Below are 55,600 nucleotides of genomic sequence, written 5' to 3'. Positions count from 1 at the left end.
TCTAGCCGGACCGGCAGGCGCTACACGCAAGCGCTTGCCACACGCCGGAGCAATGTGTCGTTTTTGTGCCGCACATTTGCGGCCATAGCACAGCCGGCACGGGGCTTTCGCCTGCCCCCGCCGCCGGCGGGCTATGCTTGGCATCGGCCAATCGCTACACTTGGCGCACGATTCAGAACCATTCGAGTATCCCCCGTCATGAATCAGGAGATCGCCTACCTCCACCCCGTCAAGACCGCCCGCGCGCTGGTGCTGGTCTACTTGTGCTTCTCGCTGCCGATCGTGTCGCTGGGCCTGTTTGTCACCTTCGTCCGCTACGGTGACCTGCCCGCCATCACGGTCTTCAGCGCAATCATCCTGAATGCGCTGATCGGCTTTGGCCTGCTGTGGCTGGCCTGCAAGGCCTACAACTGGGTGGCCGCCCGCTTCGGCGGCATTGAAGTCCACGTGCGCGAACTGGCGCCCGAAGACGAGCGCTGAGCAGCGCGCCGGCGCCCAGGCCGGCAGCAATCCGCAAGCCCCGCGGGGGCTTGCCCTGACCCTTCCCTGCCGCGCGTTCAGCCGCCGTTGTCTTCGGCGGCCTCCGGCGCGTCCGCCGCTGCTGCCGCATTGAGGCCAAGCACCTGCTGCGCGGCCTCGCCCGGCAGCGCTTCCACCGTGCGCAGCTTGCGCGCCATCTGGCGCGTGCGCACTTCGGCCTGCTCGATATTGCGCGCGGCGCGCTCCAGCGTATCGCGGGTCTTGGCCAGCACGTCGCCGAACTTGCCGAACTCGGTCTTGACCGCGCCCAGCACCTCCCACACCTCGCTTGAGCGCTTTTCCAGCGCCAGCGTGCGGAAACCCATCTGCAGGCTGTTCAGCAACGCGGTCAGCGTGGTCGGCCCGGCCACGGTCACACGGTAGTCGCGCTGCATCAGGTCGGTCAGGCCCGGGCGCCGCAGCACCTCGGCGTACAACCCCTCGGTCGGCAGGAACAGGATGGCGAAATCCGTGGTCTGGGGCGGCGACAGGTATTTCTCGGCGATGGTCTGGGCCTCGCGCCGCAGCGCCACTTCCAGTTCGCGGCCAAAAGCGAGCACGCCATCCGGGTCGCCCCGCTCCTGCGCGTCCACCAGGCGCTCGTACTGTTCCTTGGGAAACTTGGCGTCGACCGGCAGCCAGACCGGCGCATTGTCGCCACCCGCGGCCTTGCCCGGCAGCCGGATCGCGAACTCCACCCGCGCGCCCGAGTTGCGCACGGTCTCGACATTCTTGCCGTACTGCTCCGGCGTCAGCATCTGCTCCAGCAGCATTTCCAGCTGGACTTCGCCCCAGGTGCCGCGCGACTTCACATTGGTCAGCACCTTTTTCAGGTCGCCCACGCCCTGCGCCAGCACCTGCATCTCGCCCAGCCCGCGGTGCACCTGCTCGAGCCGCTCCGACACCAGCCGGAAGGACTCGCCCAGGCGCTGCTCCAGCGTGGCATGCAGCTTCTCGTCGACAGTGCGGCGCATTTCCTCCAGCTTGGCGGCGTTGTTGGCCTCGATGTCCTGCAGCTTCTTCTCCAGCGTGGCGCGCACTTCGGCCAGGCGCCGCTCGTTGGCTTCGGACATCTGCGCCAGCTGCTGCTGCAGCCCGTCGCCGAAGCGGCGCAGCGTGCCGGCCTGCTCGTCGCGCGCCTGCTGGCCCTGCAGCATCAGGTGCTGGCGCACCTGCTCGAGCTGCTGGGTGTTGGTCTCGGTCAGCTTGGCCAGTTGCTGCGCGAAGGTGTCGATCTGGTTGTTCTGCAGCGTGGCGATGCCCGTCAGCTGCGACGACAGCGCCTGCTGGAAGCGCAGCATCTGCTGGGCCGACTCGTCGCGGCTGCCGCGCGCGGCGTCGGCCACGTCGGTGCGCAACTCCCGCTCCAGCCGCTCCATGCCGCGCGCGCTTTCCGCGCGCATGTCGGCCAGTTGCCGGCCAAGCTCGGCCCCCGGCGAGGCAGCCTGCTGGCGCAGCAGGACGATGACCAGCAGGACGACCGCGAGCAGCGCCACGGCCAGCGTCAGGAACGGAATCAGGGTCATGCAGCAGGAAACAGGTAAATGGCAGGCTTAGCGGCGCCGCGACATGACGTCGGGGTTGATCACGGTGGGTGGATGGCCGGCCTGCGGGCCCTGGTCGAGCGCGGCGATCAGGTTGTCGGCGGCCAGCATCGCCATCGCACGGCGGGTCTTCTCGGAGGCGCTGGCGATATGCGGCGTGAGCACGACGTTGGGCACCGTCAGCAGGTCCGGATTGACGCTGGGCTCGCCCTCGAACACATCCAGGCCGGCGCCGAAGATGCGCTTGTCGCGCAGCGCCTGCGCCAGCGCGGCATCGTCGACGATGCCGCCGCGCGCCAGGTTCACCAGCGTCGCGGTCGGCTTCATCAGCGCCAGCTCGGCCGCGCCGATGGCGTGGTGGCTCTGCGGGCCATAGGGCAGCACCAGCAGCAGGTGGTCGGACTGGCGCAGCAGGTCTTCCTTGCTGACATAGCGCGCGCTCAGCGCGCGCTCGGTGTCCGCCGGCAGCTGGCTGCGGTTGTGGTACAGCACGCTCATGCCAAACCCGCTCGCGCGGCGCGCCAGCGCCTGCCCGATGCGGCCCATGCCGAGGATGCCGAGCGTGCTGCCGTACAGGTCCATGCCTACCAGCATGTCATAGCTCCAGCGCTGCCACTTGCCGGCGCGCAGGTAGTGCTCGGCCTCGGTCACGCGGCGCGCGGTGGCCATCAGCAGGGCCCAGCCGAAGTCGGCGGTGGTCTCGGTCAGCACGTCCGGCGTATTGGTGGCGACAATGCCGGCGGCCGTCAGCGCCGGCACGTCCAGGTTGTTGTAGCCGACCGCCATGTTGCACACCGCGCGCAGCGCCGGCAGCCCGGCGACCACGTCGCCGTCGATGCGGTCGGCGGCGTTGGCCAGCACGCCGGCCTTGCCCGCCAGGCGCGCCTTCAGTGCGGCGGCATCCAGCACCGCGTCCTGCTGGTTGTCGTCGACATCGAAGTACTGCGCCAGGTGCGCGATGACTTCGGGATAGATGGCGCGGGTGACAAGGACAGACGGCTTCATGGCATCAAACGTGGAAGAAGAGGAAGGTCATGATGACGAACAGCGGCACCAGGAAGGTGCCCGAGTACAGCATGTAGCCGAAGAAGCTCGGCATGCGCACGCCGCGGTTCTCGGCAATGGCTTTGATCATCAGGTTGGGGGCATTGCCGATATAGGTATTGGCGCCCATGAACACGGCCCCGGCCGAGATCGCGGCCAGCGTCGAGGCATCGCGCGTCATCAGCGTGGCCGCGTCGCCACCGGCGGTGTTGAAGAACACCAGGTAGGTCGGCGCGTTGTCCAGGAACGAGGACAGCAGGCCGGTGGCCCAGAAGTACATGCCGTCGACCGGCTGGCCGTTGCTGTCGCTGACCGCGCGGATCACCCCGGAGAAAGCGCCGTCGGTGCCGGCCTTGAGCATGGCAATGACCGGGATGATGGTGAGGAAGATGCCGGCAAAGAGCTTGCCGACTTCCAGGATCGGCTCCCAGTTGAATTCATTGCCGGCACGCGCCGCCTGCGGCGTCACCAGCAGCGACACCACCGCCACCACCACCAGCAGCGCATCGCGCACCGCGGCCTGCAGCGGCACCTCGGTGCCCAGGACGTCGAATGCGATGCCCGGCTGCCACAGCCCGCTCATCAGCACCAGGCCGATCACGGCCAGCAGCAGCACGAAGTTGAACTTGCCCTCGATGGCGATGCCGCCCGAGTCCGGCGTGGGGTCGCTGCGCGGTGGCAGCTCCTCTTCCTTGTTCTGGTAGTAGTGACGGTCGACCAGGTAGAACAGCACCAGCAGCACCACGCAGATAAAGACCGTCTCCGGGAAGATGTTGCGCATGGTCCAGAAGAAGTCCACGCCTTTCAGGAAGCCCAGGAACAGCGGCGGATCGCCCAGCGGCGTCAGCGAGCCACCGGCATTGGCCACCAGGAAGATAAAGAACACCACCACGTGCGCCACGTGGCGGCGGTTGTCATTGGCGCGCAGCAGCGGCCGGATCAGCAGCATGGCCGCGCCGGTGGTGCCCATGAAGCTGGCCAGCAGCGTGCCCAGCGCCAGGATGCCGGTATTGAGCCCGGGCGTGCCGTGCAGGTTGCCGCGCACGCAGATGCCGCCGGCCACGATATACAGCGAGGCGATCAGAACGATGAACGGGATGTACTCGGCCAGCAGCGCGTGCCCCGCGCTGGCCGCGGCCGCATGCGTGCCGAACGCTGCCGCGAACGGCAGCAGGAACAGCAGCCCCCAGCCCGCGGCGATCTTGCCGTAGTGGTGGTGCCAGAACTTGGGCGCAACCAGCGGCCACACCGCGATCGACAGCAGGATGCCGGCGAACGGCAGCCCCCACAGCGGGGACAGCGACGCCCCGTCAAGGTCCGCGGCATGGCCGGCGGCGGGAAATGCGGCCAGCACGGCCAGCAGCGGCAACAGCACGGAGGCACGTCGCATCAGGCAGGATCTCCTCGGGAATGCAGCATTCATTGGCGCACCGCCGGCACGAAGCCGCGGCACGCAGGCAAGCCTGCAAGTGTAATTCAAGCACCTCTTGCCCCGGGGCTTCCGGCATGGGTGGTGCATCGCATTCCGTGCGGCAAAAGCCGCGGGTTCAGGCCTCGTCGACCAGGATCACATGCACGCGGTACGGGCCATGGGCGCCGAGCACGATGGTCTGCTCGATATCGCCCGTGCGCGAAGGCCCGCTGATGATATTGGTGGCGCGCGGCAGTTCGCCGCGCTCGCTGCGCACCAGCGCAAAGGCGTCTTCCAGGCCGGCGACGATGCGCGAGCGCGGCACTACCGCCACGTGGGTCTCGGGCAGCAGCGCGGCCGAGGCAAAGGTGGCCGGGCCCGACAGCAGCATCAGCGAGCCGGTCTCGGCAATCGCGCAGAAGCAGCCAGTGATGCCGACCAGGTCGCCATGATCGTGGTCGGCCTCGACCTCGCGCACCGGCGGGCGGCATTCCACCGCCAGCCCCGCGGCCTGCCACGGCAGCGGGCCCAGCGCGTCCCACGCCACGGCACGGTGGACCAGGTTCAGGTTGTCCAGAAAGCGCACGGTGGCGGCGGGCACCTCGTCCATCCTCGCCACGCGGTCGACGGTCGAGGCCATGCGCTGGGCCTGCGCCAGGAAGGCCTCGGCCAGGTCGACGGCCACCGCCGGGCGCGGGCCCTGCGGGTGACGCGCCAGGTAGTCGGCCACGGCCTCGCGCTCGCCCGCGCTCGGCCGGGTCGGCCTGCCCTGGGCAGCACGGATGCGGGCAAAGATGCGGTCGCGGGCGTCGTTGGTTTCCATAAGGCCTGGCTGGAGAAGCGCAAAGCGCGGCGAACGCGCGATGCGCCGATTATAGTGGCGCCCGCCGCATGCAGAGCATGCGATGGCCGGCGCAAGGTGTTGAATTTTGCTACGCCGCGGGCTGAACCGAGTACACCTGGCGCAGGTAGGACAGGTAGCCGGGATCGTCGCACATGGTCTTTTCCGGCGTGTCCGACAGCTTGGCCACCGGCTGCCCGTTGCAGCGCACCATCTTGATCACGATCTGCAGCGGGGTATAGCCGAGGTCGTTGGTCAGGTTGGTGCCGACGCCAAAGGCGAGCCGGCAGCGGCCATGGAAGCGCTCGTACAGTTCGATCACGCGCGGGATGTCGAGGCTGTCGCTGAAGATCAGCGTCTTGGTGCGCGGGTCGACGCGGTTGGCGGCATAGTGGGCGACCATGCGCTCGCCCCACAGCATCGGGTCGCCGGAATCATGGCGCACGCCATCGAAGAGCTTGCAGAAATACAGGTCGAAGTCGCGCAGGAAGGCATCGAAGCCGTAGGTATCCGACAGCGCGATGCCCAGGTCACCGCGGTACTCGCGCGCCCAGCGCTCCAGTGCGTACACCTGCGAATCGCGCAGCCGCGGGCCCAGCGCCTGGCAGGCCTGCAGGTATTCATGCGCCATCGTGCCCAGCGGCACCATATTGTGCAGACGGGCAAAGTGGACGTTGCTGGTGCCGGCCAGCTGCGGCCCGAGCAGGCGCCGCATGGTCAGCAGCACCTCTTCCTGCCATTCGCGCGAAAAGCGCCGGCGCGTGCCGTAGTCGGCGATCACGCAATCGGCCAGCTCGGGTGTCTTCAGCAAGGCCAGCTTCTGGTCCAGCCGGCGGCGGCCTTCGGCCAGGTCGGGCCTGGGCTGGGTGCGGCGGAAATAGACCTCGTTGACGATCGCCAGGACCGGCACTTCGAACAGGATGGTATGCAGCCACGGGCCGATGATCGAGATCTCGATCTCGCCATTGCCCTGCGGGGACGGCCGCACCGAGACATATTTCTCGTTCAGGTGGAACAGGCCGAGGAAGTCGACGAAATCGCTCTTGATAAAGCGCAGCCCGCGCAGGTAGGCGAGCTCGTCGTCGGTGAAGCGCAACTGGCACAGGTGTGCCACCTCGGCGCGGATCTCATCGATATAGGGCGTCAGGTCGACGCCCGCGTTGCGGCACTTGAAGCGGTATTCCACTTGCGCCTGCGGGAACTGATGCAGCACCACCTGCATCATCGTGAATTTGTACAGGTCGGTGTCGAGCAGGGACGGGATGATCATAGCGGGCCAGACGGCGATGCCGGGTCAGTACGTCATGCTAACCGAAGTCTGGCCGCACCCGGCCACTCTTGCCGCTCAACCACCATCGAGGAAGGGCTGTGGCTGCCGCGGCGCCTCCCTGCCCCGGGCCTTGCCCTGCAGGCACCACAACTGGCGGCCGTCGGTAGCGGGGCACGACACCAGCGTGGCGGCGGCGCGCGGCACCCGCTGCGGCAGCGGCTCGGCAAAGGCGCCGTCGCCGGCCATGATGCGCTCGGTGTAGACCTGGGTCCCGGCGCGCTCGAAGCGCAACACCTGGACCCGGTCGCCCGGCTGCGGCTGCAACTGCGGCCCGCACGGCATCAGGCCGGCCCGGCCGCAATGGGCGATGGCGTCGCCCGCGGGCGAATCGGTCACGCTGAAGTGGTCCCACTCGAACGCGGTCAGCGCCGGCAGCGCGACCGGCGCATCGGTGCGCGCGCGCCACGCCACCAGGCGCGATACCACGCTGTCGGCCATGCCCGGCGACTGGGCCAGGGTCTGGGCGGCAACCGACCCGATCGGCGCCAGAAATGCCGTCAGCAGCACAACAATGGGTGCGAAGATCCGGCGCATCGCGGCATCGTGCCGCAGGCTGGCAAGGCAAGGCTGGCGTGGCATACGGGTCTCCCGGCACGGATGCAAGTGACTGTTGGCGGCCTCATCATGCCCGCTGGCGGGCCGACATGCCAGCAGGCCGCCATGCGTTAAATCAAAAGTACATAAAGAAATAAGAAAACTATCTGATCCGGCTATATAGACCCGCTATTCTTGCCAGAAGCCTCGGCTACAATATCGCTTTCCGAAAGGCCTCGGCCGGCGCTCGCCCAGCCCATGCTGCCATGCGGCACCATGCGGTGGATGCGGCGTCCGCCGGCAAGAAGCGGCCCCACAGTTTCCCATTAAAAGCCGACCTGTTTTCCTGGAACCGAAATGACTCACGTTGTCACCGAATCCTGCATCCGTTGCCGCTACACAGACTGCGTTGACGTGTGTCCGGTCGATTGTTTCCGCGAAGGCCCCAACTTCCTGGCTATCGACCCGGATGAGTGCATCGACTGCGCCGTGTGCGTGGCCGAATGCCCGGTGAACGCCATTTACGCCGAGGAAGACGTGCCGGGCGACCAGCAGCAGTTCATCAACCTGAACGCCGAGCTGGCCCGCAACTGGCCCTCCATCACCAAGACCAAGGCCCCGCTGGCCGAGGCCGAGGAATGGAAGGACGCCACTGACAAGCTGCAGTACCTGCAGCGCTGACAGAACAAGAAAGCCGTCCCCACGCGCTTTCCGCAACACCGGGCACAAGCGGCCCATGCAAACGTATCAGGACGAATATGGACTTGAGCATTCCAAATCCCGTCGCCGACACGACCAAGCAGGTCGACGGCGGCAGCCCTGCAGGCGGCCAGCCGCAGGAGATCGATGCGCTGATCGTCGGTGCCGGCCCGGTGGGCCTGTTCCAGGTCTTTGAACTGGGCCTGCTCGAAATCAAGGCACATGTCATCGATTCCCTGAAGGTGGTCGGCGGCCAGTGCGTGGAGCTCTATCCGGACAAGCCCATCTACGACATCCCGGCGGTGCCCATCTGCACCGGCCAGGAACTGACCGACAACCTGCTCAAGCAGATCGAGCCGTTCGAGCCCACCTTCCACCTGGGTCAGGAAGTCGCCGTCGTGGAGCGCCGCGAGGACGGCCGCTTCTTCGTCGAGACCTCGCTCGGAACCCGCTTCATCACCAAGACCATCTTTATCGCCGCCGGCGTGGGTTCGTTCCAGCCGCGCACGCTGAAGGTCGAGGGCATCGACAAGTTCGACGGCAAGCAGCTGTTCTACCGCGTCAAGGACCCGAGCCGCTTCCATGGCCGCAACCTGGTGATCATCGGCGGCGGTGACTCGGCGCTGGACTGGACGCTGGACCTGGTCGGCAAGGCCGAGTCGGTGGTGATGATCCACCGCCGCGACGGCTTCCGCGCCGCGCCGGCCTCGGTCGCCAAGATGAAGGAACTGTGCGAGCAAATGGAAATGCAGTTCCTGGTCGGCCAGGTCGGCGGCTATGAAGAGAAGGACGGCGTGCTCACCGAGATCAAGGTGACCGGCGCCGACGGCGTGACCCGCCGCCTGCCGGTGGATGACCTGCTGGTGTTCTTCGGCCTGTCGCCCAAGCTCGGCCCGATCGCCGAGTGGGGCCTGGACCTGGAGCGCAAGCAGATCAAGGTGGACACCGAGAAGTTCGAGACCAATATCCCGGGCATCTTCGCGGTGGGCGACATCAATACCTACCCCGGCAAGAAGAAGCTGATCCTGTCGGGCTTCCACGAGGCCGCGCTGGCCGCGTTCGGTGCCGCGCCGTATATCTTCCCCGAGAAGAAAATCCACATGCAGTACACCACCACCTCGCCGAAGCTGCACAAGATCCTCGGCGTGGATTCGCCGGTGTTCGACTGAGCCGGGCGAGTGCCGCAGAAAAAAACCGCCGCGAGGCGGTTTTTTTCTGGCACAAACCAAAAACCATAGCTATAATGCGGCCTCGCTGTTCGACACGACGGCACGAAGCCAGCAGAGATGCCCTTCGCACCGTACGGCAGGCAGCAAGCCGGAAGCTTTCAGACACCTTCTGACAAGAACAAAATGTCGAAAAGGTGTTGACGAAGAAAAGAGAAACTGGCTATAATTTCTCTCTCAGCTGTTCCCCGATAGCTCAGTCGGTAGAGCGACGGACTGTTAATCCGCAGGTCCCTGGTTCGAGCCCAGGTCGGGGAGCCAACCGATACGGAAGCCCGGTGCAAACGCACCGGGCTTTTTCGTTTTGGGCTTCGGTTCGCGCAACGCGCTTCGATCTTGTCCGGCCTCGACAGCCGTCACGACAGCCTGCGGGCCGCCGCAACGCCTGCCCTCTCCCACTTATCCCTGCAGCGAACCGCCAGCGGCCTTCAGCGCCACGACAATGGCGTCGGCATTGGCCTCGATCCGATGCAGCGGCCCCGCCACGGACATGCCATAGGTCACGCCCCCGATGGCCACCGGGAAGGCGATCGCGCCGAGATCAGGAAACGACTCGCCAAAGTTCGGATACCAGCCTTGCGCCTGCCATTGCTGCATGGCGGCTTCGAAAACGCGCAGCGAGTCCACCGTGCGCCCCGTGCGCGAGGCAAACGACACGCCGGCCAGCAGTTCGGCGCGGCTGTCCGCCGGCATCGTGCCAAGGATGGCGCGGCCGATCGAGTTCACGTGCGCATCGCGCAGCTCGCCCGGCGCGGCGATATAGCGCACCGGATTGCCGGACTCCCGCACCTCCAGGTACAGCACGCGGCCGTCATCCTGAAGCTTGCCGAAGATCACGGTTTCGCCGGTGGTGTCGCGCAGCGATTCCAGCACCGGCTGCACGCGTTCGAGCAGCGGGTCGTTGCGGGCGATGCGCTGGGCAATGTCGAGCAGCCGGCGCGTCGGGTAGTAGCCCTGGCGGCGGCCGGTCTCGTACAGGTAGCCGAGCGAGGCCAGTGTGCGGATCAGCCCCAGGCAGCTCGACATCGGCGCGCCCAGCAGCCTGGCCAGCTCGGTCAGCGTCAGCGAGCGCCCTTCGCGCGCATAGATCTCCATGATCTCAATCACGCGCAGCGCGGTCTTGACGCTGGCGTGACCCGATTTTTCTGCCGGTTCCTGTTCTGCCATCGTTGGCTTCCTCGACTTCAATATCTGTTGGCCGGGATTGTACGCGGCGGAGTCGGCCGGCAAGGGTGTCAGCCGCCCTCCGCGCCGCCTGGCCCGGGCAACGCCTGCGGCCAGCTGCGGATATTGCCGGGCGTGCGCGAGAAGCGCGTCGGGATGCCCACGCCACGCAGCCGGCCTTCGCTGGGATGGTCGTATTCGAACATCATGCCGGTGGCGCGCAGGTGCGGGTCGTCGGCCAGGCTCTCGAAATGCGGCACTTCGCTGTGCGGGATATCGGCATCACGCAGCAGGTCGAGCCATTCCGCAGTGCTGCGCTGCGCGACGATCTCGGCCAGTGTGGCGTAGAGCGCGTCGATATTGGCGCTGCGCGCGGCCGGGGTGGCATAGCGCCGATCCTGCGCCAGCTCCGCATGGCCTGACACATCGAAAAAACGCAGCCATTGGGCGCTTGTATAGGGCAGCAGCGCAATATGGCCGTCGCGCGTGCGATAGGGCTTGCGGTGCGCCGACATCACGCGCGGATAGCCGGCCTGCCCGAGCGGCGGGATGAAGGTCTGCCCGGCCAATTGCTCGGTGGCCAGGAAGGACACCAGCGTCTCGAACATCGGCACCTCGATGGCCTGGCCCTGGCCGGAACGCTCGCGCTCGTACAGCGCCATCGGGATCGCGTAGGCCACGGTCAGCCCGGCCACCTTGTCGGCCAGGATGGTGTTGACGTACTGCGGGCCTTCGTTCGAGTTCGCACCCTGGAACTGCGCCATGCCGCTGCGCGCCTGGATGATGTCGTCGAAGGCCGGCGCGCCCGCGTAGGGACCCTCTTCCGAATAGCCATAAGCGCCGCAGTAGATCAGCCGCGGATGGTCCGCGCGCAGCGACGCATAGTCCAGCCCAAGCTTGCGCAGCGACTGCGGCCGCACGTTGGAGACAAAGACATCGGCCGTGGCGATCAGGGCTTTCAGCGCGGCGAGGTCATCGGGCTGCTTCACGTCCAGCACCACGAACTGCTTGTTGCGGTTCAGGTTCAGGAAGCTGGCGCCCATGGCCGCGTGCCGCGCCGGCTCGGCGTGGCGGAACACATCGCCGGCGGGCGGCTCGACCTTGATGACTTCAGCCCCCATGTCGCCGAGGATCTGGGTGGCATACGGCCCCATCGCGACCGCGGTCATGTCGATCACGCGGATGCCGGCCAGCGGCCCGGTGGCCGCGCTCGCCTGCGCTTGCTCGTCTGGCATCGTCGCTCCCTCTCAGTACGACTTGGGCAAACCCAGCACGCGCTCGGCGATAAAGCACATGATCAGCTGCGGGCTGACCGGCGCGATGCGCGGGATATAGGACTCGCGCAGCAGCCGCTCGACGCGGTACTCGCGCGAGTAGCCCATGCCGCCCAGCGTCAGGATCGCGGTCTGGCACGCGTTATGGCCGGCCTCGGCGGCGAGGTACTTTGCCGTGTTGGCCTCGGCGCCGCAGGACTGCCCGGCGTCATAGCGCGCGGCGGCCTTGAGCATCATCAGGTTGGCCGACTCCAGCTGCATCCAGGCCTGCGCCAGCGGATGCTGCACGCCCTGGTTCATGCCGATGGGGCGGCCGAACACCACGCGCTCCTTGGCGTACTGCGTGGCAATGGCCAGCGCCGCGCGGCCCAGGCCGATGGCCTCCGCCGCGATCAGGATGCGCTCCGGGTTAAGTCCGTGCAGGATGTACTCAAAGCCCCTGCCCTCTTCGCCGATGCGGTCTTCCTCCGGGATGAACAGGTCGTCGATAAACAGCATGTTGGTATCGACGGCGGCGCGGCCCATCTTGTCGATCTCGCGGATCTCGATCTTGCTGCGGTCGACTTTGGTGTAGAACAGCGACAGCCCTTCGGTCGACTTCTTCACCGACTCCAGCGGCGTGGTGCGCGCCAGCAGCAGCATGCGGTCGGCCACCTGCGCGGTCGAGATCCAGATCTTGCGCCCGCTCACCGAATAGCCGCCCGGCACCTTGCGCGCAAAGGTCTTGAGCTTGGTGGTGTCCAGGCCCGCGTCGGGCTCGGTCACGCCGAAGCAGGCCTTCTCCTGGCCGGCGATCAGCGGCGGCAGAAAGCGGCCCTTCTGTTCGTCGGTGCCGAACACCACCACCGGGTTCAGGCCGAACACATTCATATGCACTGCCGAGGCGCCGGTCATGCCAGCGCCCGACTGCGAGATGGTCTGCATCACCAGCGCCGCTTCCAGGATGCCCAGGCCCGCGCCACCGAAGGCCTCGGGCATCGCCACGCCCAGCCAGCCGCCTTCGCACAGCGTCTTGTAGAACTCGTGCGGATAGGTGCCGGACTTGTCCAGGCGATCCCAGTACTCCATGTCGAACTGCGTGCAGACCTGCTGCACGGCCTCGACGATGGATGCCTGTTCTTCGGAGAGGTCGAAATTCATAGCGTTACCTGCCTGATGTCGTTGTCTTGTTGGTTGTCTGATGGTTGCCCGAAGAGCGCCTATTCCGGCTGGATGCCAGCGTCTTTCACCAGCCGCGACCACTTCTGCAGCTCGGCCACGACAAACTGGCTGAGCTCGGCCGGCGTGCTGCCGAACGGCTCGAAGCCCAGCGCGTGGAACCGCGGCGCATGCTGCTTGCTGGTGGCGATGGCAACCAGTTCACGATTGAGCCGCTGCACCACCGGCGCCGGCACCCCGGCCGGCGCGAACACGCCGTTCCATGAGGTCACGTCGAAACCCTTCAGCTCCGGCACGCTCGCCAGCGGCGGCAGGTCGGGCAGCAGCTCGCTGCGCTGCGCGGTGGTCACCGCCAGCGCGCGCAGCTTGCCGGCGCGCACGTTGGCGATGCCTGCGGCAAAGTCGACGAACATCGCCTGCACCTGGCCACCCATCACATCGGTCATCGCCGGCGGCGTGCTCTTGTATGGCACGTGCAGCATGTTCAGCCCGGCCATCTTCGACAGCGTGGCGCCCGAGACGATGCCGGTGCTGTTGCCGCTGGCATAGCTCAGGCCCGGATGCGCCCTGGCATAGTCGATGAACTCGCGCAGCGTCTTCACCGGCAGCGCCGGGTTGACCACCAGCATGAACGGCAGGTTGCCCATGCGCGAGACCGGCGTGAAATCCTTGACCGGGTCATAGCGCAGCTGCTTCATCAGCGACGGGTTGGCCGAATGCGTGGTGTTGGTGGTCATGAACAGCGTGTAGCCATCGGCCGGGGCCTTGGCCACGAACTCGGCGGCAATGGTGCCGTTGGCGCCGGGCTTGTTGTCCACCACCACCGGCTGCTGCAGCGCCTCGCCCAGGTATTTGGCAGTCAGGCGGGCCACGGCATCGGTGCCGCTGCCGGCAGCGAACGGCACCACCAGGCGCAGCGGCCTGGACGGGAATTCATCGGCCGACAGCGCCGGGGTGGCGGCCAGCGCCGCGGTGCACCCGAGCACCAGGCTGGCAAAGGCATTGCTGAAGGACTTCACGGTAGTTGTCTCCTGTAGTTGTTCAATCCCTTGCCGTGACCAGCCGCGTCTTATGCGGGCCGTATCACGCGCTCGGGGGATTCCTCATATGGCGGGGAATAGATGACCAGAATCTTGGCCGGCTCGTCGCTGACCACGGTGAACACATGCATCTGGTCCGGCGGGAAGAAGCAGCAGTCGCCAGGGCCCAGTTCCTTTCGCTGGCCGCCGACCTCGGCCACGGCGCGGCCTTCCAGCACGTAGCAGACCTGCTCGATGCCGGGATGCGCGTGCGGCAGCGCGCCCTTGCCCTTCTCGATGGTGCCGTGGATCACTTCCAGATGCCGCGATCCGACGGTCTCTGGGCCGATCAGCCGGCGATTGAGGGTGCCGACATGGTTGGCGGGGTGGTAGCCCTCGACCTCGTCGGTCGAGATGAAATAGACGGGTTGGTCCTGCATGCGGTGCTCCTGCCTTAATTCATATCTATGAATAACAGTTTATTACCTTGAATTTATCCGTCAAACAATTTCGACATCGCTGCGGGTTTACCGGGAGTGCAAGGGGCGAGCGCCAGCCTCACGCGGCGCGTGATCGGCAAGAAAGTGTTGTGGGAGTGACCCGGCGCTCAGCCGGCGAAGCGGTAGCCCACGCCGATCTCGGTCAGCAGGTAGGCAGGCCGGGCCGGGTCGGCTTCCAGCTTGTGCCGCAGGTGCCCCATGTAGACGCGCAGGTACTGGCTGCTGTCGGCATGCGACGGCCCCCACACCTCGCGCAGCAGTTCGCGGTGGGTCATGACCTTGCCGCGATGCGCCAGCAGCACCGCCAGCAGCCGGAACTCGATCGGCGTCAGGTGCACCGGCTCCCCCGCGCGCGTGACCTGGCGGTTGGCCAGGTCCACGGCGATCTCGCCGAACGCCACCTGCGCCCGCCCCTGCGCGCCGGCACGCACATGGCGGCGCTGCAGCACGCGCAGGCGCGCCACCAGCTCGCCCACGCCGAAGGGCTTGGTCAGGTAGTCGTCGGCGCCGGCGTCGAGCGCGCGGATCTTCTCGGCCTCGCCGGTGCGCGCCGACAGCACCAGCACCGGCACTTCGGTCCAGGTGCGCAGGTCGCCGATCATCGATACGCCGTCGCCATCGGGCAGCCCCAGGTCCAGGATCACCAGGTCCGGCTGGCGCGTGCCGGCCTCGATCAGTCCGCGCTGCAGCGATTCGGCCTCGTGCACGGTGCAGCCCTCGTCCTGCAGCGCCGCGCGCACGAAGCGGCGGATATGGGGCTCGTCTTCCACCAGCAGCACCGTGGGCGAAAACTCGAATGGCATAACGCGTCAGATCCTTGAAAGGTTGTCGGGTTCAGGCCGGCAAGCCGGCCGCTTCCGGTTCCAGCACTGGAGGGTTGCCGCGCGGCAGCGTGACCACGAAGCGCGCGCCGGTGCCTTCGCCCTGCGCCCGAGCATGCACCGGCTCGACGCGGATGCTGCCGCCGTGCGCCTGCACGATGGCCTCGCACACGGCCAGCCCCAGGCCCACCCCGGTGGTGGCGGACTCGCGCTCGCCGCGGGTGAATTTCTCGAACACCTGCCGCGCCATCGCCGCCGGCACGCCGGGGCCGTCGTCCTCGACGACGAGGTGCACGGCGTCGTCGGAGAGCTCGCCGCGCACGCGGATCTCGGTACCCGGCGCGGTGTACTTGGCCGCATTCTCCAGCAGGTTGCACAGCACGCGCTCCATCAGCACGCCATCGCATTCCACCAGCGGCAGTGCCGACAGGTCGGCCACCACCACGCGGTGCCGCGCCAGCGCATCGCGCAGCGACGCCAGCGCCGCGCCGGCCAGTTCTTCGAACGACTGCCATTCCTTGCGCAGCGCCACATTGCGGCTTTGCAGCCGCGCCATGTCGAGCAGGTTGGCCACCATCGCGTGCATGCGGCGCGCCTGGTCGCGCATGGCGCCGACGGTCTCGGCCACCTCCGGCGCCAGCGGCGTCGTGCCGCGCTGCAGGGTCTCGGCCATGCCGATCAGGCTGGTCAGCGGCGTGCGCAGGTCGTGAGACACCGCCGCCAGCAGCGAGCTGCGCAGGCGCTCGGACTCCATCGCCAGCAGCGCCTGCTGCGCCACCTCGACATAGTGCAGCCGCTCGATCGCAATCGCGATCAGCGTGGCAAAGACATCGACCTGGCGCCGCAGCGCGGGCTGAGCAAATGCGCGCCAGGTGCGCGGCTCCACTGCCAGCACGCCGCGCACCTGCATCGGCGCCTTCAGCGGCAGGTACAGCACCGTGCCGGAAGGCAGCGTGTCGGTGCCGGTGCCGGCCGGCTGGCCGTAGTTGAAGACCCATTGCGCCAGCACGTGGTCGACGGCATCGCTCTGTGCCGCGCCGCCGGCCTCGGGAGCCGTGGCCGCGGGCAGCAGCCGGCCGTCCGCGCCGACCAGGAAAAACGCGGCACGCGCATCGAACGCCGCGCGCAGGAAGCGGCTGCCGATACCGACGATCTGCGCGTCGGTCAGCGCCGCCGACAGCTCGCGCGCCAGCTCGTACAGCGTGCGCGCATCGGTCTCGCGCTGCACCGATACCTTGGCCTGCTCGCGCAGTCCGGCCGTCAGCTGGCCAATCACCAGCCCGACTGCCAGCATCACCAGGAAAGTCACCAGGTATTGCACGTCGCTGACCGCAAACGACAGCTGCGGCGGCACGAAGAAGAAATCAAACGCCCCCACCGCCACCAGCGCGGCGAACGCCCCCGCGGTACGTCCGTGGCGCAGCGCCACGCCGGCCACCGCCAGCAGGAACAGCATGGCGATATTGACCAGGTCGAACCATGGCCGCGCCAGCGCCGACAGCACGGTGGCGCCGGCGCACCAGGCCACCGCCCACAGCAGGCCCGGCCACTGCGCAGGCGGGGCTTCTGCCTGCGGCGGCTCGGTGCCGGGCAGCAGGGGCGCATCACCGGGGGTGTCCTGCCGGACGCTGTCGTCCGCCACGCGGATCACGTCGATCTCGGGACACGCCGCAGCCAGCGCATCGGCAAAACTGGTGCGCCCGAACAGCCACGCGCGCGCGCCCAGCCATGGCGCCAGCGCGCGCGCCAGCAGCGCGTGCATGCGGCCGGACAATGAAGCCCCGCCATCGGCCCAGCGCGCCGGCGTGCGGCCGATCAAGACCTTGGTCAGATTGTGCCGCCGCACATAGCCGGCCACCGCCGCCACCATGTCGCTGCCGGCCAGCGTTTCGGTACGCGCGCCCAGCGCCTCGGCCAGCCGCATGGCCTGGTCGAGCTGCTCGCGCTGGGCGTCGGGCACGGGTGCCAGGCGCGGCACCGACACCGTCACCACATGGCAGTCGCAATCGAGCTGCCCGGCCAGCCGGCGCGCGCTGCGCACCACCTGCGCAGCATCGCTGCCGTGGCCGACGCAGGCCAGCACCGCTTCACGCGTGCGCCAGACCGGCTCGATCGAGGCTTCCTGCCGGTAGGCGCGCACGTCGTCGTCGACGCGGTCGGCAGTGCGGCGCAGCGCCAGCTCGCGCAGCGCAATCAGGTTGCCCTTGCGGAAGAAATGCTGCACGGCATGGCGGGCCTGCTCGGGCACGTACACGCGCCCTTCGCGCAGGCGGCGCAGCAGCTCGTCGGCGGGCAGGTCGACCAGCACCACCTCGCCGGCATCGTCGAAGACCGTGTCGGGCACGGTCTCGCGCACGCGGATGCCGGTGATGCCGGCCACCGCCTGGTTCAGGCTGTCCAGGTGCTGGACGTTGACCGTGGTCCAGACATCGATGCCGGCCGACAGCAGTTCGGCGATGTCCTGCCAGCGCTTGGGGTGGCGGCTGCCGGGCGCGTTGCTGTGCGCCAGCTCATCCACCAGGATCAGCGCAGGCCGGCGTGCCAGGGCCGCATCGAGATCGAATTCCTGCAGCGTGCGGCCGCGGTAGTCGACGCGGCGCAATGGCACGCGCTCGATGCCTTCGGCCAGCGCCTCGGTTTCGGCGCGGCCATGGGTTTCGACCACGCCCACCACCACGTCGCCGCCCTGCTCGCGCTGCGCGCGCGCCGCAGCCAGCATGGCGAAGGTCTTGCCGACGCCGGCCGAAGCGCCGAAATAGATGCGCAGGCACCCGCGCGCGGCGCGTTCGCCGGCGGCCTGCATGCGCTGCAGCAGGTGGTCGGGGTCGGGGCGGGGATCGTCGGGTTGGCGCGGCTCAGGCATGGTGGTCGCGCTTGCCTCGCAGCGGCGGGAGCGCAGCCAGATTGTGCCACGCAGGCGTCGGCGTAAAGTGCGCCAAGGTAGACTAGCGGCGATTTCCGATCGCTACGCCCGCGCGCGCATTGCACTACATTCTTGACAGTGCAGTCGTATACATGCCATAGTTACGGGCGTATAGCATTCATGGAAACCGGTACTGTCAGGCTCCAGTTGTATAGGACCTGGCGCTATCACCCCTGACACTGGTTGCACGGACTGAAACGTCCACATCTTTCAGGTTCGCGGGGGCGCACCAGGGCATTAGCCCGGCGTGCAATACCAGTCGCTCCGGCGACCGCAGTTTCCCCCCGTGTGAACCAGCCGCTCCTTGCGGCAATCCCCTAAAGGACTGAATTGACTAAGATCGTCTTGAAACCCGGTGAGCCCGTTGAAGTTGCAATGCGGCGCTTCCGTCGCGCCATTCTGCAGACTGGCCTGATCGTTGAACTCAAGAGCCGCACCGCTTACGAGAAGCCGACGACCGAGCGCAAGCGCAAGAAGAAGGCCGCCGAAGCACGTCTGCGCAAGCGCCTGCGCATGCAGATGCTGCCGAAGAAGATGTACTGATCCGGTACGCTTCGCCGCCTGGCACCGCCGGGCATAAAAAAACCGCCAGTTCGCTGGCGGTTTTTTTATGCCTCGCGCCCAGGCCGGCCCCCGCTGCGCCTTGCCGCCGCGGCTTTTGCTGCACTGCGCCACCTGAGCATTGCGCCGATGACCGGCATAATGGCGGATATTGCGCCCGTGCGGCGCCACACCGGACCCTGCCTTGACTGCCATCCTAGAGTTGCGCAAGGTGCGCAAGCAATACGGCGACACGGTCGTGGTCGACGACCTCGATCTCCAGGTATTTCGCGGCCAGTGCTTCGGCCTGCTGGGACCCAACGGCGCCGGCAAGACCACCACGCTGCGCCTGCTGCTGGGCCTGACCACGCCCATGGCCGGCACGCTCACGCTGTGCGGCGAGCCCATCCCCGAGCGCGCGCCGCAGGCGCGCATGCGCGTGGGCGTGGTGCCGCAGTTCGACAACCTCGACCCGGATTTCTCGGTGATCGAGAACCTGCGCATCTTCGGGCGCTACTTCGGGCTGTCGTCGGCCGAGATCGAGCGGCGCGTGCCGATGCTGCTGGAATTCGCCCGGCTGGAAAACCGCGCCGATGCGCAGGTGCGCGACCTCTCCGGCGGCATGCGCCGGCGCCTGACGGTGGCACGCGCGCTGATCAACGACCCTGACCTGCTGGTGATGGACGAGCCCACCACCGGCCTGGACCCGCAGGCGCGCCACCTGATCTGGGAGCGCCTGAAGTCGCTGATGGCCAGCGGCAAGACCATCCTGCTGACCACGCACTTCATGGAAGAGGCCGAACGGCTGTGCAACTACCTGTGCGTGATCGACGGCGGCCGCAAGATTGCCGAAGGCAAGCCGCACGAGCTGATCGACAGCCAGATCGGCTGCGACGTGGTCGAGGTCTATGGCGATGAACTAGACACGCTGCGCGGCAGCCTGACGCCGCTGGCGCAACGTACTGAAATGAGCGGCGAGACGCTGTTCTGCTATGTGCGCGAGCCCGCCCCGCTGCTGGCGGCGCTGCACGGCAGGAACGGCGTGCGCTACCTGCACCGCCCGGCCAACCTGGAGGACGTGTTCCTCAAGCTGACCGGCCGCGAGATGCGGGACTGAACCGAGGGACTGACATGAGCGAACAGGATCCCCGCGCGGATACCACCACTGCCCCCGCGGCCGCTGGCGGCCACGCCGCCGCGACGCCGCGCCAGCGCTATCCACAGCCGCTGCTGCCGCGCAACCTGCGCAACTGGATGATGGTCTGGTACCGCAACTACATGGTGTGGAAGAAGCTGGCCATCCCGTCGATGATCGGCAACCTCGCCGACCCGATGATCTACCTGTTCGGCCTCGGCCTCGGGCTGGGGCTGATGGTGGGCCAGGTCAACGGGGTGTCGTATATCGCCTTCCTGGCCGCCGGCACCACCGCGTCCAGCGTGATGATGTCGGCCAGCTTCGAGTCGATGTATTCGGCGTTCTCGCGCATGCACGTGCAGCGCACCTGGGAGGCGATCATGCATGCCCCGCTGACGCTGGGCGACGTGGTGCTGGGCGAGATCGCCTGGGCGGCCAGCAAGGCGGTACTGTCCGGGCTGGCCATCATGCTGGTGGCGGGTGCGCTCGGCTATGCGCAGATGCCCGGCGCGCTGCTGGCGCTGCCGGTGATCGTGCTGGCCGGCATTGCCTTTGCCGCGCTGGCGATGACTGTCACCGCGCTGGCGCCCAGCTACGACTTCTTCATGTTCTACCAGACCCTGGTGATGACGCCGATGCTGCTGCTGTCGGGCGTGTTCTTCCCGCTGGAACAGTTGCCCGAGGGCGTGCAGGCAGCCACCAAGGTACTGCCGCTGGCGCATGCGGTGGCGCTGATCCGGCCGCTGATGCTGGGCCGTCCGTCGGAGGATGTCGGCCTGCACCTGGCGGTACTGGGCGCCTATGCAATGGTGGCGCTGGTAGTGTGCCTGATGCTGCTGCGCCGCCGGCTGCTGCGCTAAGACTGCCGCATGCCGGGCCTCAGGCGCTGCCCACGAGCTTGAGCCCGGCAATCCCGCACACGATCAGGCCGATGCAGGCCAGCCGCGCCGCAGTGGCGGGCTCATTGAAGAGTATGATGCCGAGGATCGCGGTGCCGACCGCGCCAATCCCGGTCCAGACAGCATAGCCGGTCCCGACCGGGATATGCCGCAGCGCCAGCGCCAGCAGCAGCACGCTGATGGCCATGCCGATCAGCGTGATGACGCTGGGCACCAGCCGCGTAAAACCTTCGGTGTACTTCAGCCCGATCGCCCACACCACCTCGAACAGCCCTGCCAGGGCCAGCAGTGTCCATGCCATATCGATTTCTCGGATTGCGTCGCAACGTGCGCAACGATAGCGGAGATTCCGCCACCTTGCAGCGCACCGTCCTGGCACTGGCGGCCGCATGCGCCACGGCGTCACTGGCCGGGTGCATGGTGATGGCCGTGGGTAGTGCCGCGGTGTCGACGGTGGCTACCGTCGGATCGGCCGCCGTCAGCGTGGCGACAACCGCGGTCAGCACCACCTACGACGTCACGGCCGCAGGCGTGAAGGCCGTGGCCGGCAGCGACGAACCCGCGCCGCCCCCGTCGCCACAACCTGCACAGCCGCCACAGCCGGCGCAGTAAGCCCTCAGTCGCCCAGGCCGCGCAGCAGGTCGGCCTTCAGGTCATCGACCGACTCCAGCCCCACCGCCAGCCGGATCAGCCCTTCGCCGACGCCCGCGGCCGCCTTGGCCTCGGGGCTCACGCGCGCGTGCGTGGTGGTGTACGGGTGCGTGATGGTGGTGCGGGTGTCGCCCAGGTTGCCGGTGATCGAGCACAGCCGGGTGTTGTCGATCACGCGCCAGGCATTGGCCCGCTGCTGCTCGGGCGTGGCGCCCTTCAGCTCGAACGACACGATCGCGCCGCCGCCGCTTTGCTGGCGCATGGCGATCTCGTGCTGCGGGTGCGACTTCAGCGCCGGGTGGAACACGCGCGCCACCGCCGGATGCGATTCCAGGAACTGCGCCAGCGCCAGCGCGCTGGCCGAATGGCGTTCCATGCGGATCGCCAGCGTCTCCATGCCCTTGAGCAGCACCCAGGCGTTGAACGCCGACAGCGTCGGGCCCGCGGTGCGAACGAACGGGAACACCTTGCCCATGATGAAGTCGTGCGAGCCCAGCACCGCGCCGCCCAGCACGCGGCCCTGGCCGTCGATATGCTTGGTGGCCGAATGCACCACGATGTCGGCGCCGAACTTCATCGGCTGCTGCAGCGCCGGCGAACAGAAGCAGTTGTCGACCACCAGCAGCGCGCCGGCGTCGTGGGCGATGTCGGCCACGGCGGCGATATCGGCCACTTCGGTCAGCGGGTTCGACGGCGTTTCCAGGAAGAGCAGCTTGGTGTTCGGGCGCACCGCGGCGCGCCATGCGTTCAGGTCGCTCGGGTCGACGAAGGTGGTCTCGACGCCGAACTTCGAGAAGATATTGCCGAACAGCGTCATGGTCGAGCCGAAGATCGCGCGCGAGCTGACCAGGTGGTCGCCCGCCTGCATCGACGACAGCACCACCGACAGGATCGCGCTCATGCCCGAGGCGGTCGCCATGCAGGCCTGCGCGCCTTCCAGCGCGGCCAGGCGCGACTGGAACATCGACACGGTCGGGTTGGTGAAGCGCGAGTAGGTGAAGCCCTCTTCCGAGTTGGCGAAGCGTTCGGCGGCCTCGGCGGCGCTGTTGAAGCAGAAGCTCGAGGTCAGGTAAATGGCTTCGGAGTGCTCCATGAATTCGCTGCGCAGCGTGCCGGCGCGCACGCCGAGGGTGTCGATGCCGAGCGATTCGGGGTTGAGCGGTTCGTTCATGCTGGTGGAGCGCGGTCGTACCCGCGCGAATGCGATGGTTTCGACGAGCCGGCGCCGGCCAGGTGGACCGGCGCGCGGCCATGAAAAAAGCCCGTGCGATCGGGTGGTCGGATCGACGGGCTTGCTGTTCTGCGAATGGCCTTCGGCTTCAGGCTGTGGCGGCCGGCTTCCGGAAATCGCTGCGCCGCGAAGGCACTGCGCATCGGGAATCGTTGCTGACCGCCATCTCTTTAGCTGTTTCGGGCTGGACCCGCGTCCGCAAGCTGACTATCAAATCGACGCCCGGCCATGTTACGGCCGGGCTCCGCATTCGTCAACGCGCGGACAGCGGCGGCACGGCTTACTCGTTGCCGCCGGAGCGCTGCAGGTGCAGTTGCGAGCGCTCGGTGTCGCCATTGGTGCCGTCGCGGTCGGCCTGGCTGCGCGCCGTTTCCAGGCGGTTCAGGTAGGCCTCGTCGATATCGCCGGTGATGTAGCGGCCATCGAAGCACGAAGCATCGAAGTCCTTCAGCGCCGGGTTGATGTCGCGCACGGCCTGCTTCATCGCTTCCACGTCCTGGTACACCAGCTTGTCCGCGCCGATGATCTTCGCAATCTCTTCGTGGGTGCGGTTATGGGCCACCAGCTCGCTGCGGGTCGGCATGTCGATGCCATACACGTTGGGGTACTTCACCGGCGGCGCGGCCGAGGCGAAGATCACCTTGTTGGCGCCGGCATCGCGCGCCATCTGCACGATCTCGAACGAGGTGGTGCCGCGCACGATCGAGTCATCGACGATCAGCACGTTCTTGCCCTTGAACTCCACGCCCATGGCATTGAGCTTCTGGCGCACCGACTTCTTGCGCACCGCCTGGCCGGGCATGATGAAGGTGCGGCCGACGTAGCGGTTCTTGAAGAAGCCTTCGCGGTAGTTCACGCCCAGGCGGTTGGCCACCTGCATCGCGGCCGGACGGCTGGAATCGGGAATCGGCATGACCACGTCGACATCGCCGGCTGACACTTCCTGGCGGATCTTCTCGGCCAGGTAGTCGCCCATGCGCAGGCGCGCGTCATAGACCGGCACGCCGTCGATGCACGAATCCGGGCGGGCCAGGTAGACGTACTCGAAAATGCACGGCGTCAGCACCGCGTTCTCGGCGCACTGCTTGCTGTAGAGCTTGCCATCCAGGTCGATGAAGATGGCCTCGCCCGGCGCCACGTCGCGCTCGAGCTTGTAGCCGATGCCTTCCAGCGCCACGGACTCGGATGCCACCATCCACTCCTTGCCGGTGGGGGTCTCGACGCTGCCCAGGCACAGCGGGCGGATGCCGAACGGGTCGCGCACCGCCAGCATGCCGTAGCCGGCGATCTGCGCGGCAATGGCATACGAGCCGCGTACGCGGCGGTGCAGGCCGCTGACCGCCGTGAAGATGGTGTCCGGGTCCAGCGCCATGCCGTTGCTGGCGCGCTGCAGCTCGTCGGCCAGCACGTTCAGCAGCACTTCGGTGTCCGAATGCGTGTTGATGTGGCGGCGGTCGCGGCGGAACATCTCCTCGCGCAGCTGCTCCCAGTTGGTCAGGTTGCCGTTATGCGCCAGGATCACGCCATAGGGCGCGTTCACGTAGAACGGCTGCGCTTCTTCCTCGCTGGATGCCGAGCCAGCGGTCGGATAGCGCACCTGGCCGATACCGGCGGCGCCGGGCAGGCTGCGCATATTGCGGGTGCGGAAGACATCGCGCACCAGGCCGTTGGCCTTGTGCATGTGGAAAGTACTGCCGTTGGCGGTGGCGATGCCGGCAGCATCCTGTCCGCGATGTTGCAACAACAGCAGGCTGTCGTAAATCAATTGGTTGACAGGCGTGGCTGAAACCACGCCGACGATACCGCACATTGCCAAGCTCCCAGGAAAGGCTTTGAATCAGGGGGCGCAGCCTGGTCCGGAAATCCCCCGGACCCAAAGGCCTGCGTACTACCGACCGGGCACCATGCCCGGCTTCATGTCTTGACGTACTTCGCCAGCTCCGGCGGCAGCCATGGCTTCACCGATTCCATGGCCTGCATCACATAAGGGCGGCTTACCGCGTCGCGCCAGAACGGTTCTTCCGGCAATTTGGTCAGGCTGGCCAGCGTGACCATCACCATCACCAGCAGCACGCCGCGCAGCAGGCCGAACATCAGTCCCAGCCCGCGGTCGGCGGGCTTGAGCCCGGTGCTCTCCAGCAGCTGCCCGACCACCATGCCGGCCAGCGAGGCGCCCAGCACGGTGCCGATCAGCAGCACCACGAAACCCAGCGCATGGCGCGCCAGCTCGCCGCCAGGCATCGATTCAGGCATCCAGCCCGCGGCCACCGCGCCATAGCGGAACGCCACCCAGAACGCCACCACCCAGCCGATCAGCGAGAGCACCTCGCGCACCAGGCCGCGCAGCACGCCGAGCACGCCCGAGGCCAGCAGGATGAAGACCACGGCATAGTCGAAGAAAGTCGGCTGCATCATTGCTTGCGGCCGGGCACAGGCGCCGGCCGTGCTTGCCCCTTACTGTTCCACGACCTTCGAGGTCAGCCCCACCGCGCGCACACGCTTGTCGGCGGCGTCGGCGGCGTCACGGTCGCTGAAGGGGCCGGCACGCAGCAGGATGCGCTCGCCATCGGCCAGCATTTTCTTTTCGACATAGGCCGGGACCTTGCTCGCCTTGAGCTTGGCCAGCCAGCCCTTGGCGCGCTCTTCGGAAGAGAAGGCGCCGATCAGGATCAGGTACTTGCCGCTGCCCGGCTTGGCTTCGGGCTTGGCTTCAGCCCGTTGCGCCGGCTTGTCCGCAGCGGCTGCGGCGGCCGCGGGCTTGGGCGCGCTGACGATTTCCTCGCCGGCGTCGAGCGCCTCGGCATCATTGCGCGCCGCCGGCGTGGGCGGCAGCGGGTCGGCCTTGCGCGGCTCGACGCGGGGCTTCTGCGCCCCCTGCGCGCCCGTGACCCCGTTTGCGACCTTTACCGAGACGTCATCGGACACCGGCCGCGGCTTGGTCTCGAACACGATCGGCAGCACGATCACGGCGGCCACCATCAGCACCACGGCGCCGATCAGGCGGCGGCGCGCGCGCTGCTTCTGCGGGAATTCGGGGTCGAGCGTATCGTCGGCATAGTCATCGGCCAGACGGCGCGACGAGGCGATGCCTGCACCCGTGTCGGTGCGCTGGCGCCGCGCACGCTCGGGTGCCGGGTCGTTGCCCTTGCGGGAAGAAAACAGCGAAAGCAGGCCCATAGATTGGTTCGGTGATACGGCCTTGTGGGGCCGCTCGTTGCGTTTGCCGCTCATTGATCGGCCAAGGCCGCCGGGGTTGCCAGGTCAGCGGGCGCCGGGGCGCCTGCTTCAGTTAGCCTGCGTGGCACGATACGCCATCACGCCGGCGACGGTATAGAACGATCCGAAGACCAGAATTCTATCATTCTCGGTGGCTCGCTCGATGGCATCGCGGAATGCCGCCTCGGGGCTGGAGAAGCAGGCCGCGGTGGCGTCCGGGCCGGGGCGGAATCCGCCCGCCTCCAGCTTGGCGAGCAGGTCCGCGGCCCTGGCGGCGCGCTCGGTCGGCAGGTCGCACAGGCACCAGTGGTCGACCTTGTCGGCCACGTGCTGCAGCACCCCGGCGATGTCCTTGTCCTGCATCGCGCCGAACACCGCGTAGGTGTAGCGGAAGAACCCCATGTTCTCCAGGTTCTGCCCCAGCGTGGCCGCCGCATGCGGATTGTGCGCCACGTCCAGGATCACGGCCGGGCGGCCTGGCAGCACCTGGAAGCGGCCCGGCAGCTCGACAAAAGCCAGGCCGTTGCGCACTTCCTGTGCGCTGACCGGCAGGCGCGGGCGCATGGCCTGCAGCGCGGCCAGCGCCGCCGCCGCGTTGAGCAGCTGGTTGGCGCCGCGCAGCGCCGGGTAGCCCAGGCCGTTAAGCTTGCGCCCGCCGCCGCTCCAGTCCCATTGCTGGCGCTCCTGGCCCTTGGCGGCGTGGAAATGGTAGTCGCGCCCCACCAGCCACAACTCGGCGCCGACGGCCTCGGCGTGCGCCACCAGCGACTTGGGCGGCATCGGGTCGCCGCAGATCGCGGGCACGCCCGGGCGGAAGATGCCGGCCTTCTCGAAGCCGATCTCCTCGCGCGTATGGCCCAGGTACTGGGTATGGTCGATATCGACGCTGGTGACGATGGCGCAGTCGGTATCGATCACGTTGACCGCGTCCAGGCGCCCGCCCAGGCCCACTTCCAGGATGATCGCGTCCAGCCCGGCCGCGGCGAAGGCATGAATGATCGCCAGCGTGGTGAACTCGAAGTAGGTCAGGCTGACCGGGTCGGCAAAGCTGTTGCGCGCGCGCTCGACCGCCTCGAAATGCGGCAGCAGCTGCGCATCGGTGGCGATCTCGCCATTGATGCGGGCGCGCTCGTTGAACGAGATCAGGTGCGGCGAGGTATGGCAGCCCACCTTGTAGCCGGCCTCCAGCAGGATGCGCTCGAGCATCGCGCAGGTAGAGCCCTTGCCGTTGGTGCCGCCCACCGTGAACACCACGGCGTCGATGCGCAGCCCGAGGGCCTCCTTCACGCGCGTGATGCGCGCCAGGCCCATGTCGATGCCCACGGGATGGGCGGTTTCGAGATGGGCAAGCCATTCGGGGAGCGTATGGAAGACAGGCATGTGGGGTGCGAGGAAAAGCTGTTGCTACCAGATTTGGCCAGCCAGCGGCAAAGTCAAGGCCGGGCTTGCACCCGGCCCGACATAGCCACCGGGGCGGCCAGGAAAAGCGAAAGGCGCGTCAACCACCCGCGCCCTTGATCTGCCATGCAGACGTTGTTATGCCACCGCGTCGGCCGGCTGCTTCTGCAGCAGCGCCAGCAGCTGCGCCAGTTCCGCGCGCATCTTGCGGCGGTCGACGATCATGTCGATAGCGCCCTTCTGGATCAGGAACTCCGAGCGCTGGAAGCCTTCAGGCAGCTTCTCGCGCACGGTCTGCTCGATCACGCGCGGGCCGGCAAAGCCGATCAGCGCCTTGGGCTCGGCGATCACCACGTCGCCCAGGAAGGCGAAGCTGGCCGACACGCCGCCCATGGTCGGGTCGGTCAGCACGCTGATGAACGGCAGCTTGGCCGCGCTCAGCTGGTTCAGCATCGAGGTGGTCTTGGCCATCTGCAGCAGCGACAGCAGGCTTTCCTGCATGCGCGCGCCGCCGGTGGCGGTAAAGCAGATGAACGGCACCTTCTGCTCCAGCGCAGCCTGCGCGCCGCGCACGAAGCGCTCACCCACCACCGAGCCCATCGAACCGCCCATGAACTCGAACTCGAAGCAGCTGACCACCACCGGGATGGTGTGGATGGCACCGCCCATCACCACCATGGCATCGGTCTCGCCGGTGTCATCCATGGCGGCCTTGATGCGGTCCGGGTACTTCTTGGAATCCTTGAACTTGAGGGCGTCGACCGGCACGATCTCCTGGCCGATCTCATAGCGGCCTTCGGCGTCCAGCAGCCCGTCCAGGCGCGCCCGCGCGCTGATGCGCATATGGTGGTCGCACTTGGGGCAGACGTGCAGGTTGGCCTCGACGTCGGTCCGGTACAGGGTGGACTCGCACGACGGGCACTTGACCCACAATCCCTCAGGGATGCCCTTGCGGGTGCTGGGGTCGGTCTGTTGAATCTTGGGGGGCAGGAGTTTATCCAACCAGCTCATGAAAGCTCCTTTCGGATGACTGCGGTCCGCCGGCAAGCCCGGTGTCGGGACGCCTGTTGGCAGATGGCAGGGAATCAACCCGCGAATTTACCATGCCGGCCCGGTGACCTCGAAGCGCAACGCGCGATTTGCGCACATTGAAGCACTTAAAAATGATCATCAGGCCGACATTAGATCACTTCAACTATCCAGCGCCTGGCGGATCTCGGCGATAAACGCCTGCAGCGTCGCCACCGCCTGTTCGCGCGGGGTGTCCTCCAGCAGCTGCACCAGGCGGCTGCCGATCACCACGGCATCGGCCACGCTGCCGATCGCGCGCGCGGTCGGCGCGTCGCGGATGCCGAAGCCCACGCCCACCGGCAGGTTTGCATGCTGCTTGATCAGCGGCAGGCGCGCCGCCACGCTGTCCAGGTCGATCGCGGCCGAGCCGGTCACGCCCTTGAGCGACACGTAGTACAGGTAGCCGCTGGCCACGCGCGCCACGGCCTCGATGCGGGCATCGGTCGAAGTCGGCGCCAGCAGGAAGATCGGGTCCATGCCGTTGTCGCGCATCAGCGTGGCGAACGACTCGCACTCCTCGGGCGGATAGTCGACCACCAGCACGCCGTCGACGCCGGCTTCGCGCGCGGCGGCGGCAAAGACCTGCTCGCCCATGCACTCGATCGGATTGGCGTAGCCCATCAGCACCACCGGGGTATCGGCATTGGTCTGGCGGAACTCGCGCACCCACTGCAGCACCTGGGTCAGCGACACGCCCTGCGCCAGCGCGCGCTCGGAGGCGCGCTGGATCACCGGGCCGTCGGCCATCGGGTCGGAGAACGGCACGCCCAGCTCGATCACGTCAGCGCCGCCCGCCACCAGCGCATGCATCAGCGCCACGGTCAGGCCGGGCTCGGGATCGCCGGCGGTGATAAACGGAATCAGGCCCTTCTTCTGCTGCGCGGCCAGCGCCGCGAACGTCTTCTGGATACGGGACATATCAGGGAATCAGGTGAGGCCGCGGCGCCGGCGAGACATCGTCGTTGGCGGCGGCCAGGGTTGGGGTGGCGGCAGGCTCGGCGGCTGCATTCGTGACGGCAAGGGCTGCAGCGGCGGCAGACACGCGATCGCATGCCACCTGCACATACTCCGGGTTGATCTCGAAGCCGGCAAAGCGCCGTCCGTGGCGCAGGCAGGCCACCGCGGTGGTGCCGCTGCCGGCGAACGGATCCAGCACCAGGCCGCCCGGCGGGCAGCTTGACAGCACCATGCGCTCGACGATTTCCAGCGGCTTCTGCGTCGGGTGGTTGGCGCGCTCCGGGTCCTGGCGGTGGATGCGCGAGACGCTCCACAGGTCCTTCGGGTTGTAGCCCACCTCCAGCCACTTCTTGCCTTCGAAACGCGGACGGCTGCGCGCCTTCTTGGTCTCGGGGTCGTAGGGAATGCGGACCGGGTCGAGATCGAAGTAGTAGTCGCGCGCGCGGGCAAAAAAGCCGATGTTGTCGTGCACCGACGAGAACTTGCGCGTGGTGCCGCCCATGCTGGGCACGCGGCGGTCCCAGATGATCTCGTTGATCATGGTCAGGCGCCGCTTGAGCATCACGAACAGCTCGGGCGAATACTGCCAGGTGCAGAACAGGTAGAGCGTTCCCTTGGGCGCGAGCTTGGGCACGACCGCGTTCATCCAGCGCTCGGACCAGTCCAGATACTCCTGGCCCGACAGCAGGTCGGAATCGTTGCCGTAGTCCTTGCCCAGCCCGTAGGGCGGATCGGCGACGATCAGGTCGACCGAGCCGTCCGGCAGGCGGGCAATGCCCTCGAACATGTCTTCCTGGAACAGGCGCAGCTGGGCGGAATCGGGCGCTCCGGACGCATCCGGCGCGCCCGCGCCGCCCACGGCAAGTCCGGTCGGAGGCAGCGCGCGCATCAGAGCTTGAGCCCCGCGCGCTCGGCCACGGTGTGCATGTCCTTGTCGCCGCGGCCGGACAGGTTCACCAGCAGCAGCTTGTCCTTGGGCAGCGTCGGCGCCAGCTTGCAGGCATAGGCGATGGCGTGGCTCGATTCCAGCGCCGGGATGATGCCCTCGATGCGGCAGCAGTCGTGGAAGGCCTTGAGCGCTTCTTCATCCGTGATCGGCACGTACTGCGCGCGACCGCTGTCCTTGAGCCACGCATGCTCGGGGCCCACGCCCGGGTAGTCCAGGCCGGCCGACACCGAATGGGTCTCGATGATCTGGCCGTTGGCGTCCTGCAGCAGGTAGGTGCGGTTGCCGTGCAGCACGCCCGGCGTGCCGCCGGTCAGCGAGGCCGCGTGGCGGCCGGTGTCGAGGCCGTCGCCGGCGGCTTCCACACCGATCAGCTGCACGTCCTGGTGCTCGATATACGGGTAGAAGATGCCCATGGCATTGGAGCCGCCGCCGACGCAGGCGATCACGGCATCCGGCTGGCGGCCCGTCATCTCCGGCATCTGCACCTTGGCTTCCTCGCCGATCACGCACTGGAAGTCGCGCACCATCATCGGGTACGGATGCGGGCCGGCCACGGTGCCGATGATGTAGAAGGTGTTCTCGACGTTGGTGACCCAGTCGCGCATGGCTTCATTGAGCGCGTCCTTGAGCGTGCGCGAGCCGCTTTCCACCGGCACCACGGTGGCGCCCAGCAGCTTCATGCGGTAGACGTTGGCGGCCTGGCGCTTGACGTCCTCGGCCCCCATGTAGACCACGCACTCCATGCCGAAGCGCGCGGCAATGGTGGCGGTGGCCACGCCGTGCTGCCCTGCCCCGGTCTCGGCGATCACGCGCGGCTTGCCCATGCGCTTGGCCAGCAGCGCCTGGCCGATCACGTTGTTGATCTTGTGCGCGCCGGTGTGGTTCAGGTCTTCGCGCTTGAAGTAGATCTGCGCGCCACCGAGCGTCTCGCTCCAGCGCTGCGCGTGGTAGATCGGCGACGGGCGGCCGACAAAGTGCTTCAGTTCGCGGCGGTATTCGGCATCGAACTCCGGATCCTTCTGGTAGTGCGCATAGGCCTCGCGCAGCTCATCGAGCGCGTGGACCAGCGTTTCGGACACGAAGGTGCCGCCATAGGGGCCGAAATGGCCACGGGAATCGGGCAAGTCGTACATGTCTAGACTCTTCGGAACAGCGGCCTTGCCTCATCCGGCAAGGGCGCATGGTTGACTGCGATGCGTGTGCGCGCATGCGGCAGGCCACGGGCGGCATGGGGAAAGACGCGGGACACGGCCCGGCTCATCCTGCCTCGGCACTGCGCACAGCGCGCACGAACGCGGCGATGCGGGCGTGGTCCTTCACGCCCTTGGCGGCCTCTACCCCGCTGCTGACGTCCACAGCGTAGGGCCGCACGCGTTCAATCGCGCCAGCGACGTTTTGCGCGTTCAACCCACCACTCAAAACGATGCGAGGAGCGCCGCTTGCGTTCGGGTTGCCGGTAGCTGGTACCGGGGGAGTAGGCGGAAGCCATGCCGGGGGAATCAGGGTCCAGTCGAAGACGTGGCCGCCACCGCCGTAGCCTTCGACGAAGGCATCGAGCAGCAAGGCAGCGGCATCACGGTATTGATCGGCAAATTCTACCAAATCAAGCCCCGGGCGCACACGGGCGGCGCGCATGAAGGGCAGCCGGCAGCGCTGCGCCGCCTGCGTGCAGAACTGCGGGGTCTCGTCGCCGTGCAGTTGCAGCAGCGTCAGCGGCACGCGCTCGGCCACATGGGCGATGTCTTCCAGGTCGGCATTGACGAACAGCCCGGTGATCGCCACGAACGGCCCGGCGGCCTCGGCCAGCGCCGCGGCGCGCGCCACGTCGACGCAGCGCGGGCTGTTCGGGTAGAACACCAGCCCGATGGCATCGGCGCCGGCGTCCACGGCGGCGCGCACGTCGTCCTCGCGCGTCAGGCCGCAGATCTTGATGCGGGTGCGGGCCGGCATGTGCACTGTGCTGCCCGCCGTGCTGCCTTCAGCGGCCTCAGGCTGCGTCATCGAACACTCCATGGAACAGGCTCGCGGACGGATCGGCCGCGGGGATCTGGTAAGGATCAGGATACTTGACGCCGACCAGGTAGAGGCCGTCCGGCATGAAGGTCGGCGCCGCCAGCTTGCGCTCGCGCCCGGCCAGCACCTGCGCCAGCCAGTGCGCGGGGTAGCGTCCGCGCCCCACCGCCACCAGGCAGCCCATCAGGTTGCGCACCATGTGGTGCAGGAAGGCGCTGGCGCGAAAGCGCAGGAACACCCAGTTGCCGTCATCCCTGATGGTGACGTCGTACATGGTCTTGACCGGCGACTTGGCCTGGCATTCGGCGGCGCGGAAGGCGGAGAAATCATGCTCGCCGAGCAGGCATGCGGCGGCCTCGCGCATGGCGTCGACGTCGAGCCGCTGGCCCGGCGGCAGCATCTGGTAGCCGGCGCGGCCGTGCACCAGCGGCACGCGGTGTGGCCCGGTGTAGAGCGCGTAGTAATACATGCGCTCGAACGCCAGGAAACGCGCGTGGAAACCCTGGTCCACCGGCAGCGCCCATTGCAGCGCGATCGACGGCGGCAGGAAGGCGTTGACGCCGCGCACCCAGGAAAATGGCTCGCGCTCGAGCGCGGTGTCCAGGTGGATGACCTGGCCGAGCGCATGCACGCCGGTATCGGTGCGCCCCGCCACGGTGGTCAGCAGGCGCACCCCGGCAAAACGCTCGATGGCGTTTTCCAGGTGATCCTGCACGGTATTGCGGTGCGGCTGCGACTGCCAGCCGGAAAAGGCGGCGCCGTCGTAGTGCAGGCCAAGAGCGATGCGGTTCATGTCAGGGGATCGGGCAAGGCGGCGGGTACGTCCGGACGCAGCGGTTCACGCCAGGTCCGCCGAAAAAGCAAATGCGCCGGAAGGGACGCTTCCGGCGCATCGCTTCAGGCTGCGGCAGCGCGTGCCGCGGCCGGACCGTCAATGATAGCTCAGGCCACTTCCTGCAGCAGCGAACGGGCCTCCGCCTGCAGCGGATCCTGCGACTGCTCGACCACTTCCTGCAGCAGTTCGCGCGCCCCTTCCTTGTCGCCGATCTCGATATAGGCACGAGCCAGGTCAAGCTTGATCTGCATGTCCCGCCCGCCGTCCACGCCGTCGACCGACAGCGTGCTCGGCGAACCCCCGTGCGTGAGGTCGCCGCCGGTTTCAGGCGCCACGCGCGACAGGTCGATCGGCTCGGCCAGCTTGCCGTCGCGCAGCATGGTGGTGGCGGGCAGCGGCATGGTGGCCTCGTCCAGCACATCCTTGCCGCGGGCGTCGGCTTGCGCGGCGCTGCCCAGGTCAAGCGACAGCCCGGACATGTCGAACTCCAGCGGACGGCTGCGGGTCGGCGTGTCGAGGGTGGGCACGTCATCGGCAAGCGGGTCGGCGCCGGTGCGAGGCAGGCCGAGATCCAGCCGTACCGGCTCGCCGGCGTCGTGCGCGTCAGCGCCAAACACCATCGCCGCGGAAGCAGGCGCCACGATCGGCTCGCCGGCCGCCGGGGCCGGGAAGGCATCCAGCGGCAGCGCCAGGTCACCCAGCGACGGCTCCAGCCGCGGGATCGAGGCCGGATTCTGCGACGGGTCCTGGGTGCGCCACTGGTCGGTTGCCGGCGAGGTCGTATCCGGCCCCGCCGCTTCGGGCGTCACCGCCAGGAAGAGCGCGTTGCCCGGCTCGAGCGCGCGCCCCATTTCTGCTGCCTTCAGCCATTCCGCCCCGTGTCCGCCGGTCTGGGCGAACATTTCTTCTGCAATCACGCGGAAACCTTCCACATCCTGTCTGTTGCTGTAAATCTCCAGGAGCTTGAGCCGCACCGGCTGCTGCTCCGGGTTCTTCTCCAGGGCTTCGCGCAGGATTTCCTCCGCCTGCACATCGCGCCCATAGGCGATATAGACCTCGGCCTCGGCGATCGGGTCAACCTCGTTGGCTTCCGGCGTGTTGTTGCCGATGCGGAAGTCCGCGCCGAACACGCTGTGCTGCGAGGTGTCGACGCTCTGCCCCCCGGCCGTGCCGAACAGCGAATTGGCACCGGCCATCACCGTGCTTTCCTGCGACAGGATGCTGTCGCCGAAGCCGGTCGCCTCGCCCGCCTTCTGCTGCTGGCGGCGGCGATAGATCGCATAGACGCCGAGCAGCGCCACCAGCAGGCCACCGCCGGGCAGCAGCATGGGGTTGGCCAGCAGGCCATCGATGAACGACGGTTCGGGCACCGGCTCGGGCTGGGCCGCCACCACCGGCGGGCGCTTGGCCGCGGGGGCCGATGCGGCGGCGGCCTGCGTTGCACTGGCAGGAACGGCGGCAGCCGGCTGCGAAGCGGGGGCCGCTGCCACGGCTGAGACTGCCGCAGGCGCCACGGCGTCCGCGGCGCTGGCGCCGGCCGCTGCCGGGGCGCTGGCTGCGGTCGCTGCGGTTGCGGCAGCCGTCGCGGCGGCCGCAACCGGGGCCGGGGCCACGGCATCGGCCTTCGGCGGCTGGGCCGCCACCACGGTCGGCGCCGCCGCCGCGGCCTTGGCCGCGGCCTCAGCCTTTTCCTTCTCGGCCAGCACCGCCTGGTTGGCCTGGCTCAGCTTGGCGATCTCGGCGTTCTTCAGCTCGAGCAGCTTCTGCATGTCGCCGACGTTCTTTTCCAGCTGCGCCAGGCGGGCCTGCGCCTCCTTGAGTTCACGCTCGCGCGCGACGCCGGCTTCGGCCTTGGCCGCGGCGTCGGCCTGCGCGCCGCGCGCGGCCTTGCTGAGCTTCAGTTCATCGCGCGGGCCGTCGGTCGGGGCGGCCTGCTCCTGCACCCGGGCGGTCACGTTGCCGGACTGCTGGCGGCCGCTGTCGGGCTCGACCGACTTGGCCGCGGCAGCGCTGGCCAGCCGGCCGCGGTAGGCATCGAAGCCCTGCGTGCGCGCCACCACCTCGCGGCGGGCGGCCTTGGGTGCGACGGCTTGCGCCTGTTGCTGGGTCGGGACCTGCAGCACCGCGCCGCTGCGCAGCCGGTTCATGTTGCCGCCGATAAAGGCGTTGGGATTGTTGCGGTAGAGCGCCACCAGCATCTGGTCCAGCGAGACCGATTCCTGGCCTTGCACGGCCTCGCCGGCAATGGCGTAGAGCGTGTCGCCGCGCTGCACGGTGTAGCCGCCGCCGGGTGCCATCTCGGTGCTGCCGCTGGCGGCCGGTGCCGGCGCCCGCTTTGCGCTCTGGCGGGCAGGGCGCGCGGGCACGGCTGGCTTGACTGCCTCGGCAGCCGCGGCCGGCGCAGCTTCCTGGGCCGGCGCAGGCTGCGGCGCGGCGGCAGGTGCCGGTGCCGCTACGGGCGGCGCATCCGGCGTCGCCGCCTGCACCACCGTCGCCGGCGAGAAAGTCTGGTTCGAAGGCTTGGTCCCGGCGGGGTCAAGCAGGAAGGTATAGGCGCGCGAGACCTTGCCGCTGGCCCAGCTCATGTCGACCAGGATGTCGACAAAGGGCTCGCTGATCGGCTGGTTGGAGCGGACCCGGGCCACATAGCTGCCGTTCGGGCGGCGCTCCACCTCCAGCCGCAGGCTGCTGACGGCCGGCAGGTAGGTCAGCCCGGCCGCGGCATACGCCGCTGGCGACGCCAGCTTGACACTGAGCCCGGCGGCCTCTTCGGCACTGACCCCACTGATGTCGATCTCAGCCTGCAGCGGCTGACCCAGATTCGACTGAACCCGCAATTGCCCGAACCCCGCGGCATATGCGGCCGGCTGCGCAAGCAGCAGGCCCAGTGCCGTGACGGCCAGCGTTGACCAGCGCTGACGGACAGTAGGCGCATCTTTCCGGCGATGTTGGCTCACACTCACCTTATGCTCCGTTATGTTTTAGTAGCGATATGAATCGACAGACCGACCCCAAAACCAGGTCCGGCAGGCTGGCGGGGCGTTCTCGGCGCACCCCTTCTCCAGCCGCGCGCAGACGCCAAACCCTGCCTGGCGCGAAGCGCATGCCGGCGTATTGTGACGCATCACCAGGGAAAATAGGCGTCCGGATACAACAACGCCGCGCACGGGCGCGGCGTTGTCTGCAAAGCGGTCCATTCTGTTGCCTGGCTGCAACGGACGCAACCAGGCAACAGGCGGGAGCACCGGATCAGGACTCGATCAGGATACGCAGCATGCGGCGCAGCGGCTCGGCCGCGCCCCACAGCAGCTGGTCGCCGACCGTGAAGGCAGACAGGTACTCGCCGCCCATCTGCATCTTGCGCAGGCGGCCGACCGGGATGTTCAGCGTGCCGGTCACTGCTGCGGGCGTCAGGTCGGTCATGCTGGCGTCGCGCGTGTTCGGCACCACCTTGGCCCACGGGTTGTGGGCGGCGAGCATGCCTTCGATCTCATCGAGCGGCACATCCTTGCGCAGCTTGATGGTCAGCGCCTGCGAGTGGCAGCGCATGGCGCCGATGCGCACGCACAGGCCGTCGACGGCGATCGGCGTGGCGCCGGTCGCACCCAGGAAGCCTTCACCGCGGCCCAGGATCTTGTTGGTCTCGGCGCCGCCCTTCCATTCTTCCCTGGACTGGCCGTTGCCCAGGTCCTTGTCGATCCAGGGGATCAGGTTGCCGGCCAATGGCACGCCGAACTGCTTGGTTTCCTCGGCGGACAGGCCGTGCTGGGTCGCCAGGATGGTGCGGTCGATTTCCAGGATGGCCGAGGCCGGGTTGTCCAGCAGCGGCTTGACCGACGCGTTCAGCGTGCCGAACTGCGTCAGCAGCTCGCGCATATGCTGCGCACCGCCGCCGGAAGCGGCCTGGTACGTCATCGACGTCATCCACTCGATCAGGTCGGCCTGGAACAGGCCACCGAGGCCCATCAGCATGCAGCTGACCGTGCAGTTGCCACCGATGAAATTCTTGACGCCCTTGGACAGCGCGTCCTTGATCACACCCTGGTTGACCGGATCCAGCACGATGATGGCATCGTCCTTCATGCGCAGCGAGGAGGCCGCGTCGATCCAGTAGCCCTTCCAGCCGGCCGCGCGCAGCTTGGGGAAGACCTCGTTGGTGTAGTCGCCGCCCTGGGCGGTCAGCACCACGTCGCACTTCTTCAGCGCTTCGATGTCATTGGCATCTTTCAGCGTGGTTTCGTTCTTCGCCATGGCGGGCGCCTTGCCGCCGGCATTGGACGTGCTGAAGAAGACGGGCTCGATCTGGTCGAAATCACGCTCTTCCTGCATGCGCTGCATCAGGACGCTGCCGACCATTCCCCGCCAACCGACGAGACCTACAATCATGATTTACCTCGGATGTGATTTTTACTTCCCCGCCATTTTCCTCGCCCGGCGTGGCTGCGCGGGGAAGACGGGCAGGCACGACGAACGGATCTAGGCGATCGCGGTTTTAATAATGGTTTTAATCGTCGTTGCGGTCTGGCCGAGCGAAATCGTGCCGACCGGGCCGCGGGTAGCGGTCAGGGCAGCAACAGCAGTCAGGGTGGACTGGGAAAATCGGGCCATCGGCAGAGTCTACACGATTTTGCGGCGCTGCCGCAGCGTGCAGATAGGGGAAATAACGGGGACAAATCAGACAAAGGGGGCATTACTCGCGCAGTGCCCCCTTCCGGTGTGACTTACAGTGCCGCCAGCACAGCGTCACCCATCTCGCGGGTGCCGACCTGCTTGCAACCCGGCGTCAGGATATCGCCGGTGCGGTAGCCCTGGGCCAGCACCTTCTTGACGGCGTTCTCGATGCGGTCGGCCTGCTCGGCGCGGTTCAGCGAGTAGCGCAGCATCATCGCCGCCGACAGGATTGTCGCCAGCGGGTTGGCCACGCCCTTGCCGGCGATGTCGGGTGCAGAGCCGTGCGACGGTTCGTACAGGCCCTTGTTGTTGGCATCCAGCGACGCCGACGGCAGCATGCCGATCGAGCCGGTCAGCATGGCGGCCTCGTCCGACAGGATGTCGCCGAACATATTGCCGGTGACGATCACGTCGAAGCTCTTGGGCGCCTTGACCAGCTGCATGGCCGCGTTGTCGACGTACATGTGCGACAGTTCGACCTCCGGGTACTCCTTGTGCACCTCGATCACGATGTCCTTCCAGAACTGGAAGGTCTCGAGCACGTTGGCCTTGTCGACGCTGCACAGCTTCTTGCCGCGCTTGGCCGCGGCCTGGAACGCCACGTGGGCGATGCGGCGGATTTCGGGCTCGCTGTAGCGCATGGTGTCGAAGCCTTCGCGCGCACCCTTGAACAGGCCGTCCGGCGCTTCGCGCACGCCGCGCGGCTGGCCGAAGTAGATGTCGCCGTTCAGTTCGCGCACGATCAGGATGTCGAGGCCGGCCACCAGCTCGGGCTTCAGGCTCGAAGCGCCGGTCAGCTCCGGATAGCAGATTGCCGGGCGGAAGTTGGCGAACAGCTGCAGGTGCTTGCGCAGGCCCAGGATGGCCTGCTCCGGGCGCAGCGGACGATCCAGGCTGTCGTACTTCCAGTCGCCGACGGCACCGAACAGGATGGCGTCGGCTTCCTTGGCCAGCTTCAGGGTGTTCTCCGGCAGCGGATGGCCTTCGGCCTCGTAGCCGGCGCCGCCCACCGGGGCGGTTTCCAGTTCGAACTTCTCGTCGAGCGCGTTCAGGACCTTGACGGCCTCCGCGACGATTTCGGGACCGATGCCGTCACCCGGCAGGACTGCGATCTTCATTGTTGTCTTTCCTCGTTGAGTCTTATCCGACCAGGCGGTTGTTCAGCCACGGCATCTTGGCCACGCGCTCGGCCTCATAGGCCTTGATCTTGTCGGCATGGCGCAGCGTCAGGCCGATATCGTCGAAGCCGTTCAGCATGCAGTACTTGCGGAACGGGGCGATGTCGAACTCATACGCCTGGCCGCCCGCCGTCAGCACCACCTGCTTGTCCAGGTCGATGGTCAGCTTGTAGCCGTTGAAGGCGTTGGTCTCGTTGAACAGGTGGTCGACCTGCTGTTCGGTCAGCACCACCGGCAACAGGCCGTTCTTGTAGCAGTTGTTGAAGAAGATGTCGGCAAAGCTGGGCGCGATCACGGCGCGGAAGCCGTATTGCGTCAGCGCCCACGGTGCGTGCTCGCGCGAGCTGCCGCAGCCGAAGTTGCGGCGCGCCAGCAGGATCGACGCACCCTGGTAGCGCGGCTGGTTCAGCACGAAGTCCGGGTTCAGCGGACGCTTGCTGTTGTCCATGCCGGGCTCGCCGACGTCCTTGTAGCGCCACTCGTCGAACAGGTTGGGGCCGAAGCCGGTGCGCTTGATCGACTTCAGGAACTGCTTCGGGATGATGGCGTCGGTATCGACGTTCTCGCGGTCGAGCGGGGCTACGAGGCCGCTATGTACGGTGAACTTGTCCATGTTCTCTTTCCTTGCTTCTTCAGCCCAGCTTGCGGATATCGACGAAATGGCCTTCGATGGCTGCGGCCGCTGCCATCGCCGGGCTCACCAGGTGGGTGCGCCCGCCCGCGCCCTGGCGGCCTTCGAAGTTGCGGTTCGAGGTCGACGCGCAACGCTCGCCAGGATCGAGGCGGTCGGCATTCATGGCCAGGCACATCGAGCAGCCCGGCTCGCGCCATTCAAAGCCCGCGGCCTTGAAGATCTTGTCCAGGCCTTCGCGCTCGGCCTGTTCCTTGACCAGGCCCGAGCCCGGCACCACCATCGCCAGCTTCACGTTGCCGGCGACCTTGCGACCGAGCTTCTGCACCACCCACGCGGCGGCGCGCATGTCTTCGATGCGGCTGTTGGTGCACGAACCGATGAAGACCTTGTCGATATTGATGCTCTCGACCGGCACGTTGGGCTGCAGGCCCATGTATTCGAGCGCGCGCTCCATCGCGTTGCGCTTGTTCGGGTCCTTCTCCTTCTCGGGATCCGGCACGCGGTCTTCGATGCTGATCACCATTTCTGGCGAGGTACCCCAGGTCACCTGCGGACGGACGTCCTCGGCGCGCAGCTCGACCACCTGGTCGAACTTGGCCCCGGCATCCGAATGCAGCGTGCGCCAGTAGGCCACGGCCTGCTCCCACTCCACGCCCTGCGGCGCGTAGGGGCGGCCCTTCACGTATTCGAGCGTGACGTCGTCCACCGCCACCAGGCCGGCGCGCGCGCCCGCCTCGATGGCCATGTTGCAGACCGTCATGCGGCCTTCCATGGTCAGGTCGCGGATGGCCGAGCCGGCGAACTCGATGGTGTAGCCGGTGCCGCCCGCGGTGCCGATCTTGCCGATCACGGCCAGCACGATGTCCTTGGCGGTGCAGCCGCGCGGCAGCTTGCCTTCCACCTTGACCAGCATGTTCCTGGCCTTCTTGCCCAACAGCGTCTGGGTAGCCAGCACATGCTCAACTTCCGAGGTGCCGATGCCATGCGCGAGCGCGCCAAACGCGCCATGCGTGCTGGTATGCGAGTCCCCGCACACCACCGTCATGCCCGGCAGCGTGGCGCCCTGCTCCGGCCCGATCACGTGCACGATGCCCTGGCGGTGGTCGTTCATCTTGAACTGGGTGATGCCGTAGCTGTCGCAGTTGGCATCCAGCGTATCGACCTGCAGCTTCGACACCGGATCGGCAATGCCGTGGCTGCGGTCGGTGGTCGGCACGTTGTGGTCCGACACGGCCAGGTTGGCGCTGATGCGCCATACCGGACGCTCCGCCAGCTTCAGCCCTTCGAACGCCTGCGGGCTGGTCACTTCATGCAGCAGGTGGCGGTCGATGTAGAGCAGCGTGGTGCCGTCTTCCTCGACGTGGACGGTGTGGTCATCCCAGAGTTTGTCGTAGAGCGTCTTGGCCATGATGCGATGGCGGGCCGGAAGACCGATCCTTTGCAGGAGTGGTCCGCGGTGACCGCGCGGTAGTTTGCAGGGGTTTTATTCGCTTCGGTCGCGGTGGCGAGCGGGTGGCGATAGCGATAATCGCGCCGGAAGCCGCCTGAAGCGAGCGTTATTTCAAGCGTTGCCGCAATGCTTGACTTGGCAATTGATTATGCCACAGGGGGTGTGGCGGTCAGCCCCCTGCCCGGCCCGGGCAGCGGCTGCAATGTAATGTGATTGGCGAAAGGGGGATTTCGCGGATGGCGAAAAGGAAAAGGGCGCCGCCCCCCCGGGGGGGCCGCGGCCTCTTGGGATCAGCCGCCCAGGTAGGCGGCCTTGATCCGGTCGTTTGCCAGCAGGTTGGCGCCGGTATCGGCCAGCACCACCTTGCCGGTTTCGAGCACATAGCCGCGGTCCGCGACCTGCAGTGCCTTGTTGGCGTTCTGCTCGACCAGGAACACAGTGACGCCTTCGTCACGAATGGTGCGGATGATGTCGAAGATCTGCGCGATGATCAGCGGCGCCAGACCGAGCGTGGGCTCGTCCAGCAGCAGCAGGCGCGGCCGGCTCATCAGCGCGCGGCCGATCGCCAGCATCTGCTGCTCGCCGCCCGACATGGTGCCGGCCCGCTGGCTGGCGCGCTGGTTCAGGCGCGGGAACAGCTTGAACACGTGCTCGATGCCCGCCTCGATCTCGTCGCGCCTGGCGAAGAACGCGCCCATCTTCAGGTTCTCCAGCACCGTCAGGCTCGGGAACACGCGCCGGCCCTCGGGCGAGATCGCGAGCCCCAAGCGCATGATCTCGTGCGTGGACCGGTTGGTGATGTCCTGCCCTTCGAACGTCACGCGCCCGCTGGACGCGCGCGGCGTGCCGCACACGGTCATCATCAGCGTCGTCTTGCCGGCGCCGTTGCTGCCGATCAGGGTGACGATCTCCCCCTTGTTGACTTCGATCGATACGCCCGACAGCGCCTCGACGGCGCCGTAGTGGGTATGGACCTGTTCCAGCTTCAGCATCAGTCCTCTCCCAGGTAGGCCTTGATCACGCGCGGGTCGTTGCGCACTTCCTCAGGCGCGGCCGTAACGATCGGCTTGCCGTGCTCCATCACCAGGATGCGGTCGGACACGCCCATCACCAGGCTCATGTCGTGCTCGATCAGCAGCACGGCAATGCCGAACTCGCGCCGCAGCTGGTCGATCAGCTGCTGCAGCTCGATCTTCTCCTGCGGGTTCAGGCCGGCCGCCGGCTCGTCCAGCATCAACAGGCGCGGCTTGGTGATCATGCAGCGCGCGATCTCCAGCCGGCGCTGGTGGCCGTACGACAGCGTGCCCGCCTCGCGGTTGGCCACCGAGGTCAGCCCCATGCGTTCAAGCCAGACCGCGGCGCGCTCCAGCGCCTCGCGCTCGGCGCGGCGGTAGGCCGGCGTGGCGAACAGGCCGCGCAGGATGCCCGCCTGCACCTGGCGGTGCTGCGCCACCAGCAGGTTTTCCACCACCGTCAGCGACTTGAACAGGCGGATGTTCTGGAAGGTCCGCACCAGGCCCTTGCGCGCTACCTGGTGGCTGGGCAGGCCGGCGATGGCGTGGCCGTCCAGCGTGACCTCGCCCGCGGTGGGCTTGTAGAAGCCGCCCACGCAGTTGAACACCGTGGTCTTGCCGGCGCCATTAGGGCCGATGATGGCGAAGACCTCGTCGCTGCGCACATTGAAATCAATACCGTCCACGGCCAGCAAGCCGCCGAAGCGCATCTGCAGGCCGGAGACTTTCAGCAAATCCGCGCTCATTTCGGCAACTCCACGTGGGGACGGCTCGCGGGCAGCAGGCCCTGCGGACGCCACATCATCATCAGCACCATCACCAGGCCGAAGATCAGCATGCGATATTCGGCAAAACCGCGCGCCACCTCGGGCAGCACCGTCAGCAGGATCGCCGCCAGGATCACGCCCAGCTGCGAACCCATGCCGCCCAGCACCACCACGGCGAGGATCAGCGCCGACTCGATGAAGGTGAACGATTCCGGATTGACCAGGCCCTGGCGCGCCGCGAAGAAAGCGCCGCCGATGCCGGCGAACGAAGCTCCCAGCGTGAACGCCGACAGCTTGATGCGGGTCGGGTTCAGGCCCAGCGAGCGGCACGCGATCTCGTCGTCGCGCAGCGCTTCCCAGGCGCGGCCCATCGGCATGCGGATCAGGCGGCTGGTGACGAACAGCGTGAAGCCCACCAGCAGCAGCGCCAGCAGGTACAGGAAGATCACCATGTGCTGGCCGCTGTAGTCCCAGCCCAGCAGGTCATGAAAGGTCTTGGCGCCCTCCACGCTCGCGCTGCGCGCCATCTCGATGCCGAACACGGTCGGCTTCGGGATGCCGGACACGCCATCCGGGCCGCCGGTCAGGCTGGTCAGGTTGTTGGCCAGCAGGCGGATGATCTCGCCGAAGCCAAGTGTCACGATGGCCAGGTAGTCGCCGCGCAAACGCAGCACCGGGAAACCCAGCAGGAAGCCGAAGGTGGCCGACATCGCGGCGGCGATCGGCAGGCATTCCCAGAAGCCCAGCCCGAAATACTGGTTGAGCAGCGCGTAGGTGTAGCCGCCGATGGCGTAGAAGCCGACATAGCCCAGGTCGAGCAGGCCGGCATAGCCCACCACGATATTCAGGCCCAGGCCCAGGATCACGTAGATCAGCGCCAGCGTGGCCACGTCGACCGCGCCGCGCGAGCCGAAGAACGGCCACACCAGCCCGACCGCCAGCAGCATCCATACCGCCGCGCGCTGCTGCCGGGCGCCCAGCTGCGGCACCGCCGGCAGGCGCACCGCGCTGCCGGCGCGCGACAGCAGCGGCTTGAACAGCTGGAACAGGAAGACCGCCGCCACGGCGATCCACACCGGCCGCCAGTGCGGCTCCAGCACGACCTTGTAGCCTTCCAGCTTGAGCTGCAGGCCCAGGATGGGAATGGTCAGGATGGCCGTCATCACGGCGGCCGTGATCGCATTCTTGAGCGATTGTCCCGGTGCGGCGCCGCGTGCGGCGGCCTTGCCCGCGGGCATCGCGGAAACGTTGTTGGTCATGTCTCGTCCTCTTTCAGACCTTTTCGACGTCAGGCTTGCCGAGCAGCCCGGTCGGACGGAACAGCAGCACCAGCACCAGCAGGCTGAACGCAACCACGTCCTTGTACTCGGCCGGCATATAGCCCGAGGCGAAGGTCTCCGCCAGGCCCAGCAGCACGCCGCCGAGCATCGCGCCCGGGATGCTGCCGATGCCGCCCAGCACCGCCGCGGTAAAGGCCTTGATGCCGGCGATAAAGCCGATAAAGGGATTGAGCTTGCCGATGGTCAGCCCGATCAGCACGCCGCCCACCGCCGCCAGCATCGCACCCAGCACGAAGGTGAACGAGATCACCTTGTTGGTGTCGATGCCGAGCAGGTTGGCCATGCGCATGTCTTCGGCGCAGGCTCGGCAGGCACGGCCCATGCGCGAACGGCCGATAAACAGCGTCAGCGCGATCATCAGCACCAGCGTCACGCCGACGATCAGCAGGCGCGAGTACGGCACCGTCACGGTGAAGTCACTGCCCATCTGGAACTCGATGGCGCCCGAGATCAGCACCGGCACCGACACGTCGCGTGCGCCCTGCCCGATCTGGACATAGTTCTGCAGGAAGATCGACATGCCGATGGCCGAGATCAGCGGCACCAGCCGCGGTCCGCCGCGCAAGGGCCGGTATGCCACCCGCTCGACCGCATAGCCGTACACCCCAGTGACCAGCACCGAGACCAGCAAGGCGGCGCCCAGCACCAGCGGCAGGGGGTAGCCTGCCTGGGCGCCGATCGCGGTGAGCGTGACCAGGCCGACATAGGCACCGATCATGTAAATCTCGCCGTGCGCGAAATTGATCATGCCGATGATGCCGTAGACCATTGTGTAGCCGATGGCGATCAGCGCATAGATCGCACCCAGCGTCAGGCCGTTGACCAGCTGCTGGGTGAACTGTGGAAGGAATTCATTCATTGGGGAAGCCTCAGGAACTTGAAGCCCGATACCAGAACGCCCCGCCCGGGGTCCGGGCGGGGCGTGTGCGTGGAAAAGCTCCGGCTTAGTTGGCGGCCGTCTTGCTGGCGTCCTTGTGCCAGGTGTAGACCACGAACTTGAAGGACTTCAGGTCGCCCTTGTCGTCGTACTCGACCTTGCCGATCGGGGTGGTGAAGGCGTTCTTGTGCATGTACGCCGCGACCTTGGTCGGGTCGGTGCTCTTGGCGCCGGCAATGGCGTCGCCGATGATCTTGACGGCGGCATAGGCCGGCATCTGGAACGGACCGTTGGCGTCACGCTTCTTGTCGGCAAAGGCCTTCACCAGCGCGGCGTTGGCCGGGTCGGCCGAGAAGTCTGCCGGCAGCGTCACCAGCATGCCTTCCGAGGACGGGCCGGCGATCGCCGTCACGTCCTTGTTGCCCACGCCCTCGGGGCCCATGAACGCGGCCTTCACGCCCTGCTCGCGCGCCTGGCGCAGCAGCAGGCCCATTTCCGGGTGGTAGCCGCCGAAGTAGACGAAGTCCACGCCCTGCGACTTGAGCTTGGTGATGACGGCGGAGTAGTCCGAATCGCCGGCGTTGATGCCTTCGAACACGGCGACCGGGATCTTGGCGGCTTCCAGGTCCTTCTTCACCGAGCTGGCGATGCCCTGGCCGTACGACTGCTTGTCGTGCAGCACCGCGACCTTCTTCGGCTTGACCTTGCCGATGATGTACTGGGCGGCGGCCGGGCCCTGCTGGTCGTCGCGGCCGATGGTGCGGAAGATGTACTTGCGCTTCTTGGTCTCGGTCAGCTGCGGTGCGGTCGCCGACGGCGTGACCATGACGATCCCTTCGTTCTCGTAGATGTCCGAAGCCGGGATGGTCGAGCCCGAGCACACATGGCCGATCACGTACTTGATGTTCTGGCTGACGATCTTGTTGGCAACTGCCACGGCCTGCTTCGGCTCGCAGGCGTCGTCCATCATCACCACTTCGAACTTGTTGCCGCCGGCGCCGCCGTTGGCATTGAGTTGTTCGATCGCGGTCAGCGCACCGGCCTTGACCATGTCGCCATACTGCGCCACCGAGCCGCTCATCGGGCCGGCAATGGCGATCTTCACGGTTTCGGCGTTGGCAGCGGCGCCAAGGGTGGCCAGCACGGCGGCCAGCGAGATGGACGTAAGACGGGACAGCGTCATCAGGAGCTCCTCGATTTATGTTTGGGTCAACCGGGCAGAAACGGTGTGACCTGCGCAATCGAACAACACCCGCGGACTACGAATAAAGACGCCCGAGACGCGGAAGACGGGCCTGCAAGGGAGAGACAGCTTATGCGGGGCCCGGCATGTGTCAGTCCCGCTGAGGTACGGGGACCAAGGTTCGGAAAGACAACGTTTGATGCGTTCTCTATTGCGCAAGCGATTCGCCTGCCCCGCTTGCCGCACCGCATGCCGGAAGGGTGGCCCGGCTGCCGTCGGCAAAGCAGCCCGCATTATAGGGTCAAATTTCCTGCCGTAGGCGAAAATCGCACAACAAATGCGGAACTGAATTGACAGACTGAGACACAATTCTCCGCAAATTGCCGTTCTCACCACTTATCCGGCAATTTCCTGCTCCCTGCCCTGCTGCGACGCACAAGGCACTCCGGCCCAGAAACACAAACGCCCCGGCGGGCCGGGGCGTTTGTGATTGCTGCATCGCGCAGCCGGATGACAAGCCAGCGATCAGCGCTTGGCAACGTCCGGCACGTCGCGGGTAGCTGCGCCAACGAACAGCTGACGCGGACGACCGATCTTGTATTCCGGATCGGTAATCATCTCTTCCCACTGCGAGATCCAGCCCGGGGTGCGGGCCAGCGCGAAGATGCAGGTGAACAGCGAGGTCGGGATGCCCAGCGCGCGCTGGACGATGCCCGAGTAGAAGTCCACGTTCGGGTACAGCTTGCGGCTGACGAAGTACTCGTCTTCCAGCGCGATCTTTTCCAGCTCCATGGCCAGCTTGAACAGCGGGTCGTTGTGCAGGCCCAGCTCTTCCAGCACTTCGTGGCAGGTTTCGCGCATCAGCTTGGCGCGCGGATCGTAGTTCTTGTACACGCGGTGGCCAAAGCCCATCAGGCGCACGCCCGAGTTCTTGTCCTTGACCTGCTTGATGAACTCGTTGATGTTGTCGACGCTGCCGATTTCTTCCAGCATCTTCAGCGCGGCTTCGTTGGCGCCGCCGTGGGCCGGGCCCCACAGGCAGGCCACGCCGGCGGCAATGGCTGCGAACGGGTTGGTGCCCGACGAACCGGCCAGGCGCACGGTCGAGGTCGACGCGTTCTGCTCGTGGTCTGCGTGCAGGATGAAGATGCGGTCCAGCGCGCGCTCCAGCACCGGGTTCACGGTGTACGGGGCGCACGGCGTGCCGAACATCATGCGCATGAAGTTGCCCGAGTAGGACAGGTCGTTCTGCGGGTAGATGTACGGCTGGCCGATGTTGTACTTGTACGCCATGGCGACCAGGGTCGGCATCTTGGCGATCAGGCGGATGGCCGAGATCTCGCGCTGGTGCGGATCGTCGATGTCCATCGCGTCGTGGTAGAACGCGCTCATGGCACCGACCATGCCGGTCAGCACGGCCATCGGGTGCGCGTCGCGGCGGAAGCCGCGCATGAAGAACTGCATCTGCTCGTGAACCATGGTGTGGTTCATCACGTGGCCGACGAATTCTTCCTTCTGCTTGGCGTTGGGCAGTTCGCCCTTGAGCAGCAGGTAGCAGGTTTCGAGGTGGTCGCACTTCTGCGCCAGTTGCTCGATCGGGTAGCCGCGGTACAGCAGTTCGCCCTTGTCACCGTCGATATAGGTGATCTTGGAATTGCACGAAGCCGTCGACATGAAACCGGGGTCGTAGGTGAACTTACCGGTCTGTCCGTACAGCTTGCGAATGTCGATTACGTCCGGGCCAACGGTACCCGTGTAGATCGGCAGCTCAACGCTGGGGGAACCATCGGAGAACGATAGCGTGGCTTTCACATCGGACGGCGTCATGTCGGATCCTTCAAATGCTGTGAATAATAATGTTGACCAAAACTCAGACCGTACGCAGCAGGGTGATCACTCGCTGCATCGGGGGCGTGTCGAGCTCACCGTCCAGTTCCTTGCGCGCAAGGAGCAGGTCCATCAACTCGTTGTCGCTGAGTTCGAACAGCTCGCTCAACGAAGCCACGTCCTCGTCGGACAGGCTCTCCTCGTAACGGTTGAAAAAACGTTCGACGATGATGTCGTTCTCCAGCAGACCGCGGCGGGCGCGCCAGCGCAGACGTGCGCGCTTGTGCGGGTCGGCCTGATGGGAGAAGGTGGTGGCAGGACTCTCAGTCATGGCTTCCTACTTTCGGCGCGCCAGCCAGATATAGCCGCTCTGGCTGACGCGCCGCTTACTACTGCAGACAGCCGCAGGCTCAGACCGCGCGGCGGACCATCAGCTCCTTGATCTTGCCGATGGCCTTGGTCGGGTTCAGACCCTTCGGGCACACATCGACGCAGTTCATGATGCTGTGGCAGCGGAACAGGCGGTACGGGTCGTTCAGGTTGTCCAGGCGCTCGTTGGTGGCCTGGTCGCGGCTGTCCGCGATGAAGCGGTAAGCCTGCAGCAGGCCGGCGGGGCCGACGAACTTGTCCGGGTTCCACCAGAACGACGGGCACGACGTCGAGCAGCTGGCGCAGAGAATGCACTCGTACAGGCCATCCAGCTCGTCACGCTCTTCCGGCGACTGCAGGCGCTCTTTCTCGGGCGGCGGCTCGTCGTTGATCAGGAACGGCTTGATCGAGTTGTACTGCTTGAAGAAGTTCGTCATGTCGACGATCAGGTCGCGCACCACCGGCAGGCCGGGCAGCGGACGCAGCACGATGCGGTCCGGCAGCTCGCGCATATTGGTCAGGCAGGCCAGGCCGTTCTTGCCGTTGATGTTCATCGCGTCCGAGCCGCACACGCCTTCGCGGCACGAACGGCGGAACGAGATGGTCTCGTCCAGCTTCTTCAGCTTGACCAGCGCGTCCAGCAGCATGCGCTCGTGACCGTCCAGCTCGACCTCGTAGGTCTGCATGCGCGGTGCCGCATCCTTGTCCGGATCGTAGCGGTAGACTTCGAAAATACGCTTCATTTCTGTGGGTCCTGTTGTCTCTACGATGCGGTGCTCAGAAGGTACGGGCCTTCGGCGGCACGCTTTCCACCGTCAGCGGTTCCATCTTCACCGGCTTGTAGTCGAGGCGGTTGCCTTCGCTGTAGAACAGCGTGTGCTTGAGCCAGTTCTGGTCGTCGCGATTCGGGAAGTCGCTGTGCGCGTGGGCACCGCGCGATTCCTTGCGGGCGGCCGCCGAGATCATGGTGGCCTTGGCCACTTCCACCAGGTTGGCCACTTCGAGGGCTTCCACCAGCGCGGTGTTGAAGACCTTGGACTTGTCCTTCAGGTGGATGTTGTCGGCACGCTGCGACACTTCCAGGATGCGCTCGACGCCTTCGTCCATCAGCTTCTGGGTACGGAACACGCCGGCATGCGACTGCATGTTCTTGCGGATGTCGTTGGCAACGTCCTGCGTGTACTCGCCCGAGGACGACGACTGCAGCTTGGCCAGGCGCGACAGCGCCAGGTCGGCGGCGTCGGCCGGCAGCGGCTTGTGCTCTTTCTGCTTCAGGTTCTGGGCGATGATGTGGTTGCCGGCGGCGCGGCCGAACACCACCAGGTCCAGCAGCGAGTTGGTGCCCAGGCGGTTGGCGCCGTGCACCGACACGCACGAGCATTCGCCGATCGCGTAGAAACCGTTCAGGACTTCGTTCGGGTTGCCGTTCTTAGGCACCACGACCTGGCCGTGATAGTTGGTCGGGATACCGCCCATCTGGTAGTGGATGGTCGGGACCACCGGGATCGGTTCCTTGATCGCGTCGACGTTGGCGAACTTCATGCCGATTTCGCGGATCGACGGCAGGCGCTTCATGATGGTCTCGGCACCGACGTGGGTCAGGTCGAGCAGCACGTAGTCGCCGTTCGGGCCGCAGCCGCGGCCTTCCTTGATTTCCTGGTCCATCGAGCGCGAGACGAAGTCACGCGGCGCCAGGTCCTTCAGCGTCGGGGCATAGCGCTCCATGAAGCGCTCGCCGTCCTTGTTGCGCAGGATACCGCCTTCGCCGCGCACGCCTTCGGTGATCAGCACGCCCGCGCCGGCCACGCCGGTCGGGTGAAACTGCCAGAACTCCATGTCTTCCAGCGGCACGCCTGCGCGCGCTGCCATGCCCAGGCCGTCACCGGTGTTGATGAAGGCGTTGGTGGAAGCTGCATAGATACGGCCGGCACCGCCGGTCGCGAACAGCGTGGTCTTGGCTTCGAGGATGTAGACCTCGCCGGTTTCCATTTCCAGCGCGGTCACGCCCAGCACGTCGCCGTCCTGGTCGCGGATCAGGTCCAGCGCCATCCACTCGACGAAGAAGTGGGTCTTGGCGCGCACGTTGCGCTGGTACAGCGTGTGCAGCAGCGCGTGGCCGGTACGGTCAGCCGCGGCGCAGGCGCGCTGCACCGGCTTTTCACCGTAGTTGGCGGTGTGGCCGCCGAACGGACGCTGGTAGATGGTGCCGTCGGGGTTGCGGTCGAACGGCATGCCGAAGTGTTCGAGCTCGTACACGACCTTCGGGGCTTCACGGCACATGAACTCGATGGCGTCCTGGTCACCCAGCCAGTCCGAGCCCTTGATGGTGTCGTAGAAGTGGTAGTGCCAGTTGTCTTCGCTCATGTTCCCCAGCGAAGCGCCGATGCCGCCCTGTGCCGCCACCGTGTGCGAGCGCGTCGGGAACACCTTGGACAGCACGGCCACGTTCAGGCCGGCTTCCGCGAGCTGGAGGGATGCGCGCATCCCGGCGCCGCCAGCACCGACGATGACCACGTCGAAACGGCGACGCGGCAATCCAGTCTTGACTGCGACCATTTATTACACCCTCCAGAGAATCTGAGCAGCGTAGCCCGCGCAACCGACGAGCCACAGAATCGTAAGAACTTGCAGCACGAGGCGAACCGCCATCGGACGCACATAGTCCATCCAGATGTCGCGCACGCCGATCCAGGCGTGATACAGCAGCGACAGGATGGTCAGGAACGTGATGATCTTCATCCACTGGTTGGAGAAGAGCCCTGCCCACGCTTCATACGAAGCGCCGTTCGACAGCAGGAAGGCAATGGCCAGGACCACGGTGAAGACCACCATGATCACGGCCGTGACGCGCTGCGCCAGCCAGTCTTTCAGGCCGTAGTGCGCACCGACGACAAGACGCTTGGGACCGATATTATTGTTTGCCACCTTGATTCTCCTCAGAACAGGCCGAACAGCTTCAGGCCGAAAATCAGGGTAAGCAGCAGGCTCACAACCAGCACGCCGATGGCAGACTTGGCCGAGGCCGGCTTGGAAACGCCGACGTGCACATCCAGCAGCAGGAAACGGATACCCGCGCAGAAGTGATGCAGATAACCCCAGATCAGGACCAGCAGAACCAGCTTGACGAAGCCACCGGACAGAAGCGCCGAGAACTTTGCGAAGCTCAGTTCCGAAGTTATGCTCTGCTCAAACAGATACAGGACGAAGGGAAGGAGGAGGAACATCAGTGCACCGCTCACGCGATGCAGGATGGATACCTTGCCGGCCCAGGGCAACCGGTAGCGCGCAATCTGCGCGATACCGATATTCCGGTACTCCGGCCTGGCTTGTTTGACGGCTTCAGCCATGCGAGACCCCATTTGCGGTAAACAAAAAACGAAACTGCCACTGCCCTGCATGCAACGGGATGCATTAGGGCAAATCCATGAGATTTTAGCGCCTTTGTTGCGCGCTGCACCAATAATTTTCAGCTATCAGGCACCAACAGGTGCCGCCCGACAATCGCACACCAATCACATCCGGCGGGCAATCCAGCGCAACATTAGCCGCGCCGCGCAACAGCCCGCACCGTCATGACGAAAGCCACAATAATCAACGCCAGCGGGCGCATCATGCCATGCGCCGGCGTCAGCTCAGGTCGTTCTGGTAATAGTGCCGCGTAGTCACGTACAGCCCGCGGCGCACTTCGACGGGGCGGTCGCCATAGGTGTACGACACCCGCTCGACTGACAGCAGCGGCGAGCCTACCGGGACAGACAGCAACTCGGCCGCGGTTTCATCGGCAGGCACGGCGCGGATCTTCTCCGAGGCGCGGATCATGCGCGTACCGAACTCGGCCTCGAACAATGCATACATGGGGCCCTTCCACTCGGTCAGCTTTTCAGCGGTGAGGCCCTTGAAGTTGGCGCCGAGCAGCCAGATTTCATCCAGCACGGTCGACTCGCCCGAGAAATTCAGCACGCGGCGGATCTGCACCACGCTGTCGCCGGTGCGGATGTCGAGCAGCCGGGCAATTTCGGCGGGGGCGCGCAGGCGCTTGCATTCCAGCACGCGGCTGGCGCCATAATGGGGTTCGCCTTCGTCCGGGACGAGGCGCAGGAAGCGGAACTTGACCACGTCTTCATGGTGCGTGGTCACGAAAGTGCCCTTGCCCTGCCGGCGCGCCACCAGGTTCTCGGCGGCGAGTTCATCGATGGCCTTGCGCACCGTGCCCTGGCTGACCTTGTAGCGCGAGGCCAGCTCCATTTCGCTGGGGATCATCTCGCCGGGCTTCCATTCGCCGGATTGCAGGCTGCGCGTGATCAGCGCCTTGATCTGCTGGTAGAGCGGACTGAAGGTGGGCGACGGCACGGACTGCAGACCAGAGGCGGGACCAGATTGCGGGGCCGCCTGCGGCACAGGCGCGGGCGGCGAAGAAGGCGGCTGCGCCCCGGCGCCAGGCGTGGCGGCGCCAGATTCCGGCGCGCCGGGTGCGGCTGCGCCAGTCAGGGACGTAGGCAGGGAGGACATAGCGGGATTTCACCACAAAAGGGCAAGATACGTCCAGCCTTACGTTAATTGTCTTATGTCTTATATAAGACATATGAGTTGACATCACGGGAGGCCCGGCCTACACTCGCGCTGGTCCACGCCCGCGATGGCCCCAGGCACGCCAGCAGCAGTCAGGATACCGGAATGTGTCGGCCCGGCAGAATCTCGGCAGCGCTCCGGTCTGGAAATGGCGCCACGCTTCGCAGTAGACTAACGCTTTGTTGCATCACCATGACCCGTTGTGGCTCTCCCTCACCGGTTCCGCCCCGTGGCCCCGCCACCTGGCTCCGGCGGACGGCCGCTCCCCGCTGTGGCGACAACCAGCACCCGGTGACCCGCCGCACCCCTTGTTACGGCAACGGCATGCCACCGACCGGCTTCCCCCCTTCTATCGTTTGGAGATTTACTCATGGCTAAAGCCCCAATGCGCGTCGCAGTGACCGGCGCCGCTGGCCAGATCGGCTACTCCCTGCTGTTCCGCATCGCCAATGGCGACATGCTGGGCAAAGACCAGCCGGTCATCCTCCAACTGCTCGACCTCCCGCAAGCCCAGCAAGCCGTCAAGGGCGTGGTGATGGAACTGGAAGACTGCGCGTTCCCGCTGCTGGCCGGCGTGGTCATCACCGACGACCCCAAGGTTGCCTTCAAGGACGCCGACGTGGCCCTGCTGGTTGGCGCCCGTCCGCGCAGCAAGGGTATGGAGCGCAAGGACCTGCTCGAAGCCAATGCCCAGATCTTCACGGTGCAGGGCAAGGCGCTGGACGAAGTCGCCAGCCGCAACGTCAAGGTGCTGGTGGTCGGCAACCCGGCCAACACCAACGCCTACATCGCCATGAAGTCGGCACCGAACCTGCCGCGCGAGAACTTCACCGCGATGCTGCGCCTGGACCACAACCGTGCCCTGTCGCAAATCGCCGCCAAGACCGGCAAGCCGGTGTCGTCGATCGAGAAGCTGTTCGTGTGGGGCAACCACAGCCCGACCATGTACGCCGACTACCGCTATGCCACCGTCGACGGCAAGAGCGTCAAGGACCTGATCAACGACCCGGTGTGGAACAACGACGTGTTCCTGCCGACCGTCGGCAAGCGCGGCGCCGCCATCATCGAAGCGCGTGGCCTGTCGTCGGCTGCTTCGGCCGCCAACGCTGCCATCGACCACGTGCGCGACTGGGTGCTGGGCACCAACGGCAAGGTCGTCACCATGGGCATCCCGTCGAACGGTGAATACGGCATCCCGGCCGACACCATGTTCGGCTACCCGGTGACCACCGCCAACGGCAAGTACGAGATCGTCAAGGGTCTGGAGATCGACGCCTACAGCCAGGAAAAGATCAATATCACCCTGAACGAACTGGAAGAAGAAAAGGCCGGCGTGCAGCACCTGCTGGGCTGATCCTCCGATCGCTCGAGGAAAGACCGGGGTTCCGCAACGATTCACGAATCAGTGCGGACCCCGGTTTTTTAATATCCAGGGGCTACGATGTCCCCTTGCTCTCCCCCCTCAACCCAAACCGGTCCGAATCAACGTGCATCCTTCCGAGGTCTTGTTCCAGGGCGAAGCCATCCCGGTCCAGTTGCCGGTGTGTGACCACTACGCGGGCAGCGAAAAGCTGATGCGCAAATCGCTTGCCCTGCAACAAGAGCTTGGCCCGGTCTTCGACATCACCTTCGACTGCGAGGACGGCGCCGCCGTCGGCCGTGAGAGCGAGCATGCCGAGCTGTGCGCGCAGCTGGTCAACAGCCCGCTCAATGCCCACAATCGCGTCGGCGTGCGCATCCATGACCCGGCCCACCCGAACTGGCGCGAGGACGTCGACGTGCTGGTGCGCGCCGCCGGCGCGCGCCTGGCCTATGTGGTGGTGCCCAAGGTCAGCGACGTGGTCGAGGTTGCGCGCGTGACCGATCATGTCAACCAGGTGGCGCGCAATGCCGGCATCGCCCGGCATATCCCGATCCATGTGCTGGTCGAGACCCACGCCGCGCTGGAACAGGCCTTCGATATTGCCGCGCTGGTGCAGGTGGAATGCCTGAGCTTCGGCCTGATGGACTTTGTCTCGGCCCATCATGGCGCCATCCCGGGCGAAGCCATGCGCTCCCCACAGCAATTCGAACACCCGCTGATCCGCCGCGCCATGCTGGAGATCTCCGCCGCCTGCCACCGCCACGGCAAGGTGCCGTCGCACAACGTCAGCACCGACGTGCAGGCGCCGCAGCGCGCCGGCGACGATGCGCTGCGCGCGCGCAGCGAGTTCGGCTACCTGCGCAAATGGAGCATCCATCCGGGCCAGATCGCGCCGATCGTGGCGGCGTTCCGCCCCGGTGCCGAAGAAATCGGCGCGGCCAGCCAGATCCTGCTGGCCGCGCACGAGAACAGCTGGGCCCCGATCCGCCACGAGGGCCAGCTGCACGACCGCGCCAGCTACCGCTACTACTGGTCGCTGCTGCAGCGCGCGCAGGCCACCGGCACGCCGCTGCCGGCCAATGTGGAGGCATTGTTTTTCGCCTGAAGCCGATACCCGTACCAAAAACAAACAGGGCAGCGCCCAAGGAGACACGGATGTCCGCCTCGAAGTTCGCCGCACCCGACGCTGCACCCGACGCCACGGCCAGCGAGCCGGCCGCGCCCCGGGTCAAGAAATCCGTCGCCCTGTCGGGCGTGACCGCCGGCAATACCGCGCTGTGCACCGTCGGCCGCACCGGCAACGACCTGCACTACCGCGGCTACGACATCCTCGACATCGCCGAGACCTGCGAGTTCGAGGAAATCGCCCACCTGCTGGTACACGGCAAGCTGCCGACCAAATCCGAACTGGCCGCCTACAAGGCCAAGCTCAAGAGCCTGCGCGGCCTGCCCGCCAA

At 66.6% G+C, this 55,600-nt stretch carries 54 protein-coding genes and 1 tRNA gene (1 of these 55 cut by a window edge); 12 read left to right on the top strand and 43 right to left on the bottom strand.

Features of this window, described 5'->3' with window-relative positions:
• Both moeA and AC3WRI_RS13095 read left to right on the top strand, forming a co-directional pair.
• Positions 1 to 5, top strand: the final stretch of a protein-coding gene (gene moeA / locus AC3WRI_RS13100) for a molybdopterin molybdotransferase MoeA (protein ID WP_011615731.1). It extends 1,285 nt beyond the left edge of the window; 5 of the gene's 1,290 nt are visible here — the last part of the coding sequence; the start codon falls outside the window, past its left edge; its stop codon occupies positions 3 to 5.
• Positions 6 to 198: 193 nt separating this feature from the next.
• Positions 199 to 480, top strand: coding sequence for a hypothetical protein (locus AC3WRI_RS13095; RefSeq protein WP_010814663.1), 282 nt, complete (start codon positions 199 to 201; stop codon positions 478 to 480).
• 77 nt (positions 481 to 557) lie between these two features.
• Here AC3WRI_RS13095 and AC3WRI_RS13090 read toward each other — a convergent pair whose 3' ends face one another.
• From AC3WRI_RS13090 to AC3WRI_RS13065, 6 genes are all read right to left on the bottom strand, one after another.
• Entirely contained in the window at positions 558 to 2,045 is a 1,488-nt protein-coding gene (locus AC3WRI_RS13090) for a DNA recombination protein RmuC (protein WP_058698468.1), read from the bottom strand.
• Positions 2,046 to 2,072: 27 nt separating this feature from the next.
• Complete coding sequence (locus AC3WRI_RS13085) at positions 2,073 to 3,068, bottom strand: 2-hydroxyacid dehydrogenase (RefSeq protein WP_010814661.1); 996 nt, start codon at positions 3,066 to 3,068, stop codon at positions 2,073 to 2,075.
• A 4-nt stretch (positions 3,069 to 3,072) separates the two neighbouring features.
• A complete protein-coding gene (locus AC3WRI_RS13080; RefSeq protein WP_058698469.1) occupies positions 3,073 to 4,497 on the bottom strand; it encodes a sodium:proton antiporter in 1,425 nt (474 codons plus the stop codon).
• A gap of 157 nt (positions 4,498 to 4,654) precedes the next feature.
• Positions 4,655 to 5,341: a LutC/YkgG family protein gene (locus AC3WRI_RS13075; RefSeq protein WP_010814659.1), complete on the bottom strand. Its 687-nt coding sequence runs from the start codon at positions 5,339 to 5,341 to the stop codon at positions 4,655 to 4,657.
• Positions 5,342 to 5,450: 109 nt separating this feature from the next.
• A complete protein-coding gene (gene pncB / locus AC3WRI_RS13070) occupies positions 5,451 to 6,629 on the bottom strand; it encodes a nicotinate phosphoribosyltransferase (RefSeq protein WP_010814658.1) in 1,179 nt (392 codons plus the stop codon).
• 75 nt (positions 6,630 to 6,704) lie between these two features.
• Complete coding sequence (locus AC3WRI_RS13065) at positions 6,705 to 7,268, bottom strand: hypothetical protein (RefSeq protein WP_011615733.1); 564 nt, start codon at positions 7,266 to 7,268, stop codon at positions 6,705 to 6,707.
• 312 nt (positions 7,269 to 7,580) lie between these two features.
• Between AC3WRI_RS13065 and fdxA the strand changes: the two genes are divergently transcribed.
• The 3 genes from fdxA to AC3WRI_RS13050 all read left to right on the top strand — a co-directional run bounded on the left by fdxA (position 7,581) and on the right by AC3WRI_RS13050 (position 9,409).
• On the top strand, positions 7,581 to 7,904 hold the full coding sequence (fdxA, locus tag AC3WRI_RS13060; RefSeq protein WP_011615734.1) for a ferredoxin FdxA: 324 nt from the start codon (positions 7,581 to 7,583) through the stop codon (positions 7,902 to 7,904).
• Between the two features lie 77 nt (positions 7,905 to 7,981).
• On the top strand, positions 7,982 to 9,091 hold the full coding sequence (locus AC3WRI_RS13055; protein ID WP_010814655.1) for an NAD(P)/FAD-dependent oxidoreductase: 1,110 nt from the start codon (positions 7,982 to 7,984) through the stop codon (positions 9,089 to 9,091).
• Positions 9,092 to 9,333: 242 nt separating this feature from the next.
• Positions 9,334 to 9,409 (top strand) — tRNA-Asn (locus AC3WRI_RS13050).
• A gap of 138 nt (positions 9,410 to 9,547) precedes the next feature.
• Here AC3WRI_RS13050 and AC3WRI_RS13045 read toward each other — a convergent pair.
• From AC3WRI_RS13045 to AC3WRI_RS13015, 7 genes are all read right to left on the bottom strand, one after another.
• Positions 9,548 to 10,315, bottom strand: a complete 768-nt coding sequence (locus AC3WRI_RS13045; protein WP_010814654.1) for an IclR family transcriptional regulator — start codon at positions 10,313 to 10,315, stop codon at positions 9,548 to 9,550.
• A 68-nt stretch (positions 10,316 to 10,383) separates the two neighbouring features.
• Entirely contained in the window at positions 10,384 to 11,547 is a 1,164-nt protein-coding gene (locus tag AC3WRI_RS13040; protein ID WP_010814653.1) for a CaiB/BaiF CoA transferase family protein, read from the bottom strand.
• 12 nt (positions 11,548 to 11,559) lie between these two features.
• Positions 11,560 to 12,726 carry an acyl-CoA dehydrogenase family protein gene (locus AC3WRI_RS13035; protein ID WP_010814652.1) on the bottom strand — a complete coding sequence of 389 codons (1,167 nt, stop codon included), beginning with the start codon at positions 12,724 to 12,726 and terminating at the stop codon, positions 11,560 to 11,562.
• Positions 12,727 to 12,785: 59 nt separating this feature from the next.
• Positions 12,786 to 13,763 (bottom strand): Bug family tripartite tricarboxylate transporter substrate binding protein, encoded by a 978-nt coding sequence (locus AC3WRI_RS13030; RefSeq protein ID WP_010814651.1) that lies wholly within the window; start codon positions 13,761 to 13,763, stop codon positions 12,786 to 12,788.
• Positions 13,764 to 13,813: 50 nt separating this feature from the next.
• Positions 13,814 to 14,203, bottom strand: coding sequence for a cupin domain-containing protein (locus AC3WRI_RS13025; RefSeq protein ID WP_010814650.1), 390 nt, complete (start codon positions 14,201 to 14,203; stop codon positions 13,814 to 13,816).
• Positions 14,204 to 14,370: 167 nt separating this feature from the next.
• A complete protein-coding gene (kdpE, locus tag AC3WRI_RS13020) occupies positions 14,371 to 15,066 on the bottom strand; it encodes a two-component system response regulator KdpE (RefSeq protein ID WP_010814649.1) in 696 nt (231 codons plus the stop codon).
• A gap of 31 nt (positions 15,067 to 15,097) precedes the next feature.
• On the bottom strand, positions 15,098 to 17,947 hold the full coding sequence (locus tag AC3WRI_RS13015) for a DUF4118 domain-containing protein (protein ID WP_492293403.1): 2,850 nt from the start codon (positions 17,945 to 17,947) through the stop codon (positions 15,098 to 15,100).
• A gap of 390 nt (positions 17,948 to 18,337) precedes the next feature.
• Between AC3WRI_RS13015 and rpsU the strand changes: the two genes are divergently transcribed.
• The 3 genes from rpsU to AC3WRI_RS13000 all read left to right on the top strand — a co-directional run bounded on the left by rpsU (position 18,338) and on the right by AC3WRI_RS13000 (position 20,542).
• The gene (gene rpsU, locus AC3WRI_RS13010; RefSeq protein ID WP_010814647.1) at positions 18,338 to 18,550 is read left to right on the top strand and encodes a 30S ribosomal protein S21; all 213 of its coding nucleotides are present in this window, start codon (positions 18,338 to 18,340) and stop codon (positions 18,548 to 18,550) included.
• Positions 18,551 to 18,752: 202 nt separating this feature from the next.
• On the top strand, positions 18,753 to 19,664 hold the full coding sequence (gene nodI / locus AC3WRI_RS13005; RefSeq protein ID WP_026200447.1) for a nodulation factor ABC transporter ATP-binding protein NodI: 912 nt from the start codon (positions 18,753 to 18,755) through the stop codon (positions 19,662 to 19,664).
• Between the two features lie 14 nt (positions 19,665 to 19,678).
• A complete protein-coding gene (locus tag AC3WRI_RS13000; protein WP_010814645.1) occupies positions 19,679 to 20,542 on the top strand; it encodes an ABC transporter permease in 864 nt (287 codons plus the stop codon).
• A 19-nt stretch (positions 20,543 to 20,561) separates the two neighbouring features.
• Here AC3WRI_RS13000 and sugE read toward each other — a convergent pair whose 3' ends face one another.
• Positions 20,562 to 20,882, bottom strand: a complete 321-nt coding sequence (gene sugE / locus AC3WRI_RS12995) for a quaternary ammonium compound efflux SMR transporter SugE (RefSeq protein WP_011615737.1) — start codon at positions 20,880 to 20,882, stop codon at positions 20,562 to 20,564.
• A 56-nt stretch (positions 20,883 to 20,938) separates the two neighbouring features.
• Between sugE and AC3WRI_RS12990 the strand changes: the two genes are divergently transcribed.
• A complete protein-coding gene (locus AC3WRI_RS12990) occupies positions 20,939 to 21,193 on the top strand; it encodes a hypothetical protein (protein WP_010814643.1) in 255 nt (84 codons plus the stop codon).
• A 4-nt stretch (positions 21,194 to 21,197) separates the two neighbouring features.
• Here AC3WRI_RS12990 and AC3WRI_RS12985 read toward each other — a convergent pair whose 3' ends face one another.
• The 29 genes from AC3WRI_RS12985 to AC3WRI_RS12845 all read right to left on the bottom strand — a co-directional run bounded on the left by AC3WRI_RS12985 (position 21,198) and on the right by AC3WRI_RS12845 (position 52,720).
• Positions 21,198 to 22,403, bottom strand: a complete 1,206-nt coding sequence (locus AC3WRI_RS12985) for an O-succinylhomoserine sulfhydrylase (protein ID WP_010814642.1) — start codon at positions 22,401 to 22,403, stop codon at positions 21,198 to 21,200.
• Positions 22,404 to 22,743: 340 nt separating this feature from the next.
• The gene (gene purF, locus AC3WRI_RS12980; protein WP_010814641.1) at positions 22,744 to 24,273 is read right to left on the bottom strand and encodes an amidophosphoribosyltransferase; all 1,530 of its coding nucleotides are present in this window, start codon (positions 24,271 to 24,273) and stop codon (positions 22,744 to 22,746) included.
• A gap of 104 nt (positions 24,274 to 24,377) precedes the next feature.
• Positions 24,378 to 24,875, bottom strand: a complete 498-nt coding sequence (locus tag AC3WRI_RS12975) for a CvpA family protein (RefSeq protein ID WP_010814640.1) — start codon at positions 24,873 to 24,875, stop codon at positions 24,378 to 24,380.
• A gap of 42 nt (positions 24,876 to 24,917) precedes the next feature.
• Positions 24,918 to 25,640: an SPOR domain-containing protein gene (locus AC3WRI_RS12970; protein WP_041687813.1), complete on the bottom strand. Its 723-nt coding sequence runs from the start codon at positions 25,638 to 25,640 to the stop codon at positions 24,918 to 24,920.
• Between the two features lie 108 nt (positions 25,641 to 25,748).
• The gene (gene folC, locus AC3WRI_RS12965) at positions 25,749 to 27,059 is read right to left on the bottom strand and encodes a bifunctional tetrahydrofolate synthase/dihydrofolate synthase (RefSeq protein WP_010814638.1); all 1,311 of its coding nucleotides are present in this window, start codon (positions 27,057 to 27,059) and stop codon (positions 25,749 to 25,751) included.
• A gap of 156 nt (positions 27,060 to 27,215) precedes the next feature.
• Complete coding sequence (accD, locus tag AC3WRI_RS12960) at positions 27,216 to 28,088, bottom strand: acetyl-CoA carboxylase, carboxyltransferase subunit beta (protein ID WP_010814637.1); 873 nt, start codon at positions 28,086 to 28,088, stop codon at positions 27,216 to 27,218.
• A gap of 180 nt (positions 28,089 to 28,268) precedes the next feature.
• A complete protein-coding gene (gene trpA, locus AC3WRI_RS12955; protein WP_492293402.1) occupies positions 28,269 to 29,066 on the bottom strand; it encodes a tryptophan synthase subunit alpha in 798 nt (265 codons plus the stop codon).
• Between the two features lies 1 nt (position 29,067).
• Positions 29,068 to 29,994 (bottom strand): DNA-methyltransferase, encoded by a 927-nt coding sequence (locus tag AC3WRI_RS12950; RefSeq protein WP_010814635.1) that lies wholly within the window; start codon positions 29,992 to 29,994, stop codon positions 29,068 to 29,070.
• Positions 29,994 to 31,187 carry a tryptophan synthase subunit beta gene (gene trpB / locus AC3WRI_RS12945; RefSeq protein ID WP_010814634.1) on the bottom strand — a complete coding sequence of 398 codons (1,194 nt, stop codon included), beginning with the start codon at positions 31,185 to 31,187 and terminating at the stop codon, positions 29,994 to 29,996. Before trpB ends, AC3WRI_RS12950 begins: the two co-directional genes overlap by 1 nt.
• A gap of 124 nt (positions 31,188 to 31,311) precedes the next feature.
• The gene (locus AC3WRI_RS12940) at positions 31,312 to 32,055 is read right to left on the bottom strand and encodes a phosphoribosylanthranilate isomerase (protein ID WP_010814633.1); all 744 of its coding nucleotides are present in this window, start codon (positions 32,053 to 32,055) and stop codon (positions 31,312 to 31,314) included.
• Entirely contained in the window at positions 32,042 to 32,860 is an 819-nt protein-coding gene (gene truA, locus AC3WRI_RS12935; RefSeq protein WP_011615742.1) for a tRNA pseudouridine(38-40) synthase TruA, read from the bottom strand. Before truA ends, AC3WRI_RS12940 begins: the two co-directional genes overlap by 14 nt.
• 149 nt (positions 32,861 to 33,009) lie before the next feature.
• A complete protein-coding gene (locus AC3WRI_RS12930) occupies positions 33,010 to 35,865 on the bottom strand; it encodes a motility hub landmark protein FimV (RefSeq protein ID WP_011615743.1) in 2,856 nt (951 codons plus the stop codon).
• A 286-nt stretch (positions 35,866 to 36,151) separates the two neighbouring features.
• Positions 36,152 to 37,288, bottom strand: a complete 1,137-nt coding sequence (asd, locus tag AC3WRI_RS12925) for an aspartate-semialdehyde dehydrogenase (protein WP_010814630.1) — start codon at positions 37,286 to 37,288, stop codon at positions 36,152 to 36,154.
• Positions 37,289 to 37,378: 90 nt separating this feature from the next.
• Positions 37,379 to 37,510 (bottom strand): hypothetical protein, encoded by a 132-nt coding sequence (locus AC3WRI_RS12920; protein ID WP_013957414.1) that lies wholly within the window; start codon positions 37,508 to 37,510, stop codon positions 37,379 to 37,381.
• A gap of 113 nt (positions 37,511 to 37,623) precedes the next feature.
• On the bottom strand, positions 37,624 to 38,691 hold the full coding sequence (gene leuB / locus AC3WRI_RS12915) for a 3-isopropylmalate dehydrogenase (RefSeq protein WP_010814629.1): 1,068 nt from the start codon (positions 38,689 to 38,691) through the stop codon (positions 37,624 to 37,626).
• A 22-nt stretch (positions 38,692 to 38,713) separates the two neighbouring features.
• Positions 38,714 to 39,364, bottom strand: a complete 651-nt coding sequence (leuD, locus tag AC3WRI_RS12910) for a 3-isopropylmalate dehydratase small subunit (RefSeq protein WP_010814628.1) — start codon at positions 39,362 to 39,364, stop codon at positions 38,714 to 38,716.
• Positions 39,365 to 39,383: 19 nt separating this feature from the next.
• A complete protein-coding gene (gene leuC, locus AC3WRI_RS12905; RefSeq protein ID WP_010814627.1) occupies positions 39,384 to 40,793 on the bottom strand; it encodes a 3-isopropylmalate dehydratase large subunit in 1,410 nt (469 codons plus the stop codon).
• 332 nt (positions 40,794 to 41,125) lie between these two features.
• The gene (locus tag AC3WRI_RS12900; protein ID WP_010814626.1) at positions 41,126 to 41,827 is read right to left on the bottom strand and encodes an ABC transporter ATP-binding protein; all 702 of its coding nucleotides are present in this window, start codon (positions 41,825 to 41,827) and stop codon (positions 41,126 to 41,128) included.
• Positions 41,827 to 42,594 carry a high-affinity branched-chain amino acid ABC transporter ATP-binding protein LivG gene (gene livG / locus AC3WRI_RS12895; RefSeq protein WP_010814625.1) on the bottom strand — a complete coding sequence of 256 codons (768 nt, stop codon included), beginning with the start codon at positions 42,592 to 42,594 and terminating at the stop codon, positions 41,827 to 41,829. Before livG ends, AC3WRI_RS12900 begins: the two co-directional genes overlap by 1 nt.
• Positions 42,591 to 43,874 (bottom strand): high-affinity branched-chain amino acid ABC transporter permease LivM, encoded by a 1,284-nt coding sequence (locus AC3WRI_RS12890; RefSeq protein WP_011615744.1) that lies wholly within the window; start codon positions 43,872 to 43,874, stop codon positions 42,591 to 42,593. Before AC3WRI_RS12890 ends, livG begins: the two co-directional genes overlap by 4 nt.
• Positions 43,875 to 43,887: 13 nt before the next feature.
• Positions 43,888 to 44,814, bottom strand: a complete 927-nt coding sequence (gene livH / locus AC3WRI_RS12885) for a high-affinity branched-chain amino acid ABC transporter permease LivH (RefSeq protein WP_010814623.1) — start codon at positions 44,812 to 44,814, stop codon at positions 43,888 to 43,890.
• An 85-nt stretch (positions 44,815 to 44,899) separates the two neighbouring features.
• Positions 44,900 to 46,015: a branched-chain amino acid ABC transporter substrate-binding protein gene (locus tag AC3WRI_RS12880; protein ID WP_011615745.1), complete on the bottom strand. Its 1,116-nt coding sequence runs from the start codon at positions 46,013 to 46,015 to the stop codon at positions 44,900 to 44,902.
• Positions 46,016 to 46,540: 525 nt separating this feature from the next.
• On the bottom strand, positions 46,541 to 47,842 hold the full coding sequence (gene gltA / locus AC3WRI_RS12875) for a citrate synthase (protein WP_010814621.1): 1,302 nt from the start codon (positions 47,840 to 47,842) through the stop codon (positions 46,541 to 46,543).
• A 43-nt stretch (positions 47,843 to 47,885) separates the two neighbouring features.
• Positions 47,886 to 48,173, bottom strand: a complete 288-nt coding sequence (locus AC3WRI_RS12870; RefSeq protein ID WP_010814620.1) for an FAD assembly factor SdhE — start codon at positions 48,171 to 48,173, stop codon at positions 47,886 to 47,888.
• A 79-nt stretch (positions 48,174 to 48,252) separates the two neighbouring features.
• The gene (locus AC3WRI_RS12865) at positions 48,253 to 48,954 is read right to left on the bottom strand and encodes a succinate dehydrogenase iron-sulfur subunit (protein ID WP_010814619.1); all 702 of its coding nucleotides are present in this window, start codon (positions 48,952 to 48,954) and stop codon (positions 48,253 to 48,255) included.
• 34 nt (positions 48,955 to 48,988) lie between these two features.
• Positions 48,989 to 50,767: a succinate dehydrogenase flavoprotein subunit gene (gene sdhA, locus AC3WRI_RS12860; RefSeq protein ID WP_010814618.1), complete on the bottom strand. Its 1,779-nt coding sequence runs from the start codon at positions 50,765 to 50,767 to the stop codon at positions 48,989 to 48,991.
• 3 nt (positions 50,768 to 50,770) lie between these two features.
• Complete coding sequence (gene sdhD / locus AC3WRI_RS12855; protein WP_010814617.1) at positions 50,771 to 51,136, bottom strand: succinate dehydrogenase, hydrophobic membrane anchor protein; 366 nt, start codon at positions 51,134 to 51,136, stop codon at positions 50,771 to 50,773.
• An 11-nt stretch (positions 51,137 to 51,147) separates the two neighbouring features.
• Positions 51,148 to 51,558 (bottom strand): succinate dehydrogenase, cytochrome b556 subunit, encoded by a 411-nt coding sequence (gene sdhC, locus AC3WRI_RS12850; RefSeq protein WP_010814616.1) that lies wholly within the window; start codon positions 51,556 to 51,558, stop codon positions 51,148 to 51,150.
• 280 nt (positions 51,559 to 51,838) lie between these two features.
• Positions 51,839 to 52,720 carry a GntR family transcriptional regulator gene (locus AC3WRI_RS12845; RefSeq protein WP_011615746.1) on the bottom strand — a complete coding sequence of 294 codons (882 nt, stop codon included), beginning with the start codon at positions 52,718 to 52,720 and terminating at the stop codon, positions 51,839 to 51,841.
• A 430-nt stretch (positions 52,721 to 53,150) separates the two neighbouring features.
• On the opposite strand from AC3WRI_RS12845, the gene AC3WRI_RS12840 reads away from it, so the two are divergent.
• The 3 genes from AC3WRI_RS12840 to AC3WRI_RS12830 all read left to right on the top strand — a co-directional run.
• Entirely contained in the window at positions 53,151 to 54,134 is a 984-nt protein-coding gene (locus tag AC3WRI_RS12840; protein ID WP_010814614.1) for a malate dehydrogenase, read from the top strand.
• 133 nt (positions 54,135 to 54,267) lie between these two features.
• On the top strand, positions 54,268 to 55,248 hold the full coding sequence (locus AC3WRI_RS12835) for an HpcH/HpaI aldolase/citrate lyase family protein (protein WP_010814613.1): 981 nt from the start codon (positions 54,268 to 54,270) through the stop codon (positions 55,246 to 55,248).
• A gap of 50 nt (positions 55,249 to 55,298) precedes the next feature.
• The coding region (locus tag AC3WRI_RS12830; protein ID WP_492293401.1) for a citrate/2-methylcitrate synthase at positions 55,299 to 55,600 on the top strand (302 nt) is incomplete at its 3' end.

The sequence above is a fragment of the Cupriavidus sp. FW305-27 genome, from assembly GCF_058787995.1.
Note: the sequence above shows the minus strand (reverse complement) of the source record. Positions and strands in the feature narration are given on the sequence as shown.

What these genes read in the sequence shown, in the direction of transcription:
- AC3WRI_RS13025 (WP_010814650.1), bottom strand. Translation starts at nt 14,203, where the DNA reads ATGCAGGACCAACCCGTCTATTTCATCTCGACCGACGAGGTCGAGGGC.
- AC3WRI_RS13065 (WP_011615733.1), bottom strand. Translation starts at nt 7,268, where the DNA reads ATGCCACGCCAGCCTTGCCTTGCCAGCCTGCGGCACGATGCCGCGATG.
- AC3WRI_RS13095 (WP_010814663.1), top strand. Translation starts at nt 199, where the DNA reads ATGAATCAGGAGATCGCCTACCTCCACCCCGTCAAGACCGCCCGCGCG.
- AC3WRI_RS12870 (WP_010814620.1), bottom strand. Translation starts at nt 48,173, where the DNA reads ATGACTGAGAGTCCTGCCACCACCTTCTCCCATCAGGCCGACCCGCAC.
- AC3WRI_RS12940 (WP_010814633.1), bottom strand. Translation starts at nt 32,055, where the DNA reads ATGACGCAGCCTGAGGCCGCTGAAGGCAGCACGGCGGGCAGCACAGTG.
- AC3WRI_RS12840 (WP_010814614.1), top strand. Translation starts at nt 53,151, where the DNA reads ATGGCTAAAGCCCCAATGCGCGTCGCAGTGACCGGCGCCGCTGGCCAG.
- accD (WP_010814637.1), bottom strand. Translation starts at nt 28,088, where the DNA reads ATGAGCTGGTTGGATAAACTCCTGCCCCCCAAGATTCAACAGACCGAC.
- AC3WRI_RS13055 (WP_010814655.1), top strand. Translation starts at nt 7,982, where the DNA reads ATGGACTTGAGCATTCCAAATCCCGTCGCCGACACGACCAAGCAGGTC.
- AC3WRI_RS13090 (WP_058698468.1), bottom strand. Translation starts at nt 2,045, where the DNA reads ATGACCCTGATTCCGTTCCTGACGCTGGCCGTGGCGCTGCTCGCGGTC.
- trpA (WP_492293402.1), bottom strand. Translation starts at nt 29,066, where the DNA reads ATGTCCCGTATCCAGAAGACGTTCGCGGCGCTGGCCGCGCAGCAGAAG.
- AC3WRI_RS13000 (WP_010814645.1), top strand. Translation starts at nt 19,679, where the DNA reads ATGAGCGAACAGGATCCCCGCGCGGATACCACCACTGCCCCCGCGGCC.
- AC3WRI_RS12845 (WP_011615746.1), bottom strand. Translation starts at nt 52,720, where the DNA reads ATGTCCTCCCTGCCTACGTCCCTGACTGGCGCAGCCGCACCCGGCGCG.
- sdhA (WP_010814618.1), bottom strand. Translation starts at nt 50,767, where the DNA reads ATGGTCGCAGTCAAGACTGGATTGCCGCGTCGCCGTTTCGACGTGGTC.
- trpB (WP_010814634.1), bottom strand. Translation starts at nt 31,187, where the DNA reads ATGTACGACTTGCCCGATTCCCGTGGCCATTTCGGCCCCTATGGCGGC.
- leuC (WP_010814627.1), bottom strand. Translation starts at nt 40,793, where the DNA reads ATGGCCAAGACGCTCTACGACAAACTCTGGGATGACCACACCGTCCAC.
- sugE (WP_011615737.1), bottom strand. Translation starts at nt 20,882, where the DNA reads ATGGCATGGACACTGCTGGCCCTGGCAGGGCTGTTCGAGGTGGTGTGG.
- leuD (WP_010814628.1), bottom strand. Translation starts at nt 39,364, where the DNA reads ATGGACAAGTTCACCGTACATAGCGGCCTCGTAGCCCCGCTCGACCGC.
- AC3WRI_RS12920 (WP_013957414.1), bottom strand. Translation starts at nt 37,510, where the DNA reads ATGGCCCGATTTTCCCAGTCCACCCTGACTGCTGTTGCTGCCCTGACC.
- AC3WRI_RS12865 (WP_010814619.1), bottom strand. Translation starts at nt 48,954, where the DNA reads ATGAAGCGTATTTTCGAAGTCTACCGCTACGATCCGGACAAGGATGCG.
- kdpE (WP_010814649.1), bottom strand. Translation starts at nt 15,066, where the DNA reads ATGCCATTCGAGTTTTCGCCCACGGTGCTGCTGGTGGAAGACGAGCCC.
- asd (WP_010814630.1), bottom strand. Translation starts at nt 37,288, where the DNA reads ATGATTGTAGGTCTCGTCGGTTGGCGGGGAATGGTCGGCAGCGTCCTG.
- AC3WRI_RS13015 (WP_492293403.1), bottom strand. Translation starts at nt 17,947, where the DNA reads ATGCCTGAGCCGCGCCAACCCGACGATCCCCGCCCCGACCCCGACCAC.
- livH (WP_010814623.1), bottom strand. Translation starts at nt 44,814, where the DNA reads ATGAATGAATTCCTTCCACAGTTCACCCAGCAGCTGGTCAACGGCCTG.
- AC3WRI_RS13085 (WP_010814661.1), bottom strand. Translation starts at nt 3,068, where the DNA reads ATGAAGCCGTCTGTCCTTGTCACCCGCGCCATCTATCCCGAAGTCATC.
- fdxA (WP_011615734.1), top strand. Translation starts at nt 7,581, where the DNA reads ATGACTCACGTTGTCACCGAATCCTGCATCCGTTGCCGCTACACAGAC.
- truA (WP_011615742.1), bottom strand. Translation starts at nt 32,860, where the DNA reads ATGAACCGCATCGCTCTTGGCCTGCACTACGACGGCGCCGCCTTTTCC.
- folC (WP_010814638.1), bottom strand. Translation starts at nt 27,059, where the DNA reads ATGCCTGTCTTCCATACGCTCCCCGAATGGCTTGCCCATCTCGAAACC.
- purF (WP_010814641.1), bottom strand. Translation starts at nt 24,273, where the DNA reads ATGTGCGGTATCGTCGGCGTGGTTTCAGCCACGCCTGTCAACCAATTG.
- AC3WRI_RS12970 (WP_041687813.1), bottom strand. Translation starts at nt 25,640, where the DNA reads ATGGGCCTGCTTTCGCTGTTTTCTTCCCGCAAGGGCAACGACCCGGCA.
- AC3WRI_RS12880 (WP_011615745.1), bottom strand. Translation starts at nt 46,015, where the DNA reads ATGACGCTGTCCCGTCTTACGTCCATCTCGCTGGCCGCCGTGCTGGCC.
- AC3WRI_RS13035 (WP_010814652.1), bottom strand. Translation starts at nt 12,726, where the DNA reads ATGAATTTCGACCTCTCCGAAGAACAGGCATCCATCGTCGAGGCCGTG.
- AC3WRI_RS12985 (WP_010814642.1), bottom strand. Translation starts at nt 22,403, where the DNA reads ATGAACGAACCGCTCAACCCCGAATCGCTCGGCATCGACACCCTCGGC.
- AC3WRI_RS13040 (WP_010814653.1), bottom strand. Translation starts at nt 11,547, where the DNA reads ATGCCAGACGAGCAAGCGCAGGCGAGCGCGGCCACCGGGCCGCTGGCC.
- AC3WRI_RS12975 (WP_010814640.1), bottom strand. Translation starts at nt 24,875, where the DNA reads ATGCAGCCGACTTTCTTCGACTATGCCGTGGTCTTCATCCTGCTGGCC.
- leuB (WP_010814629.1), bottom strand. Translation starts at nt 38,691, where the DNA reads ATGAAGATCGCAGTCCTGCCGGGTGACGGCATCGGTCCCGAAATCGTC.
- livG (WP_010814625.1), bottom strand. Translation starts at nt 42,594, where the DNA reads ATGAGCGCGGATTTGCTGAAAGTCTCCGGCCTGCAGATGCGCTTCGGC.
- AC3WRI_RS12890 (WP_011615744.1), bottom strand. Translation starts at nt 43,874, where the DNA reads ATGACCAACAACGTTTCCGCGATGCCCGCGGGCAAGGCCGCCGCACGC.
- pncB (WP_010814658.1), bottom strand. Translation starts at nt 6,629, where the DNA reads ATGATCATCCCGTCCCTGCTCGACACCGACCTGTACAAATTCACGATG.
- AC3WRI_RS13075 (WP_010814659.1), bottom strand. Translation starts at nt 5,341, where the DNA reads ATGGAAACCAACGACGCCCGCGACCGCATCTTTGCCCGCATCCGTGCT.
- AC3WRI_RS12900 (WP_010814626.1), bottom strand. Translation starts at nt 41,827, where the DNA reads ATGCTGAAGCTGGAACAGGTCCATACCCACTACGGCGCCGTCGAGGCG.
- gltA (WP_010814621.1), bottom strand. Translation starts at nt 47,842, where the DNA reads ATGACGCCGTCCGATGTGAAAGCCACGCTATCGTTCTCCGATGGTTCC.
- AC3WRI_RS12950 (WP_010814635.1), bottom strand. Translation starts at nt 29,994, where the DNA reads ATGCGCGCGCTGCCTCCGACCGGACTTGCCGTGGGCGGCGCGGGCGCG.
- AC3WRI_RS13080 (WP_058698469.1), bottom strand. Translation starts at nt 4,497, where the DNA reads ATGCGACGTGCCTCCGTGCTGTTGCCGCTGCTGGCCGTGCTGGCCGCA.
- sdhC (WP_010814616.1), bottom strand. Translation starts at nt 51,558, where the DNA reads ATGGCTGAAGCCGTCAAACAAGCCAGGCCGGAGTACCGGAATATCGGT.
- AC3WRI_RS13045 (WP_010814654.1), bottom strand. Translation starts at nt 10,315, where the DNA reads ATGGCAGAACAGGAACCGGCAGAAAAATCGGGTCACGCCAGCGTCAAG.